The 56,056-nt window shown below is 70.8% G+C and carries 50 protein-coding genes, 5 tRNA genes and 2 pseudogenes (1 of these 57 cut by a window edge); 35 read left to right on the forward strand and 22 right to left on the reverse strand.

What is annotated here, in order from left to right:
• A partial coding sequence (locus AC3ETA_RS22155; RefSeq protein WP_432194643.1) for a cytosine permease occupies positions 1-1,405 on the reverse strand: 1,405 nt, incomplete at its 3' end.
• Between the two features lie 129 nt (positions 1,406-1,534).
• Here AC3ETA_RS22155 and ureA point away from each other — a divergent pair.
• The 5 genes from ureA to cimA all read left to right on the forward strand — a co-directional run bounded on the left by ureA (position 1,535) and on the right by cimA (position 7,743).
• The gene (gene ureA, locus AC3ETA_RS22160) at positions 1,535-2,239 is read left to right on the forward strand and encodes an urease subunit gamma (protein ID WP_432194644.1); all 705 of its coding nucleotides are present in this window, start codon (positions 1,535-1,537) and stop codon (positions 2,237-2,239) included.
• Positions 2,236-3,945: an urease subunit alpha gene (locus AC3ETA_RS22165; RefSeq protein ID WP_432194645.1), complete on the forward strand. Its 1,710-nt coding sequence runs from the start codon at positions 2,236-2,238 to the stop codon at positions 3,943-3,945. Before ureA ends, AC3ETA_RS22165 begins: the two co-directional genes overlap by 4 nt.
• 10 nt (positions 3,946-3,955) lie before the next feature.
• Entirely contained in the window at positions 3,956-4,996 is a 1,041-nt protein-coding gene (locus AC3ETA_RS22170) for an agmatine deiminase family protein (RefSeq protein WP_432194646.1), read from the forward strand.
• A 9-nt stretch (positions 4,997-5,005) separates the two neighbouring features.
• Positions 5,006-5,605 carry a TetR/AcrR family transcriptional regulator gene (locus tag AC3ETA_RS22175; protein WP_432194647.1) on the forward strand — a complete coding sequence of 200 codons (600 nt, stop codon included), beginning with the start codon at positions 5,006-5,008 and terminating at the stop codon, positions 5,603-5,605.
• Positions 5,606-6,138: 533 nt separating this feature from the next.
• Positions 6,139-7,743: a citramalate synthase gene (gene cimA / locus AC3ETA_RS22180; RefSeq protein WP_432194648.1), complete on the forward strand. Its 1,605-nt coding sequence runs from the start codon at positions 6,139-6,141 to the stop codon at positions 7,741-7,743.
• Positions 7,744-7,865: 122 nt separating this feature from the next.
• Here cimA and AC3ETA_RS22185 read toward each other — a convergent pair.
• Positions 7,866-8,039, reverse strand: a pseudogene (locus AC3ETA_RS22185) (ricin-type beta-trefoil lectin domain protein); the annotation flags it as partial.
• Between the two features lie 226 nt (positions 8,040-8,265).
• On the opposite strand from AC3ETA_RS22185, the gene AC3ETA_RS22190 reads away from it, so the two are divergent.
• Both AC3ETA_RS22190 and AC3ETA_RS22195 read left to right on the forward strand, forming a co-directional pair.
• Complete coding sequence (locus tag AC3ETA_RS22190) at positions 8,266-8,826, forward strand: glycoside hydrolase family 3 protein (RefSeq protein WP_432194649.1); 561 nt, start codon at positions 8,266-8,268, stop codon at positions 8,824-8,826.
• The gene (locus AC3ETA_RS22195) at positions 8,823-10,169 is read left to right on the forward strand and encodes a hypothetical protein (protein WP_432194650.1); all 1,347 of its coding nucleotides are present in this window, start codon (positions 8,823-8,825) and stop codon (positions 10,167-10,169) included. The genes AC3ETA_RS22190 and AC3ETA_RS22195 overlap by 4 nt, the downstream gene beginning before the upstream one ends.
• 92 nt (positions 10,170-10,261) lie before the next feature.
• On the opposite strand, the gene AC3ETA_RS22200 is transcribed toward AC3ETA_RS22195, so the two are convergent.
• Both AC3ETA_RS22200 and AC3ETA_RS22205 read right to left on the reverse strand, forming a co-directional pair.
• Complete coding sequence (locus AC3ETA_RS22200; protein WP_432194651.1) at positions 10,262-11,044, reverse strand: S1 family peptidase; 783 nt, start codon at positions 11,042-11,044, stop codon at positions 10,262-10,264.
• Between the two features lie 186 nt (positions 11,045-11,230).
• Positions 11,231-11,461: a hypothetical protein gene (locus tag AC3ETA_RS22205; RefSeq protein WP_432194652.1), complete on the reverse strand. Its 231-nt coding sequence runs from the start codon at positions 11,459-11,461 to the stop codon at positions 11,231-11,233.
• Between the two features lie 419 nt (positions 11,462-11,880).
• Here AC3ETA_RS22205 and AC3ETA_RS22210 point away from each other — a divergent pair.
• Both AC3ETA_RS22210 and AC3ETA_RS22215 read left to right on the forward strand, forming a co-directional pair.
• Positions 11,881-11,973 (forward strand): annotated as a pseudogene (locus AC3ETA_RS22210) (YdeI/OmpD-associated family protein); the annotation flags it as partial.
• Entirely contained in the window at positions 11,962-12,225 is a 264-nt protein-coding gene (locus AC3ETA_RS22215) for a YdeI/OmpD-associated family protein (RefSeq protein ID WP_488187644.1), read from the forward strand. The pseudogene AC3ETA_RS22210 and the gene AC3ETA_RS22215, both read left to right, overlap by 12 nt.
• Positions 12,226-12,262: 37 nt before the next feature.
• On the opposite strand, the gene AC3ETA_RS22220 is transcribed toward AC3ETA_RS22215, so the two are convergent.
• Positions 12,263-12,874, reverse strand: coding sequence for a YceI family protein (locus tag AC3ETA_RS22220; protein WP_432194654.1), 612 nt, complete (start codon positions 12,872-12,874; stop codon positions 12,263-12,265).
• Positions 12,875-13,009: 135 nt separating this feature from the next.
• Between AC3ETA_RS22220 and AC3ETA_RS22225 the strand changes: the two genes are divergently transcribed.
• From AC3ETA_RS22225 to AC3ETA_RS22235, 3 genes are all read left to right on the forward strand, one after another.
• Complete coding sequence (locus AC3ETA_RS22225) at positions 13,010-15,325, forward strand: polysaccharide lyase 8 family protein (protein WP_432194655.1); 2,316 nt, start codon at positions 13,010-13,012, stop codon at positions 15,323-15,325.
• Positions 15,326-15,479: 154 nt separating this feature from the next.
• The gene (locus tag AC3ETA_RS22230) at positions 15,480-17,063 is read left to right on the forward strand and encodes an acyl-CoA carboxylase subunit beta (RefSeq protein WP_432194656.1); all 1,584 of its coding nucleotides are present in this window, start codon (positions 15,480-15,482) and stop codon (positions 17,061-17,063) included.
• Positions 17,064-17,120: 57 nt separating this feature from the next.
• Positions 17,121-17,315: an acyl-CoA carboxylase subunit epsilon gene (locus AC3ETA_RS22235; RefSeq protein WP_432194657.1), complete on the forward strand. Its 195-nt coding sequence runs from the start codon at positions 17,121-17,123 to the stop codon at positions 17,313-17,315.
• A 292-nt stretch (positions 17,316-17,607) separates the two neighbouring features.
• Here AC3ETA_RS22235 and AC3ETA_RS22240 read toward each other — a convergent pair whose 3' ends face one another.
• The 8 genes from AC3ETA_RS22240 to AC3ETA_RS22275 all read right to left on the reverse strand — a co-directional run bounded on the left by AC3ETA_RS22240 (position 17,608) and on the right by AC3ETA_RS22275 (position 28,095).
• Positions 17,608-18,189: a GTP-binding protein gene (locus AC3ETA_RS22240; protein ID WP_026248371.1), complete on the reverse strand. Its 582-nt coding sequence runs from the start codon at positions 18,187-18,189 to the stop codon at positions 17,608-17,610.
• Entirely contained in the window at positions 18,170-18,742 is a 573-nt protein-coding gene (locus AC3ETA_RS22245) for a DUF742 domain-containing protein (protein ID WP_030948717.1), read from the reverse strand. The genes AC3ETA_RS22240 and AC3ETA_RS22245 overlap by 20 nt, the downstream gene beginning before the upstream one ends.
• 94 nt (positions 18,743-18,836) lie before the next feature.
• Positions 18,837-19,250 (reverse strand): roadblock/LC7 domain-containing protein, encoded by a 414-nt coding sequence (locus AC3ETA_RS22250; RefSeq protein WP_030948713.1) that lies wholly within the window; start codon positions 19,248-19,250, stop codon positions 18,837-18,839.
• A 10-nt stretch (positions 19,251-19,260) separates the two neighbouring features.
• Positions 19,261-22,506: a sensor histidine kinase gene (locus tag AC3ETA_RS22255; RefSeq protein WP_432194658.1), complete on the reverse strand. Its 3,246-nt coding sequence runs from the start codon at positions 22,504-22,506 to the stop codon at positions 19,261-19,263.
• Between the two features lie 391 nt (positions 22,507-22,897).
• Positions 22,898-23,473 (reverse strand): GTP-binding protein, encoded by a 576-nt coding sequence (locus tag AC3ETA_RS22260; RefSeq protein ID WP_030051303.1) that lies wholly within the window; start codon positions 23,471-23,473, stop codon positions 22,898-22,900.
• Entirely contained in the window at positions 23,454-23,852 is a 399-nt protein-coding gene (locus AC3ETA_RS22265; protein WP_003997626.1) for a DUF742 domain-containing protein, read from the reverse strand. The genes AC3ETA_RS22260 and AC3ETA_RS22265 overlap by 20 nt, the downstream gene beginning before the upstream one ends.
• Positions 23,853-23,964: 112 nt before the next feature.
• Positions 23,965-24,378: a roadblock/LC7 domain-containing protein gene (locus AC3ETA_RS22270; RefSeq protein WP_005479910.1), complete on the reverse strand. Its 414-nt coding sequence runs from the start codon at positions 24,376-24,378 to the stop codon at positions 23,965-23,967.
• Between the two features lie 9 nt (positions 24,379-24,387).
• Positions 24,388-28,095 carry a sensor histidine kinase gene (locus AC3ETA_RS22275; RefSeq protein ID WP_432194659.1) on the reverse strand — a complete coding sequence of 1,236 codons (3,708 nt, stop codon included), beginning with the start codon at positions 28,093-28,095 and terminating at the stop codon, positions 24,388-24,390.
• Between the two features lie 564 nt (positions 28,096-28,659).
• Here AC3ETA_RS22275 and AC3ETA_RS22280 point away from each other — a divergent pair.
• The 9 genes from AC3ETA_RS22280 (at position 28,660) to AC3ETA_RS22320 (ending at position 32,838) form a co-directional block, all read left to right on the forward strand.
• Positions 28,660-28,842, forward strand: a complete 183-nt coding sequence (locus AC3ETA_RS22280; protein WP_432194660.1) for a hypothetical protein — start codon at positions 28,660-28,662, stop codon at positions 28,840-28,842.
• Positions 28,843-29,019: 177 nt separating this feature from the next.
• Positions 29,020-29,805 (forward strand): fumarylacetoacetate hydrolase family protein, encoded by a 786-nt coding sequence (locus tag AC3ETA_RS22285; RefSeq protein ID WP_432194661.1) that lies wholly within the window; start codon positions 29,020-29,022, stop codon positions 29,803-29,805.
• Entirely contained in the window at positions 29,798-31,282 is a 1,485-nt protein-coding gene (gene gltX, locus AC3ETA_RS22290) for a glutamate--tRNA ligase (protein ID WP_432194662.1), read from the forward strand. The genes AC3ETA_RS22285 and gltX overlap by 8 nt, the downstream gene beginning before the upstream one ends.
• 222 nt (positions 31,283-31,504) lie before the next feature.
• A complete protein-coding gene (locus AC3ETA_RS22295) occupies positions 31,505-32,236 on the forward strand; it encodes an HAD family hydrolase (RefSeq protein WP_432194663.1) in 732 nt (243 codons plus the stop codon).
• A gap of 91 nt (positions 32,237-32,327) precedes the next feature.
• Positions 32,328-32,399 (forward strand) — tRNA-Gln (locus AC3ETA_RS22300).
• A 21-nt stretch (positions 32,400-32,420) separates the two neighbouring features.
• Positions 32,421-32,493: transfer RNA gene (locus AC3ETA_RS22305), tRNA-Glu, on the forward strand.
• Between the two features lie 63 nt (positions 32,494-32,556).
• Positions 32,557-32,629: transfer RNA gene (locus AC3ETA_RS22310), tRNA-Glu, on the forward strand.
• Positions 32,630-32,649: 20 nt separating this feature from the next.
• Positions 32,650-32,721 (forward strand) — tRNA-Gln (locus AC3ETA_RS22315).
• Between the two features lie 44 nt (positions 32,722-32,765).
• Positions 32,766-32,838: transfer RNA gene (locus tag AC3ETA_RS22320), tRNA-Glu, on the forward strand.
• 50 nt (positions 32,839-32,888) lie between these two features.
• Here the strand turns inward: AC3ETA_RS22320 and AC3ETA_RS22325 are convergent.
• Positions 32,889-33,542, reverse strand: a complete 654-nt coding sequence (locus AC3ETA_RS22325) for a MerR family transcriptional regulator (RefSeq protein WP_432194664.1) — start codon at positions 33,540-33,542, stop codon at positions 32,889-32,891.
• Between the two features lie 90 nt (positions 33,543-33,632).
• Here AC3ETA_RS22325 and AC3ETA_RS22330 point away from each other — a divergent pair, with 90 nt between their 5' ends.
• On the forward strand, positions 33,633-34,142 hold the full coding sequence (locus tag AC3ETA_RS22330) for a DUF4188 domain-containing protein (RefSeq protein ID WP_432194769.1): 510 nt from the start codon (positions 33,633-33,635) through the stop codon (positions 34,140-34,142).
• A gap of 222 nt (positions 34,143-34,364) precedes the next feature.
• Here AC3ETA_RS22330 and ndgR read toward each other — a convergent pair whose 3' ends face one another.
• Complete coding sequence (gene ndgR, locus AC3ETA_RS22335) at positions 34,365-35,081, reverse strand: IclR family transcriptional regulator NdgR (protein ID WP_345017905.1); 717 nt, start codon at positions 35,079-35,081, stop codon at positions 34,365-34,367.
• A 201-nt stretch (positions 35,082-35,282) separates the two neighbouring features.
• Between ndgR and leuC the strand changes: the two genes are divergently transcribed.
• The 4 genes from leuC (at position 35,283) to AC3ETA_RS22355 (ending at position 38,597) form a co-directional block, all read left to right on the forward strand.
• The gene (gene leuC / locus AC3ETA_RS22340) at positions 35,283-36,716 is read left to right on the forward strand and encodes a 3-isopropylmalate dehydratase large subunit (protein ID WP_432194665.1); all 1,434 of its coding nucleotides are present in this window, start codon (positions 35,283-35,285) and stop codon (positions 36,714-36,716) included.
• 3 nt (positions 36,717-36,719) lie between these two features.
• Positions 36,720-37,313, forward strand: coding sequence for a 3-isopropylmalate dehydratase small subunit (gene leuD / locus AC3ETA_RS22345; RefSeq protein WP_432194666.1), 594 nt, complete (start codon positions 36,720-36,722; stop codon positions 37,311-37,313).
• A 265-nt stretch (positions 37,314-37,578) separates the two neighbouring features.
• Entirely contained in the window at positions 37,579-37,809 is a 231-nt protein-coding gene (locus AC3ETA_RS22350) for an SCO5555 family protein (RefSeq protein ID WP_019755408.1), read from the forward strand.
• A gap of 137 nt (positions 37,810-37,946) precedes the next feature.
• Positions 37,947-38,597, forward strand: coding sequence for an HU family DNA-binding protein (locus AC3ETA_RS22355; protein ID WP_432194667.1), 651 nt, complete (start codon positions 37,947-37,949; stop codon positions 38,595-38,597).
• 82 nt (positions 38,598-38,679) lie between these two features.
• Here AC3ETA_RS22355 and AC3ETA_RS22360 read toward each other — a convergent pair whose 3' ends face one another.
• Positions 38,680-38,883, reverse strand: coding sequence for a hypothetical protein (locus tag AC3ETA_RS22360; RefSeq protein ID WP_432194668.1), 204 nt, complete (start codon positions 38,881-38,883; stop codon positions 38,680-38,682).
• Positions 38,884-38,990: 107 nt separating this feature from the next.
• A complete protein-coding gene (gene cofC / locus AC3ETA_RS22365) occupies positions 38,991-39,629 on the reverse strand; it encodes a 2-phospho-L-lactate guanylyltransferase (RefSeq protein WP_432194669.1) in 639 nt (212 codons plus the stop codon).
• A gap of 213 nt (positions 39,630-39,842) precedes the next feature.
• On the opposite strand from cofC, the gene AC3ETA_RS22370 reads away from it, so the two are divergent.
• The 3 genes from AC3ETA_RS22370 to AC3ETA_RS22380 all read left to right on the forward strand — a co-directional run bounded on the left by AC3ETA_RS22370 (position 39,843) and on the right by AC3ETA_RS22380 (position 42,937).
• Complete coding sequence (locus tag AC3ETA_RS22370; RefSeq protein WP_432194670.1) at positions 39,843-40,625, forward strand: lysophospholipid acyltransferase family protein; 783 nt, start codon at positions 39,843-39,845, stop codon at positions 40,623-40,625.
• On the forward strand, positions 40,622-41,632 hold the full coding sequence (locus AC3ETA_RS22375; protein WP_030952858.1) for an NAD(P)H-dependent glycerol-3-phosphate dehydrogenase: 1,011 nt from the start codon (positions 40,622-40,624) through the stop codon (positions 41,630-41,632). The genes AC3ETA_RS22370 and AC3ETA_RS22375 overlap by 4 nt, the downstream gene beginning before the upstream one ends.
• Positions 41,633-41,779: 147 nt before the next feature.
• The gene (locus AC3ETA_RS22380) at positions 41,780-42,937 is read left to right on the forward strand and encodes a D-alanine--D-alanine ligase family protein (RefSeq protein WP_432194671.1); all 1,158 of its coding nucleotides are present in this window, start codon (positions 41,780-41,782) and stop codon (positions 42,935-42,937) included.
• A 15-nt stretch (positions 42,938-42,952) separates the two neighbouring features.
• On the opposite strand, the gene AC3ETA_RS22385 is transcribed toward AC3ETA_RS22380, so the two are convergent.
• On the reverse strand, positions 42,953-43,462 hold the full coding sequence (locus AC3ETA_RS22385) for a DUF3515 domain-containing protein (RefSeq protein WP_432194672.1): 510 nt from the start codon (positions 43,460-43,462) through the stop codon (positions 42,953-42,955).
• A gap of 20 nt (positions 43,463-43,482) precedes the next feature.
• On the reverse strand, positions 43,483-43,716 hold the full coding sequence (locus AC3ETA_RS22390; RefSeq protein ID WP_030952852.1) for an Lrp/AsnC family transcriptional regulator: 234 nt from the start codon (positions 43,714-43,716) through the stop codon (positions 43,483-43,485).
• Positions 43,717-43,922: 206 nt separating this feature from the next.
• Between AC3ETA_RS22390 and AC3ETA_RS22395 the strand changes: the two genes are divergently transcribed.
• Both AC3ETA_RS22395 and thiD read left to right on the forward strand, forming a co-directional pair.
• Positions 43,923-44,891 carry a thiamine-phosphate kinase gene (locus tag AC3ETA_RS22395; protein ID WP_107902439.1) on the forward strand — a complete coding sequence of 323 codons (969 nt, stop codon included), beginning with the start codon at positions 43,923-43,925 and terminating at the stop codon, positions 44,889-44,891.
• Complete coding sequence (gene thiD, locus AC3ETA_RS22400; RefSeq protein ID WP_432194673.1) at positions 44,888-45,679, forward strand: bifunctional hydroxymethylpyrimidine kinase/phosphomethylpyrimidine kinase; 792 nt, start codon at positions 44,888-44,890, stop codon at positions 45,677-45,679. The genes AC3ETA_RS22395 and thiD overlap by 4 nt, the downstream gene beginning before the upstream one ends.
• A 110-nt stretch (positions 45,680-45,789) precedes the next feature.
• Here thiD and rpmB read toward each other — a convergent pair whose 3' ends face one another.
• Positions 45,790-45,975, reverse strand: coding sequence for a 50S ribosomal protein L28 (gene rpmB / locus AC3ETA_RS22405; protein ID WP_003993230.1), 186 nt, complete (start codon positions 45,973-45,975; stop codon positions 45,790-45,792).
• A gap of 255 nt (positions 45,976-46,230) precedes the next feature.
• Between rpmB and AC3ETA_RS22410 the strand changes: the two genes are divergently transcribed.
• A complete protein-coding gene (locus AC3ETA_RS22410; protein ID WP_432194674.1) occupies positions 46,231-47,904 on the forward strand; it encodes a DAK2 domain-containing protein in 1,674 nt (557 codons plus the stop codon).
• Between the two features lie 13 nt (positions 47,905-47,917).
• Here the strand turns inward: AC3ETA_RS22410 and AC3ETA_RS22415 are convergent, their stop codons facing one another.
• A complete protein-coding gene (locus AC3ETA_RS22415; RefSeq protein WP_432194675.1) occupies positions 47,918-50,848 on the reverse strand; it encodes a tetratricopeptide repeat protein in 2,931 nt (976 codons plus the stop codon).
• Complete coding sequence (locus AC3ETA_RS22420) at positions 50,848-52,683, reverse strand: HSP90 family protein (protein WP_432194676.1); 1,836 nt, start codon at positions 52,681-52,683, stop codon at positions 50,848-50,850. Before AC3ETA_RS22420 ends, AC3ETA_RS22415 begins: the two co-directional genes overlap by 1 nt.
• Positions 52,684-52,873: 190 nt before the next feature.
• On the opposite strand from AC3ETA_RS22420, the gene recG reads away from it, so the two are divergent.
• From recG to coaD, 3 genes are all read left to right on the forward strand, one after another.
• Positions 52,874-55,081: an ATP-dependent DNA helicase RecG gene (gene recG, locus AC3ETA_RS22425; RefSeq protein WP_432194677.1), complete on the forward strand. Its 2,208-nt coding sequence runs from the start codon at positions 52,874-52,876 to the stop codon at positions 55,079-55,081.
• Between the two features lie 108 nt (positions 55,082-55,189).
• Entirely contained in the window at positions 55,190-55,777 is a 588-nt protein-coding gene (rsmD, locus tag AC3ETA_RS22430) for a 16S rRNA (guanine(966)-N(2))-methyltransferase RsmD (RefSeq protein WP_432194678.1), read from the forward strand.
• A gap of 26 nt (positions 55,778-55,803) precedes the next feature.
• Positions 55,804-56,056 carry the 5' portion of a pantetheine-phosphate adenylyltransferase gene (coaD, locus tag AC3ETA_RS22435; RefSeq protein WP_030950733.1) on the forward strand. Its footprint extends 227 nt past the window's final position, so the window shows 253 of its 480 coding nt (coding positions 1-253); it begins with the start codon at positions 55,804-55,806; its stop codon lies beyond the right edge, outside the window.

Raw genomic sequence — 56,056 nt, forward strand, 5'->3', positions numbered from 1 at the left:
GACGGGCTGCGTAGGCACGATCCGGGCTCTGCCGAGACTCCAGCACCGCGTACGCCACACCCCCCACCAGCCCCGACAGCAGGAAACTGCAGTCCACCCCGCCCGTCAGGGACAGCAGCGGCCCCTCGTACGACGGCAGGGAGACGGCGAGCAGGCCGACCGCCGCGCCGAGCGCCCAGGAGACGGTCGCCGGGATGTTCCAGCCGGACCGGTACCAGTAGATCCCGCCCCGTGCGCGGCGGTTGAAGACCTGGAGGGCGTCCGCGTCGTACACGCCCCGGCAGCGGGCGAAGCCGATCAGGGTGATCACCGCCCACGGGGTGCCGACGGCCGTCAGCAGCAGCACGAAGGACGTCATCGCGTCCTGCGCGGTCGAGGCGTAGTGGCCGACGAAGACGCAGATCGTGGCGACGACCGCGACCGTGCAGGTGGCGCGGGCGCGGGAGGCGCGTGGCAGGATGGCGTCGAGGTCCAGGCCCATGGAGTAGAGCATCAGGCCCGCGTTGCCGACCGAGCCGGCCGAGGCGGCGAGCAGCAGCGGCACCAGGTACCAGGCGGGGGAGGCGTCGACCAGGGGGCCCGCGTAGTCGAGGGCGGCCCGTGCCGCGTACGACGTGAAGGTGCCGAACAGCTGCGGGACCAGCAGCCCCAGGATCAGGCCCAGCCAGGTCGCGTGCAGTACCCGGCGCGAGGTGTGGCGGGCCGGTGAGATGTAGCGGGTGTAGTCGCCGAGCAGGGTGATGAAGGCGATCGGGCCCGACAGCCCCGCCGCGACCGTCGCCAGCAGCCATGTCGGCCAGAACCCGCCCAGCAGATAGCCGCCGGCCTCGGGCAGCGCGTCGGTCGTGAAGTGCGGGGCGTAGGCGATCACGCCGAGGACCAGCAGGGCCGTCATGCCGACCGCGAGGACGCGGGACAGGGCGAGCAGCACCCGGTAGCCGTACACGGCGCCCGCGACGGTCGCCGCGGCCAGCAGTCCGTAGACCACGCCGTACGACACCTCGTTCGCGGGCAGCCCGACCAGCCGGCCGAGTGCGCCCACCATCACATCGCCGCCGATCCACACGGTCAGGGCGGTGTAGCCGAGGGCGAGCAGCAGGCCGACCACCGAGCCGACCAGCCGGCCGCGCACGCCGAACTGGGCGCCGGAGGAGGTCGACAGGTTCGTCGCCGTGCGCAGGGAGATCAGGGCGAGCGGGGCGGTGAGGGCCGTGCCGACCAGCGTGCCGACCACGATCGAGCTCACCGACGCCCACCAGCCCAGGCCGAAGGAGGGGGGCAGCCAGCCGAAGACGATCACCCCGAGGCAGAGGTTCGACCCGAGCAGGATCGAGACGAGGTCCCGGGGGCCGCTGGTGCGTTCCTCCTCGGGGATGGTGTCGACTCCGCGCTGTTCCATCGGCATGGGTGGCTCCCTCGGTTTGAGTGACGTTCAATCTGAAGTGCCCGAGGTTTGCTGTCAGCCTTTCGATCCAGGGATTTTCATGTTTAGAGTGATGCTCTAACTTCGAGTCTGGCAAGGAGGTGCCGCGTCGTGAGACTGACCCCCACGGAACGTGACCGGCTGCTGCTCTTCGGAGCCGCCGAGCTGGCCCGGGCACGCAGGGCCCGCGGGCTCCGGCTGAACGTGCCCGAAGCGACCGCGATCGTCGCGGACACCGTGTGCGAGGCCGCCCGGGACGGGGCGCGGCTCGCCGAGGCGATCGAGCGCGCCCGCGGTGTGCTCGGGCCGGACGACGTGCTGCCGGGCGTCGCGGACGTCGTCACCGAGGTGCACGTGGAGGCGGTCTTCGACGACGGCTCACGGCTCGCGGTCGTGTCCGACCCCCTCGGCGGCGGACTCGGCCCCGAGGCCCCCGGCGCGCTGCTGCCGGGCCCGCAGCACGCCGCACCCGAGGCGGCCGTGCGGCTGACGGTCACCAACACCGCGACCGTGCCCGTCTCCGTCACCTCCCACTTCCACTTCTTCGAGGCGAACCCGCGCCTCGACTTCCCCCGCGAGCGGGCCTACGGCATGCGGCTCGCCGTACCGGCCGGGTCGTCCGTGCGCTTCGGGCCCGGCGAGAGCGTCGAGGTCCCACTCGTGCCGATCGGCGGCGAACGCATCGCCATCGGGTTCGCCGGACTCGTCGACGGACCGCTGGACGCCCCCGGCGCCCGCACGGAGGCACTGCGCCGCGCCGCCGCCTGCGGCTACCTCGGAGCAACCGAAACACCTGATCAGGAGGGCCGGCGATGAGCCGTCCGGGAGGCCACCCCGCCGAGGCGCGCCGCCTCACCCCGCACGAGTACGCGGCGGCGCACGGCCCTCGCGCCGGCGACCGCGTACGGCTCGGCGACTCCGGGCTGACGATCCGGGTCGAGTCCGACTCACAGCGCTACGGCGAGGAGTTCCTCGCCGGGTTCGGCAAGACCGCCCGGGACGGGCTGCACCTCAAGGCCGCCGCCGTCCGCGACACCTGCGACGTCGTCATCAGCAACGTCGTCGTCATCGACGCGGCGCTCGGGATCCGCAAGGTCTCCATCGGGATCCGGGAAGGCCGGATCTGTTCGATCGGGCGGGCCGGGAACCCCGACACCCTCGACGGGGTGGACGTGGTTGTCGGCACGGGCACCTCGATCGTGTCCGGGGAGGGGCTCATCGCCACCGCCGGAGCCGTCGACACCCATGTCCATCTGCTGTCGCCGCGCGTCATGGAGGCGTCGCTCGCCTCCGGGGTGACCACGGTCATCGGCCAGGAGTTCGGGCCGGTGTGGGGTGTCGGCGTCAACTCGCCCTGGGCGCTCAGGCACGCGTTCAACGCCTTCGACGCCTGGCCCGTCAACATCGGCTTCCTCGGGCGGGGTTCGTCCTCGCACGAGGCTCCGCTGATCGAGGGCCTCGCCGAAGGCGGCGCGTCCGGCTTCAAGGTGCACGAGGACATGGGCGCCCACACCCGTGCCCTGGACACGGCACTCCGGGTCGCCGAGGAGCACGACGTCCAAGTGGCCCTGCACAGCGACGGGTTGAACGAGTGCCTGTCGGTCGAGGACACCCTGCGGGTCCTGGAGGGCCGCACCGTCCACGCCTTCCACATAGAGGGCTGCGGCGGCGGACACGTCCCCAACGTGCTGAAGATGGCCGGAGTGCCGAACGTCATCGGCTCCTCCACCAACCCCACCCTGCCCTTCGGACGGGACGCGGTCGCCGAGCACTACGGCATGATCGTGTCCGTCCACGACCTGAAGACGGACCTGCCCGGCGACGCCGCCATGGCCCGCGACCGCATCCGCTCCGGGACGATGGGCGCCGAGGACGTGCTGCACGACCTGGGCGCGATCGGCATCACCTCCTCCGACGCGCAGGGCATGGGCCGGGCCGGCGAGACCGTCCGCCGCACCTTCGCGATGGCCGGGAAGATGAAGGCCGAGTTCGGCGCACCCGACGAGCACGACAACGAACGCGTCCTGCGCTACATGGCCAAGCTGACCATCAACCCGGCCATCGCCCACGGACTCGCCCACGAGGTCGGCTCGATCGAGGTCGGCAAGCTGGCCGACATCGTGCTGTGGCGGCCGGAGTTCTTCGGAGCCAAGCCGCAGCTGGTGCTCAAGTCCGGCTTCCCGGCGTACGGCGTGACCGGTGACCCGAACGCCGCCACCGACACCTGCGAACCCCTCGTCCTGGGCCCGCAGTTCGGGGCGTACGGCGCCACGCCCGCCGACATCTCCGTCGCCTTCGTGGCACGGGCCGCCGTCGACCAGGGGCACGACACGATGCCGACCCGGCGCCGCAGGGTCGCCGTGCGCGGCACGCGCGGCATCGGGCCCGCCGACCTGCGCCGCAACTCCCGTACCGGAGCCGTCGACGTCGACCAGCGCACGGGACTGGTCACCCTCGACGGTGAACCGCTGCACTCCGAGCCGGCCGAGTCCGTCTCCCTCAACCGCCTCTACTTCCTCTAAGGACCCCGCCATGTCTGCTGCCTCCGACGGCTTCCGCATGCCCGCCGAGTGGACCCCGCACGAGCGCACCTGGATGGCCTGGCCGGGGCCGAACGTGACCTTCGAGGACGCCGAGGATCTCGCGGCGGCCCGCCGGGCCTGGGCGTCGGTCGCCCGTGCCGTGCGGCGCTTCGAACCGGTGACGGTGGTGTGCGGCCCCGGACACTCCGAGGAGGCCCGGGCGCTGCTCGGTCCGGGTGTGGAGACCGTCGAACGGGACCTCGACGACGCCTGGATGCGCGACATCGGCCCGACGTTCCTGACCAGCAGTGCGGGTGAACTCGCCGCCGTCGACTGGACGTTCAACGGCTGGGGTGCCCAGGACTGGGCCGGCTGGGAGCACGACGCGAAGATCGCCGCACACGTCTGCGACCTGGCCGGCTCGACGAGGACGTACGCCTCGAAGCTGGTCAACGAGGGCGGGGCGATCCACGTCGACGGCGAGGGGACGGTCCTGCTCACCGAGACCGTCCAGCTCGGTCCGGAGCGCAACCCGCACTGGACGCGCGAGGAGGTCGAGGCCGAGATCCACGGCATGCTCGGCACCCGCAAGGCGATCTGGCTGCCCCGAGGCCTGACCGGCGACTACCCTCCCTACGGCTTCGGCACCCTCGGGCACGTCGACATCGTCGCGGCCTTCGCCCGGCCCGGCGTGGTCGTGGCCCATGCGCAGCCGGACCCGGCGCACCCCGACCACGAGGTGACCAGGGAGATCATCGGCCTGCTGAAGTCGCAGACGGACGCGCGCGGCCGACGCCTGGAGGTCGTGGAGGTCCCCGCGCCGACCGTCCTGGAGGCCGACGGACACTGGGCCGACTACTCCTACATCAACCACTACCTCTGCAACAGTGGCGTCGTGCTGTGCGGCTTCGACGACCCGCGCGACGAGATCGCGGCCGGCATCTTCCGGCGCCTCTTCCCGGAGCGGACGGTGACCCTCGTCGACGCCCGTACGATCTTCGCGGGCGGTGGAGGCATCCACTGCATCACACAGCAGCAGCCGAAGATCTAGGAGCCGCAGATGGCCGGTGGGCGCAGGCAGGCGCCGCCCCGTGACGAGGTCCTCGCCGCCGCCATGGAGATGATCGCCGAGCGCGGTCTGGAGAAGCTCACCATGGCGGCGCTCGGCACTCACGTCGGCATGAGCAGCGGCCATCTCCTGTACTACTTCCACTCCAAGGACGAGCTGCTGCTGCGCACCCTGGAGTGGAGCGAGGGCCGGCTCGGCGCCGAGCGCGGCCGGCTCCTCACCCGGTCCGCCTCCGCCCGCGAGCGGCTCGACGCCTACGTCGACCTGTATGTCCCCGTCGGTCACCGCGACCCGCACTGGACCCTGTGGCTGGAGGTCTGGAACCGCTCGCAGAACGCCGACGACGACGCCCGCGCACGCCAGGCAGCGATCGAGGGCGCCTGGCACCGCGACCTGGTGGCGCTGCTCGCGGAGGGGGTGTCGAGGGGCGAGTTCCGGTCGGTCGACCCGGACCGTTTCGCGGCCCGGCTGCGGGCACTCCTCGACGGCTTCTCGATCCATGTGGCCATCGGACTGCGGGGCACGGACCGAGCGCAGATCCTGCGCCACGTAAGGGAGTTCCTCGACGACAGCCTTCTCGCGGACTCCTGAGCCCATGCCCCGGTTGTACGCAATATGGGGGATTGACCATGTAACGCGCGAGGCGTTCCCCTCGTGGGGAGCCTTCGGCGAAGGCCGGGGAAACGCGTCCACGGGCGTCGGTGAGCTCGGGCGCGGAGCGCCTCGGGATCAGCACCGCCTCGTCGCAGCTCGTCGCCGGCGACACCAACGGCGCGAGCGACGGCTTCGTCCGCCGGTCGCGATGATCAACGCAGTGCTCGCATTCTGAGACGGACGGTGAGCCCGGGGGCGGTTTGTGCCAGACTTCCCCCGTGCTCTCGTTCGCCATGATTATTGGCAGCAGGCGCGCCGGTCCGCAGTGACCACCACGTACGACCAGGTACGGGTGGACACCGTCGTCCTCGACCCGCGCGCAGACCTCTCGCACCCGCGAGGGGTTTTTCGCTTTTCTGGCCCACCTTCAGCCGGGAGCAGAGCGCGAGGGATCATAGGAGGACGGTGGAGCCGGTCATTCCGGTAAAGACCGCGATCCAACGGGATCCAACAGCAGGAGCCTTGACACCATGACCGCAACCAGCGAGCTCGACGATTCGTTCCACGTCTTCGACACCACGCTGCGCGACGGCGCGCAGCGGGAGGGCATCAACCTCACCGTCGCGGACAAGCTGGCCATCGCACGGCACCTGGACGAGTTCGGTGTGGGCTTCATCGAGGGCGGCTGGCCCGGCGCCAACCCGCGCGACACCGAGTTCTTCGCCCGCGCCCAGCAGGAGATCGACTTCAGGAACGCCCAGCTGGTCGCCTTCGGCGCCACCCGGCGAGCCGGCGGCAAGGCGTCCGAGGACCCGCAGGTCAACGCGCTGCTGGAGTCCGGCGCCCCGGTGATCACCCTGGTCGCGAAGTCGCACGACCGCCACGTCGAGCTGGCCCTGCGCACCACCCTGGACGAGAACCTGGACATGGTCCGCGACACGGTCTCCCACCTCCGTGCGCAGGGCCGCCGGGTCTTCGTCGACTGCGAGCACTTCTTCGACGGCTACCGCGCCAACCCCGAGTACGCGAAAGCCGTCGTCCGTACGGCGTCGGAGGCCGGCGCGGACGTCGTGATCCTCTGCGACACCAACGGCGGCATGCTCCCCGCCCAGATCCAGGCCGTCGTCTCCACCGTCCTCGCCGACACCGGCGCCCGGCTCGGCATCCACGCCCAGGACGACACGGGCTGCGCGGTCGCCAACACCCTCGCCGCGGTCGACGCGGGCGCGACCCACGTCCAGTGCACGGCCAACGGCTACGGCGAGCGCGTCGGCAACGCCAACCTCTTCCCGGTCGTGGCGGCTCTGGAGCTCAAGTACGGCAAGAAGGTCCTCCCCGACGGCCACCTGCGCGAGATGACGCGCATCAGCCATGCCATCGCGGAGGTCGTGAACCTCACCCCCTCCACCCACCAGCCCTACGTCGGCGTGTCCGCGTTCGCGCACAAGGCCGGCCTGCACGCCTCGGCGATCAAGGTCGACCCGGACCTGTACCAGCACCTCGACCCCGAGCAGGTCGGCAACACCATGCGGATGCTGGTCTCCGACATGGCCGGCCGCGCCTCGATCGAGCTCAAGGGCAAGGAGCTCGGCGTCGACCTCGGCGGCGACCGCGAACTGGTCGGCCGGGTGGTGGAACGCGTGAAGGAGCGCGAGCTCAAGGGCTACACCTACGAGGCGGCCGACGCGAGCTTCGAACTCCTCCTGCGCGCCGAGGTCGAGGGCAGGCCCCTCAGCTACTTCCAGGTCGAGTCCTGGCGGGCGATCGTCGAGGACCGCCCCGACGGCAGCCACGCCAACGAGGCCACGGTCAAGCTCTTCGCCAAGGGCGAGCGCATCGTCGCCACGGCCGAGGGCAACGGCCCGGTCAACGCCCTCGACCGCGCGCTTCGCGTCGCCCTCGAAAAGATCTACCCCCAGCTCGCCAAGCTGGACCTCGTCGACTACAAGGTCCGCATCCTGGAAGGGGTACACGGCACCCAGTCCACGACCCGAGTCCTGATCTCGACGTCCGACGGAGCGGGGGAGTGGTCCACGGTGGGCGTGGCCGAGAACGTCATCGCCGCCTCCTGGCAGGCCCTGGAGGACGCCTACACCTACGGCCTGCTGCGCGCAGGCGTGACACCGGCCGAGTAGCGGACACCCGTCGTACGGCGGCTGCGGGCCCGTAGTGGCCGGTCGCGCAGTTCCCCGCGCCCCTGGAGGGCTGCAGCCGCCGACGGCCCCGACCGACGACGAACCTCAGGCGCTGCGCGCCCCTACTGAAGCCGCCACTTCTGGTTCGCGGCCCCCGTACAGCTCCAGATCTGCGCGCGGGCGCCGTTCGCCGAGGAGTTGTCCGTCACGTCCAGGCACTTGTTCGCGGCACGGTTGACCACGTCCCCGGTGGCGGCGTTGTACGACCACAGCTGCGCACCCGAGCCGTTGCAGTCGTCTTCAGGTGGGGGTTGTGGGGCATGCGAGGCGTGAGTAAATGACGGCTTCGTGTACGCGTCAAGAGGTCGCGCGTTCATGAGGTGAAGGGACAACGCCATTGATCCGGCCGGGACTTGGGGGCGTACCGGTTCTGACGTGAAGTCTTGACGTCAAATGGCACCCCCGGTCAACTCAAGTCGTGAGGTAAGTCGGGTGCGGACCATGAGAGTGGAGGGACGTTCCATGCGCAGAACCGCCCTGGTCGCCTCCTGGCTGCCCGGTACCGAGAGCGACGGCGTGCCGGACGTCCTCCGCAACAAGCGGCCCTTCGGCGGTCGGCTTCCCGTGACCTGGCCGAGGCGCGAGGCCCGGCTGCCGGTCAACGTCGGCGACACCGCGTACGGCCCGTGGCTCCCCGGCGGCTTGGGCCCGGCCACGCCGGCCGAGGTGCCCGAGGGCGGCGCCGCGACCCTCGGGGCGCTCGGCCTCGCGGGCGGGGACGCCGAGCAGGCCGGGACGGAGGCCGGCGGCCGTGCCCCGGTCACCAGGGCCCGGCCGATCGTCCGGCAGCGGGCGGGCGGCGCGGGGATCACCGAGGCGGTGGCGAAGCCCCGCGCCGACGCCGGCCGTCCGCTGCTGACCGGCGGTTCCGGGTGGCGGCGGAGAGGCTGGGCGCGGCGTACCGCGCGGCCTGAGCCGCCGTACGGCACGCGGCGGGATGCCGTGCGGCCTCCGGTCCCGGTGGGTTCCAGCCACCGGGACCGGCGCCTTTGCCCGGCCCATCAGGTAGCGTCGAGGGTATGAGGACTCCGCTCTTCCGGGGCCTCATGCGCTCGCTGATCGTGCCGGCCGCCGCCGCACTCGCGGTGCTCACGGCAGGCGCGCCCGGCGCACATGCGGCCACGGACCTTTCACAGGTCGCCGAGGCGCTGCGCGACGGTCCCGTGTACGTGGACCCCGCCGCCTCGGACCAACTGTCGTCGTCGGACGCCGAGGCGCTCGCCGACAAGATCGAGGACGCCGACAAACCGGTCTTCGTCGCCGTCCTCCCGGCCGATCAGCCGACGCAGAACCTGCTGCTGAACCTCCGTACGGAGACCGGCATCACGGGTCTGTACGGCGTCCGCGTGGGCGACCGCTTCGACGCGGCGGCCGACGCGTCGGTGATGTCCCGGCAGTCCGTGGACAACCTGGTCGCCTCGGTGCAGTCGGCCGGCGACCCCAAGGCCCAGCTGAACGACTTCGTCGACTCGGCGCTGCGCAATGTGGGCGGCACCGCTCCGGCGAGCTGGAGCGACGGCGGCGGCGCGGGCGTGGACGCCGGCGGTCTGATCGCCGTCGGCGCGGTGGTGCTGGCGGGCGGCGCGGGCGCGTACGCCCTGGTCCGGCGCAACCGCAGGCGCCACGAGGCGCAGCAGCGGGCGGCGCTGGAGAAGCTGCGGGTCGTGGTCGACGAGGACATCACCGCGTTCGGCGAGGAACTGGACCGCCTGGACTTCCATCCGGCGGAGCCCGGCGCCGACGACGCGATGCGCGCGGGCTACGAGCAGGCCCTGGACTCCTACGACCAGGCGAAACGGCTGATGGACTCCGCCCGCAGACCGGAGGACGTCAAGGCGGTCACACAGGCCCTGGACGACGGCAGGTTCTCCCTCACCGAGCTGGCCGCCCGCCGTGAGCACCGGCCGCTGCCGGAGCGCCGGCCGCCGTGCTTCTTCGATCCGCGGCACGGCCCGTCCGTGGCCGACGAGACCTGGACGCCACCCGGCGGCACCAGCCGCGAGGTCCCGGTCTGTGCGGCCGACCGCACCCGGCTGTCCGAGGGCCGCGACCCCGTGATCCGCGAGGTCGACACCGAGCAGGGCCGCCGCCCGTACTGGGACGCCGGACCCGCCTACGGCCCCTGGGCCGGCGGCTACTTCGGCGGCGGCCTCCTGCCCGGCCTGCTCGTCGGCACCCTGCTCGGCTCCATGATGGCCGCCCCGTCCTACGCGGCCGACTACGGCGCGGGCTACGGCTACGGCGGCTACGAGGGCGGCGACGTCTCCGGCGCCGACTTCGACAGCGGGGACTTCGGCGGCTTCGACGGCGGGGGATTCGGCGGCGGGGACTTCGGCGGCGGCGGGGACTTCGGCGGGGGCTTCTGAGGAGGCGGCGGACCAGGATCGTACGGCACGCACGGGCCCGGCGTCCGAGGACACCGGGCCCGTTTCAGGGGTGGTTCAGCGGTGCTGCGAGGTCAGAGCGAGGACGCCGCCGAGGCGATGGCGGAGGCGAAGGTGGAGACCTCCGTGTAGACGCCGGGGGCGTTGGGGCGGGCGCAGCCTATGCCCCAGCTGACGATGCCGACCTGGATCCAGGCGTTGCCGGCGTCGCGGCGGAACATCGGGCCGCCGGAGTCGCCCTGACAGGTGTCGACGCCGCCCGAGGGCAGACCGGCACAGATCTCCTCGTTCGCGACGAGGCCGCTGTAGCCGCTGTAGGAGCGGCACTGGGCGTCGCTGACGAAGGGCACGTTGGCTTTGAGCATGTAGCGCTGCTGGGCGCCGCCCTCACGGGCCGCGCCCCAGCCGGCGACGGTGAAGGTGCCGGTGTTGTACTGCGTGGTCGTGGCGATCTTCAGCGTCGGCAGGTTGATCGGCTGGGCGAGCTTGATCAGCGCCCAGTCCTTGCCGTTGCCGTTGTAGCCGGGGGCCCGGTACACGTACGTGGAGCGGACCTGCACCCGGCCGCTGGTGGACTGCAGGTCCACGACGCCCGCGGTGGCGGTGATGGAGGTGTTGGCGCCGGTCGCGCCCACGCAGTGCGCGGCGGTGAGCACGATCTGCTGGGTGTAGAGCGCGCCGCCGCAGCCCATGGAGAGCCGGACCATGAACGGGAACTCGCCCTGCGCGGCGCGGGTTCCGCCGACGACACGGGAGTCGGCGGCCTGCGCGGCCGAGACGGGCTGAAGGCTGACGATCGCGAGAGCGGCGGCGCCGAGGGCCGCGCATCTCTTGAGCGCGGTGAGGAGCTTCTTCAACGTGATGCCTTCCGTGGGGGGTTGGACATGCGAACGTGGAGAGAGCAGGGAAGTGGCGGGAGCATGCCAAGCGGAGGGGAGTGAGCAACTGCTGACATCCTGCTGACATGTGCCGGTCAATTCCGTTGCTGGATTATGGGAATCCCATGACCGCCCCCACAAGGGGCAAAATCCGGCCACGCCCGTTCAGGCGCGGGGGTGCCCGTCCGGGCCCGGTCGCGCGTACCGCTCTCCGGCGGCATGCCACCAGCCGGGCGGGGAGGGGCCGTTGACGACAGAGGTCGGCTGCTCGGGGTGCAGTCCGAGCAGCCGGAGGGCACCGGCGTCGACATGGACGGTGATCCACGCACGCCAGTGCCCGTCGGTCCCGGGCGCACACACGCGATCCCAGCGGACCTCGCCCGCGGTGAACGGCATCCAGTCGATGCCGCGCTCACGCAGTCAGGCGCGCACGGCGGCCAGGGGGTGCAGGCTCCCCTTCTCGAACTCTTAGGAGGCGATGGCGAGCCATGCGGGACCCGGGCGGGACGTGGCGGTCATGCCGACGATGATGCCCGGGTGCGGCGTCCGGCCGCGCGCCGATTTCGCCGTGCGGTCAGGCAGGCCGTGAGCAGCGCCACCGCGACCGGCGCGGTGCTGGTCCACATCGGCTGACCGGTGGCCGCGCGCCGATTTCGCCGAGTGGTTGGGTTGGCGGTCGGTAGCGCCACCGCGACCGGCGCGGTGCTGGTCCACATCGGCTGACCGGTGGCCGCGTGCCGATTTCGCCGAGTGGTTGGGTTGGCGGTCAGTAGCGCCACCGCGACCGGCGCGGCGCTGGCCCACACCGGCGGAGGCGGATCACTCCGCGCCGGCCCGGAAGCGTCTGGTCGATGGTCGATGTGCGGCGGGTGGCGGAACTCGTCGCCGAGGGACGGATGCGTGCTGCGGGCCTCGCCGAGGTGGAGGCGGCGAAGGCGGACGGCCGGTGGGCCGGGGCGTACGAGTCGCAGGCCGTGGCGGAGGTTCCCGCCGAGCTGGCGGCGGCGCTCGCCGAGAACCCCCGTGCCGGGGCGGCCTTCGAGAAGCTGAGCAGGACCGAGCGCTACCAGGTCATGCTCGGCCTTCTGCAAGCCCGGACCGGGTGCGGCCGGGCGGCCCGGGTCGCCGCGATCGTGCGGGACATGGCGAAGCGCCGGTGAGCGTGCTGCTCACCGGCGCTTCGAGGGGTGCGTGGGGTCACGCGTTCCGGATCGCCGAGATGTCGAAGTTCAGCTTGATCTTGTCGGAGACCAGCACGCCGCCCGTCTCCAGCGCGGCGTTCCAGGTCAGGCCCCACTCGGAGCGCAGGATCTCCGCCTTGCCCTCGAAGCCGACGCGCTCGTTGCCGAACGGGTCCTTCGCGGCGCCGTTGAACTCCAGGTCGATGGTGATCGACCGGGTGGTGCCGAGGATCTCCAGGTCACCGGTGATGCGGTAGTCGTCACCGCCGAGGGCCTCCGCCCCGGTGGAGCGGAAGGTCATCGTCGGAAACTCCTCGATCTTGAAGAAGTCCGCGCTCTTGAGGTGGCCGTCACGGTCTGCGGAACCGGTGTCGATGCTGTCCATCTTGATGTCGAGGGACGCGGTCGACGCCGACGGGTCGCTGCCGTCCAGGTGCAGTGAGCCGCTGAAGTCGAGGAATTTGCCCTTGACGTTGGTGACCATGGCGTGCCGCGCGACGAAGCCGATCGTGGAGTGCGCCGGGTCGATCGTGTACTCGCCGGTCAGCGCGGCCAGGTCGGGGCCGGCGGCGGCAGCAGCGGTCGCGGTGGCGGTGTCGGCGGTGTCCTTGCGGTTGAAGATGCCCATGGCGTGCTCCTCGGGAGATGATGTTGAATCTTGAACTACTCAACACGGATCACCGTAGACCTATTCCGTTCAGCTTTCAACATCATTCAGGGCGTGTCCGTGGAGTTACTCGCCGTCACGTGATAGGGCATGGACATGACTCCGACGCGCCGTGCCTTCCTGTACGCCGCCGCCCTCACCGCCTCCTTCGCGCAGGCCGCCGCAACCCCGGCCCGCGCGGCGGACGCCGACCCCTGTGAAGCGCTCCGCCGGCGCTGGCTCGACATCGCCCTCGGCACCGGCTACGACCCTGCGGCGGAGCCGTACGCCTCCCGCCTCGCCGAGACCGGCACCCTCGCGCGCCGCTTCCGTGCCACGATGGCCCCCACCCCCACCTCCCTGTGGCCCGGCCACCCCTTCGACCCGCCCGCCGGCATCACCCAGAGCTACAGCCGCCTGTGGACGATGACCCGGGCCTACGGCCGGCAGGGCACCGGCTCCACCGCCGACCCCGGCCTCCTCGCCGACGTCCTGCGCGGCCTCGACCACCTCTCCGCCACCGTCTACAACCCCGCCACCACCCGCTACGGCAACTGGTGGGAATGGCAGATCGGCAGCCCTCGCCTGCTGACCGACATCACGGCCGCGCTGTACGACCACCTCACCGGCGACCGCATCGCGGCGGCCTGCGCGGCCGTCGACCACTTCATCCCCGACGCGATGCTCACCGACTACTCCGGCACGTCCACCGGTGCCAACCGCGTCGACCTGTGCCGCAGCGTCGCCCTGCGCGGCATCCTCGGACGCACCCCGGCGAAGATCGCGCTCGCCCGGGACGCGCTCTCCCCGGTCTTCCCGTACGTCACCAAGGGGGACGGCCTGCACGCCGACGGCTCCTTCGTCCAGCACACCTGGGTCGCCTACTCCGGCACCTACGGTCAGGTCCTCCTCGACGGCCTCGGCCGCCTCTTCGCGCTGCTCGCCGGATCCGAGTGGGAGGTGACCGACCCGGACCGCCAGATCGTCCTCGACAGTGTCGAGCGCGCCTACGCGCCTCTCATCCACGACGGTCTGGTGATGGACGGCGTCAACGGCCGTGCGATCAGCCGGGGTTACCTCAAGAGCGACGACCGGCAGGTGATGCGCAGCGACCACTACCACGGGCAGGGCGTCATCGCCGCGATCGCGCTGCTCGCGGACGGCGCGAGCGCGGCGGAGCGTGAACGCTGGTACGGCAGGCTCAAGGGCTGGATCCAACGGGACACCGTCACACCGATCTTGACGGCACGTCAGTTCGGCGTGGCCGACCTCGCCCGCCTGCACGCCGTCGCCCAGTCGCCGGTCCCAGCGGCCGCCGACCCCGTCGGCCACCACCTCTTCGCCGCGATGGACCGGGCGGTGCACCGCCGCCCGCGCTTCGTCGCGAGCATCGCCATGGCGAGCGACCGCATCGCCCACTACGAGTGCGGCAACGGCGAGAACCCGCGCGGCTGGCACACCGGGGCCGGAATGGTGTCATGGTGGGCCGACGGCCTGGGCGATCAGTACACCGACTGGTACTGGCCGACGGTCGACTGGTACCGCCTCCCCGGCACGACCGTCTCCACCCGCCGCCTCCCGGACCGGGCCGGCGGTGAGTGGGGTGAGCCCAAGCCCGCGGTGCGCTGGGTCGGTGGCACGACGGACGGTGAGTACGCGGCGATCGGACAGCATCTGAAGGGACTCGGCTCGACCCTGGAGGCCCGCAAGTCGTGGTTCTGCACCGCGGACGCCGTGATCTGCCTGGGCGCCGGGATCACCTGCACGGACGGCGTGCCCGTCGAGACCGTCGTCGACAACCGCAACCTGGGGGAGAACGGCACCCAGGCCCTGCTGTGCGGCCCCGGCTGGGCCCATCTCACCGGCCACGGCGGCTGGGTGGTGCCGTACGGCGAACTGCGCACCCTGCGCGAGGACCGCACCGGCGCCTGGGCCGACATCAACACCACCGGCACCACCGAGCGCCGCACCCGCCGATGGCAGACCCTGTGGCTGGATCACGGCACCGACCCGACGGACGCGGCCTACATCTACCTGCTCATGCCCGGCGCCCGCCGTGCGGAGGTGGCCGCCCGCGCCGCCGACCGGACGTGGCTGCGGGTACTCGCCAACGACGCCGGCCGCCAGGCGGTCCGCGTCCCCTCCCTGGGCCTGACGGTCGCGAACTTCTGGCAGCCGGGCACGGCCGGTGACCTCACCGCCTCCGCCGGCGCGAGTGTGCTGCTCCGGCGCCGGGGCCGTACCGCTACGCTCTGCGTGAGCGAGCCGCCGCGCACCGGCGAGCCGCTGGAGATCACCTGGGACCGTCCCGTACGACGGATCCTGTGGGCGGACGAGTCGGTCGAGATCCTCGCGACCGGACGCCGACTGCGGGTCCGCGTCACTCCGGGGATGGTATGCGCCACCCATCGATGTGAGGTGGCTCTCGCCTGACGGCTTTGTACGACCTCCACAACGCGGACGCCCTCTGAGCAGTCGGAAAGGCTGCATGCGGTCAGGGTTCTGTTCAGTGGCACCAGGAAATGGGTCCGGAGACTGTACGGAGTCAACGGCTCGCTTTCGCGCGCGTCCTTCGTAAGGTCGCTACATGACCGTTTTGGATGAGGCACCGGGTGAGCCGATCGACGCCCGCGGGCGGACGGCCGAACTGCACGAGATCCGTGCGCAGGCGCTGGCCGGCCCGAGCGAGAAGGCGACCGCGGCGCAGCACGCCAAGGGCAAGCTGACCGCCCGGGAGCGCATCGAGCTGCTCCTGGACCCGGGTTCCTTCCGGGAGGTCGAGCAGCTGCGCCGGCACCGCGCGGTCGGTTTCGGCCTGGAGGCCAAGAAGCCGTACACCGACGGTGTCATCACGGGCTGGGGCACGGTCGAGGGCCGCACGGTCTTCGTGTACGCGCACGACTTCCGGATCTTCGGCGGCGCGCTGGGCGAGGCCCACGCCACGAAGATCCACAAGATCATGGACATGGCCATCGCGGCCGGTGCCCCGCTGGTCTCCCTGAATGACGGCGCCGGAGCCCGTATCCAGGAGGGCGTCTCGGCGCTCGCCGGCTACGGCGGCATCTTCCAGCGCAACACCAAGGCGTCCGGCGTCATCCCGCAGATCTCGGTCATGCTCGGCCCCTGCGCGGGCGGCGCGGCGTACTCGCCGGCCCTCACGGACTTCGTGTTCATGGTCCGCGAGACCTCCCAGATGTTCATCACCGGCCCGGACGTGGTCAAGGCGGTGACGGGCGAGGAGATCACCCAGAACGGCCTGGGCGGCGCCGACGTGCACGCCGAGACCTCCGGCGTCTGCCACTTCGCGTACGACGACGAGGAGACGTGCATCGCGGAGGTCCGCTACCTCCTCTCGCTCCTCCCGCAGAACAACCGCGAGAACCCGCCCCGGGTCGAGCCCTCGGACGCGCCCGACCGCCGCAGCGAGGTGCTCCTCGACCTGGTCCCGGCGGACGGCAACCGTCCCTACGACATGGCCAAGGTCATCGAGGAGATCGTCGACGACGGCGAGTACCTCGAGGTCCACGAGCGCTGGGCGCGCAACATCATCTGTGCGCTCGCCCGGCTCGACGGTCAGGTCGTCGGCATCGTGGCCAACCAGCCGCAGTCCCTCGCGGGCGTCCTGGACATCGAGGCGAGCGAAAAAGCTGCGCGCTTTGTCCAGATGTGTGACGCTTTTAACATTCCGATCGTCACTTTCCTGGACGTCCCCGGGTTCCTTCCGGGTGTCGACCAGGAGCACGGCGGCATCATCCGGCACGGCGCGAAGCTCCTCTACGCCTACTGCAACGCGACGGTGCCGCGGATCTCGCTGATCCTGCGCAAGGCGTACGGAGGTGCCTACATCGTCATGGACAGCCAGTCCATCGGTGCGGACCTCACCTATGCGTGGCCGACGAACGAGATCGCCGTGATGGGCGCGGAAGGCGCGGCCAACGTCATCTTCCGCCGGCAGATCGCCGAGGCCGAGGACCCCGAGGTCATGCGGGCGCGCATGGTCAAGGAGTACAAGTCCGAGCTCATGCACCCGTACTACGCGGCCGAGCGTGGCCTGGTGGACGACGTGATCGACCCCGCCGAGACCCGCGAGGTGCTCGTGAAGTCCCTGGCGATGCTCCACACCAAGCACGCCGACCTGCCGTCCCGCAAGCACGGCAACCCCCCGCAGTAACCCGGCGGATCCTTCGCGGTACCCCTGCGGAAACCTCTCTCACGGAGACTGTGACCTATGAACTCCCCTGACATTCGCGTCGAGAAGGGCCACGCCGAGCCCGAGGAAGTCGCGGCCATCACGGCGATCCTGCTGGCCCGCGCCGCCGCCCGCCCGACCGACGCCGCTCCGGCCCACCGGGGTCGCGCGAAGGCGGGCTGGCGCCGACTGGAACGCGAGCCGGGCTTCCGCGCCCCGCACAGCTGGCGCTGAGGCCGGCAACGCTTGTACGGCCCCGTTCTCCCCTCGGGAGGACGGGGCCGTCGGCATGAGGCGCTCAGGAGCCCGGGGGTGCCGTCCCGCGGGCGGCTGCGGGCGGTCGTGGGCCGTTCGTGCAGTTCCCCGCGCCCCTGAACTCGGGGCCAGTGGCCCGACCTTCAAGGGGCGCGGGGAACTGCACGATCAGCCCCACTCACCCGCAGCGGCCATGGAACGAGCAACGGCCCCCGTCCCTCCCACAGGAGGCACGGGGGCCGCAGCCGAAACGGGCCGGAGAGGCGGGCCGCTAGCGCAGTCGGGCCATCAGCGCATGCTCGACCAGGGTGATCAGCGCCGACTTCGCGTCCGCGCGGTGGCGGGCGTCCGTCGTGATGATCGGGGTGTCGGGGCCGATCTGGAGGGCCTCACGGACCTCGTCCGGGTTGTACGGCTGGTTGCCGTCGAAGCCGTTCAGGGCGATCACGAAGGGGAGACCCGAGTTCTCGAAGTAGTCGACCGCGGGGAAGCAGTCGGCGAGACGGCGGGTGTCCACCAGGACGATCGCGCCGATGGCGCCGCGTACCAGGTCGTCCCACATGAACCAGAAGCGGTCCTGACCCGGCGTACCGAAGAGGTACAGGATCAGGTCCTGGTCCAGGGTGATGCGTCCGAAGTCCATGGCGACCGTGGTGGTCGTCTTGTCCCCGGTGTGAGTGAGGTCGTCGATGCCCGCCGAAGCTGACGTCATCACGGCCTCTGTGCGCAGCGGGTTGATCTCCGAGACGGCGCCGACGAACGTGGTCTTGCCCACGCCGAAGCCGCCCGCCACCACGATCTTCGCGGAGGTGGTGGAGCGGGAAGGACCGCCGCTAGAGCTTGCGAAGTCCACTGAGCACCCTTTCGAGCAGTGTCACGTCTGGCTGGCCGCCGGCGTTCTCGTCGCCGCCGGGCTGATGGATCGCGACCAGTCCCGCCTCCGCCAAGTCGGCGACGAGGATTCTGGCCACGCCGAGAGGGATCGTGAGGAGAGCCGAGACCTCGGCTACCGACTTGATCTCCCGGCAGAGGTTGCAGATTCGCTGATGCTCGGGCAGCTGGCCCTGCATCTGGTGCGGCTGCGCGGTGGTGTGCACCAGTGCCTCGATGGCGAGCTGGTAGCGCGGGCGCGTCCGGCCGCCGGTCATGGCGTACGGGCGCACCAAGGGGTTGTTCGACGCCCCGGCGGGCGCCGGCTCGGGGGCGCGTCGCTGCGGCTGCACCGGCTGGATGCGCGGTGCCGGCGGCTGGTCGTACGGCGAGGGGCCGGGGCCCTGCGGAGCGTACGGCTGCCTCTGGCTCGGCTGGGAGGGGAAGTTGTACCGGTTCTGGGAACCGTCGTTCTGGCCCTGGGCAGGGCCGTACGACCAGTTGCCCGATGATGAACCGTCTGGGGGTGTTGCCACTTTCTCTCCTCCTCCGACTGTGCCTGGCACCCATCATGTGGAGCCGCGTCCCGAAACCTTACGGCCACGGGACGCCAAAACGCACCGCTGTCTGTCAGTTGAGCAGGCTCCCTTGGAGCTCCGCACGCAGATCCGGCGTCAGGACCGTACCGGCACGGTCGACCAGAAGTGCCATCTCGTACCCAATGAGGCCGATGTCCGCCTCGGGATGTGCGAGCACCGCGAGGGAGGAACCGTCGGAGATGGACATCAGGAAGAGGAATCCCCGCTCCATCTCCACAACCGTCTGGTTCACGCTGCCGCCCTCGAAGATGCGGGAGGCGCCTGCCGTCAGAGACGTCAGACCGGAGGCGACGGCCGCGAGCTGGTCGGCGCGGTCGCGCGGAAAGCCTTCGGACATCGCCAGAAGGAGTCCGTCGGCGGAGACCACCACCGTGTGCGACACCCCGGGGGTGTTGTCCACGAAGTTGGTGATCAACCAGTTCAGGTTCTGTGCCGCCTGGCTCATCGGGCTCACACTAACGCTCCTGGTTGTAGGTGCTGTCAGGACCGAAGCCCTGGCCGTTCGTTTCACTTCCCGCACTGCGGCCCCGCTGGACGCCCCGGCGCAGGTTGCTCAGCCTGCCCCGGACGTCCTCGGGAGCGCGGGAGACCTGTGGGCCGCCCTGGGGGGTGGCTTCGGCGGCTCCCTGGACCAGGTTGGCCTTGGGTACCCGCCGAGGCAGGCCGGAGGAGGTGACCCCGCCTGCCTTGGGCTTGCGGAGCTGCGAGGCCTGCTGCCAGCGCTCGTCGTTCTGCGAGCGCCAGGAGTCGTCGCCGTTGCTCTCCGGTACGGGCGCCGGCGTCGGCGCTTCCTGCCGCGCGGGCCGTGCGCCGTTGGTGCCGTTCGCGGGGGCACCGCGGCGCGGAAGCCCGGCGTCGGTCATGGTGTGACCGGCGGAGGGGGCCGCTCCCGGATGGTCGAAGCCTACGCGGTCGCGCTCACCTGCGTCATCGGCCTGCGCGGATTCCGCCTGCGGAGCGTACTGGTCCGGGTAGCCGTTGCGGTAGCCGTCCTGCTGCGGCCAGTCGTCCTGGTGACGCCGCTGCTCGAAGGCCGGGAAGGACTCCGGGGCAGCGGGACGGGCGGCCGCGGGCTCTTCACGAGCGGGCTCCGCATAGGAGGGCTCGGGGTAGCCGCCGCCGGACGAGAAGCTGTCGCCCCGCGGCAGGCCGCCGTTCGGCGCGTAGTACGTGTCGTCGTACGACTGCTGCTGGTCCTCGTACGACGGCATCTGCTGCTCGTCGTACGCCGCCTGCTGCTGGTCCTCGTACGCCTGCTGCCGGTCGTAGCCCTCGCGCTGGTCGCCGAACTCGTTCTGACCGTTGCCGTAGCCGGATTGTGCGGGGAAGTCGTCCGCGTAGGCGGTCAGCTCCGGGGTTTCGCCCGGACCGTGGATCTCGGCCTCCAGGGCCGCACGGCGCTCCTCACGCATCAGGGAGCGGCCGACCGGGTCCAGGTCGCGCAGGTCGTCCGGGACCTCGGCGTAGCGGCTGTCGTCGAAGCCGAGCTCGGCGGCCGTCCGCATCGGCTGCTGGTTGAAGTTCTCACCCTGGAAGTGCTGCTCCGGGATGATCTGCGAGACGGTGAACTCGTCGACGGGAGCCTGCTGCTCGCCGCCGCCACCGTGGGTGATGGCGTCCGGCAGCATGACCAGCGAGGTGGTGCCGGCCTGCTCGCCGGAGGGGCGCAGCTGGACGCGGATGCCGTGCCGGTCGGACAGCCGGCCGACCACGAACAGGCCCATGCGCTGGGATATCGCGGCGTCGACGGTCGGCGGGTTGGCCAGCTTGTGGTTGATGTCCGCGAAGTCCTCGGCGGTGAGGCCGATGCCCTTGTCGTGGATCTCGATCATGACCCGACCGTCGGGGAGACGGGTGGCGGTCACGCGGACCTTGGTCTGCGGGGAGGAGAACGTCGTCGCGTTCTCCAGCAGCTCGGCGAGCAGGTGCACGAGGTCGGTCACGGCGCGGCCGTGGATCTCGGCCTCCGGGACGCCGGAGAGCTCGATGCGCTCGTACTGCTCCACCTCGGAGGAGGCGGCGCGCAGGACGTCGACCAGCGGGACCGGCTGGTCCCAGCGGCGGCCGGGCTCCTCGCCGGCGAGGACGAGGAGGTTCTCGCCGTTGCGGCGCATACGGGTCGCGAGGTGGTCCAGCTTGAAGAGGTTCTCCAGCTGGTCCGGGTCGGCCTCGTTGTTCTCCAGGTCGGTGATCAGGGTCAGCTGGCCCTCGATCAGCGACTGGTTGCGGCGCGACAGGTTGGTGAAGATCGCGTTGATGTTGCCCCGCAGCAGGGCCTGCTCGGCGGCGAGCCGGACGGCCTCGCGGTGGACCTGGTCGAAGGCGCGGGCGACTTCGCCGATCTCGTCCCGGGTGTTGATCGGGATGGGCGCGACCCGGGTGTCGACACGGCCGGGGTCGGTGCGCGAGAGCTGGTCGACCAGCATCGGCAGACGCTGCTCGGCGATACCGAAGGCGGCGTTGCGCAGCTGGCGCATCGAGCGGGACATCTGGCGGGCCACCATGCCGGCCAGGATGAACGCGGCGAGCAGGGCGACCACGACGGCGGCACCGGTGATCAGGGCGTCGCGCTTGGCGTCGTCGGAGATGACGGAGGCCTCGTTCACCGCGGTGTTGGCGAGGTCGTTCTCGATGTCGCGGTAGGCGTTGTACTTGAGGGTGTTGACCGCCCACCAGTTCTCGGCGGTGATGCCCTGCGAGGCGAGCGCGGCACGCTCACTGGTGTCCGTGGAGCTCAGCTGGGCCAGCGCTCCGACCATCTTGACCGGGTCGGCCGGCGGGGCCACGTAGTCGGGGTTCTTCTGCTTGGCCGCCTTGGCCATCGCAGCGCCCTCGGCCTTGATCTCCCTGGTGGCGTCGACCAGCTTCTGGTTGTCCTCCTCGGTGCCACCGCTGGTGTACTCCTGGATGGCGATGCCCTCCAGGTAGGCGTACGAGGACAGGGCGACGCGCTGCCGGGCCAGGTCCGTGGCCTTGGGGCCCGGCTTGACCAGCATGTGCATACCGATGGAGCGCTCCAGCGAGAGAGCGCCCTTGGTCAGCGAGATGGCGTAGACGGTACGGCCGTAGCTGGTGATGTTTCCGGTGCCCAGACCGAGCTCGTTGGAGAACTCGAGCAGACGGTGCTCGACCTCGACGTAGCCCTCTTCGGTCTCCACGCCCTGGAGCTTGTCGGTGTAGGCGGCGGCGCGCAGGTCCGTCAGCTCCGGCTCGACCTCGCGGAAGCGCTCCAGACGGCGCTCCAGGTTGGCCCGGTCCGGCATGTTCTGGGCGGCTTCGTCGAAGGCGTCGGCGGCTTTGTCGGTCGCGGCGCGGGCCTTGGCGACCGTCGGGTCGTCCTCGCCCTTGCCCTGGAGGAGGGGAGCGGCGGAGACGTCACGCTCGACGAGGAGGGCGTCGCCGTAGGTGAGGGCGGCGGCGACCAGGCGCGCGGTGTTCTCCGCGTCCTCGGCCTCCTGCCAGGTGTCGATCGAGCTCTTCACCTGGAAGCCGCCCATGACGAGGCCGACCATCACGGGTATGAGCAGGATCGCGTTCAGCCGGGTCGGCACGCGCCAGTTGCGCGGCGAGAAGCGGCCGCCGCTGGGCGCGGGCGCCGCTGTTGGTTCCGATCCGGGCACAGGGACAGGCGCCGCTCCGCGCGGCGGCGGGGTGAAGTTGCCCCGGGCCGACGGCTCGGGACTGTTCTTGCTTCGCCTCACTCGACCAACAACCTTCCGGCGGGGTCGGCACCTAACGTTGTGCCGCAGTGTCTCAGAGCCCAGTTCGTCATCGAGGAGTACGCAGTACCGCTGAGTACGTCTTTGACTATTGGGCAGTTCTCGCATTCCAGCACGTGGGCCTGCGCTCTTCCAAACAGTGGAAGGAGCAGATTCCGAGCCGTGAATGCCCTAGATAAAACGGTCATAAAGAACGAGCCCCGCCAAAAGGCGGGGCTTTTGTGCGCGCAGCGAGACCGCTTGACCGCGACGAGTGGCCGTACCACCCGATTCCTCTGCCGAAACGTTATGAACAACGGAGCCGACCGTGTCAAAGGCCACAGCCGGCTCCGGCACATCTACGACAACTGCCGTATGGCGCTGCCGACTTGCCCTACCGCAGCCGGGCCATGAGCGCATGTTCGACCAGCGTGATCAGCGCACTCTTGGCATCGGCCCGGTGCCGGGCGTCGGTCGTGATGATCGGCGCGTCCGGACCGATCTGAAGTGCCTCGCGCACCTCGTCGGGCGTGTAGGGCTGGTGTCCGTCGAAGCCGTTGAGGGCGATCACGAACGGCAGGCCGCTGTTCTCGAAGTAGTCGACCGCGGGGAAGCAGTCGGCCAGGCGCCGGGTGTCCACGAGCACCACCGCGCCGATGGCGCCGCGCACCAGGTCGTCCCACATGAACCAGAAGCGGTCCTGGCCCGGCGTACCGAACAGGTACAGGATCAGGTCCTGGTCCAGCGTGATACGGCCGAAGTCCATGGCCACCGTGGTGGTGGTCTTGTCACCGGTGTGCGTGAGGTCGTCGATGCCCGCGCTCGCGGACGTCATGACGGCCTCGGTGCGCAGCGGGTTGATCTCCGAGACGGCGCCGACGAACGTGGTCTTGCCCACGCCGAAGCCACCCGCCACCACGATCTTGGCGGAAGTGGTCGCCCGACCCGGTTCAGAGCTTGCGAAGTCCACTGAGCACCCTTTCGAGCAGCGTCACGTCCGGAGCGCCGCCGTTGTTCTCGTCGCCACCCGGCTGGTGGATGGCGACCAGGCCGGCTTCGGCGAGGTCCGCGACGAGGATCCTGGCCACGCCCAGCGGCATGGACAGCAGAGCGGAGACCTCGGCGACCGACTTCACCTCACGGCACAGGTGGCAGATCCGCTGGTGCTCCGGGAGGAGCCCCATGAGCGCTGCCGGGTCGGCCGTCGTGCTGATGAGGGCCTCGATGGCCAGCTGGTACCGCGGCCGGGTCCGGCCACCGGTCATCGCGTACGGACGTACCAGCGGCTGGTCGCCCTCATCCTCGTACGGCTCCGCGTACGGATCATGAGAGGCGGTGGGCGGGGTCATGAATCCTCCGGGCTGGACAGCAAGTCGGTCAGTCGAGCCGTCTGGGTGAGGGCCGGTGGGGGGATTGTGGCGGCCGGACGGTGATTTGGTGAGACGGGTTGGATCCGGGCGATCAGTGGAGCAGACTGCCTTGCAGTTCGGCGCGCAGGTCGGGCGTGAGAACCGCGCCCGCGCGGTCGACCAGCAGCGCCATCTCGTAGCCGACGAGGCCGATGTCGCATTCGGGGTGGGCGAGAACGGCGAGAGACGAGCCGTCCGAGACCGACATCAGGAAAAGGAACCCTCGCTCCATTTCCACGACGGTCTGGGCGACGTCGCCGCCCTCGAAGATCCGGGACGCGCCCGCCGTCAGCGAGGTCAGGCCCGACGCGACGGCCGCCAGCTGGTCGGCTCGGTCGCGCGGGAAGCCCTCCGACATCGCCAGCAGCAGACCGTCGGCGGACACGACGACGGTGTGGGACACACCAGGGGTGTTGTCCACGAAGTTGGTGATCAACCAGTTGAGATTCTGTGCCGCCTGGCTCATCTGGCTCAACTAACGCTCCTGCTGGTGAGTGGGGCTCGGGAAGCTGCCGGTCTGACCGGTACCGGTACCGGCCTGACGACCCTGTGCGATACCCCGACGGAGATTGGTCAGCCGACCGCGTACGTCATCGGGCGCACGCGAGACCTGCGGACCGGTTTGGTGCTGTTGCTGCTGAGCCGTACCCGCGACGAGGTTCGCCCTGGGCACCCGGCGCGGCAGGCCGGAGGTGGTGACACCGCCCGCGGCAGGCTGCCGGACGCGTTCAGCCTGCCGGACGAGATCGTCGTTCGGCGAGCTGCGCCAGGCCGTCGACGCGGGACGCTGGGGAGCAGAGGACTGCTGCGGCCGCTCGGCGGGAGCCTGCGGCTCCTGGTACCGAGCGGACGAGGGGGCCGAACCGCCGGCACCGGGATGACGTCCCTGCGGACCGCCGTGGAACCAGTTGGTCTCCAGCGTGTCGTACAGCGGGGTACGTCCGTCGCCGGGACCCGCGGCGGGCGGCAGGGCCTCGGGCTCCTGGCGCGGCGGCTGCTGCGGACGCGGCGGTACCGGGGGCTGCGCCGGGCCGACGAGGCCGGAGTTGCCGCCGTAGGTGCCGTTGACCTGGGGCCGCTCGAACTGGCCGGTGGAGTCGCCGTTCTGGCGGCCGGGCAGGGCGTGCTGCCCCGTCGAGCTGCCGTCGTACGCCTGCGGTGCGGCGAACTGGCCCGTCTGCGACGGGTTGTTCTGGCCCGGGGAGCCGTAGACGTCCGGTCGGACGAACTGACCCGAGTTCTGCGATCCGTTCGCGCCGCCGTTCTGCGGCACGTCGGGACGGGCGAACTGGCCCGTGTTCTGCGGGTTGTAGCCGCCGGGGGCCGGGGCGTCGAAGTCCGGGCGGGCGAACTCCGAGGTGGAGCCGGGGCCCTGCCGGTCGTCGATGCGCGGCATCCGGGAGGTCTGTGCGGGGTCCTCGTCGTGCCCGCGCGGGGCGTCGAGCGAGGCGCGCGGCACCGGCGGCTGTGCGTTCTCGTCGCTCCAGCTGGGGCGCGAGGGCTGGCCGGCACCCGGCAGCTCGGCACGCGGACCACCGCGCGGCGGCAGCTGCGGCGTACGGCCACGACGGCCCTTCTCGCCACCGGGGGGCGGCGACTGCGGAGCCTGGGAGCCGCCCTGGCGGGACTGCTCGCGGCCACGGTTGCCGCCGAAGGCGTCCTGGCCGCCGAACGCGTCCATGCCCATGCCCGCGGACTGCATGCCCTGCGAAGCACCCGGAGCCTGGCCGCCGAAGCCGGCGCCCGCACCGGACGATGGGGACGGCCGGCCCTGCGGCGGGACACCCGGGCCCTGCTGCCCGCGCGGTCCGCCTTGCGGAGCGCCGTCACGTCCGGGCAGCGCGGCCCGCGGTCCCTGACCGGCACCGAGCCGGCCACCGCCGGCCGCACCGGCGCCGAGCGCACCGCCCTGGGCGCCGCCGCCGGCCTGGGCCTGACGACGCGCGGCTGCCACACCGGCGGCGGCCTGCGCTGCGGCCGGACCACCGGAGGCACCGGGGCCGTTCGGGCCGGGCTTGCCACCGGCCGGCTTCTTGCCGCCCTGGGCGACGTCGACCGGGAGCATGACCAGCGCGGTCGTACCACCGGAGTCGGACGGGCGCAGCTGGATGCGGATGCCGTGGCGCTGCGACAGACGACCGACCACGAACAGACCCATGCGGCGGGACACCGAGACGTCCACGGTGGGCGGCGAGGCGAGCCGCTCGTTGATCGCCGCGAGGTCCTCGGGGGAGAGGCCGATACCGGTGTCGTGGATCTCGATCAGCACCCGGCCGTCGGGCAGCGCGTGACCGGTGACCTTGACCTTGGTCTGCGGCGAGGAGAACGAGGTGGCGTTCTCCAGCAGCTCGGCGAGCAGGTGCACAAGGTCGTTGACCACGCGTCCGGCCACTTCGGTGGTCGGCACGGCGGCCAGCTCGATGCGCTCGTACTGCTCCACCTCGGAGGCGGCGGCACGCAGCACGTCGACCAGCGGGACGGGACGGGTCCAGCGGCGGCCGGGCTCCTCACCGGCGAGAACGAGGAGGTTCTCACCGTTACGGCGCATGCGGGTCGCGAGGTGGTCGAGCTTGAACAGCGAGGACAGCTGGTCCGGGTCGGCCTCGCGGGACTCCAGCTCGGAGATCAGCGACAGCTGACGCTGGATGAGGCCCTGGGAGCGGCGCGAGAGGTTGGTGAACATCGCGTTGACGTTGCCCCGCAGCAGGGCCTGCTCGGCGGCGAGGCGGACCGCCTCGCGGTGGACGTCGTCGAAGGCCGCGGCCACCTTGCCGATCTCGTCCCGGGAGTGCACACCGACCGACTCCACGGAGGTGTCCACGTCCTGCGGGTCGGACTCGGAGAGCTGCTTGACCAGCTCGGGCAGTCGGTCCGAGGCGACCTTGGTGGCGGTCTCCTCCAGACGGCGCAGCGAGCGGATCATGGAGCGGGCCACGACGAAGGCGCCGACGAGCGAGACACCGAGCACGATCAGGATCAGCGCACCGGAGAAGATCGCCTCGCGCTCGGAGGCGTTGCGCAGCTCGCGGGCCTTCTGCTCCATCTCCTCGAGCAGCGTGGTCTCGATGGCGCGCATGCCCTGGAGCTTGGTGGTGCTGTCGTCGACCCAGTCGCGGTAGGAGCGGCGGTCCAGGTCGCGGAGGCCGTTGGGGTTGACGAGGGCGCGGCCGGCGTACTTGTCGGTGGCCGCGATCGTCGGGTTGCCCTCTTCGATGGGCTTGAGCAGCTCGGCGGACTCGGCGCCGTAGATGCTCTTGAACTGACGCAGCTCGGACTTCTGGCTCGTCAGCGCGGAGGACGCGTAGAGGCGGTCGTTCTCGGTGAGCTCGCCCCGCGAGGTGTTGTTCGCGGGGAGCGCCGCGGCGAGGACCGCTCGCTGGATGGAGGCGTACTCCTTGGCGGTGGAGAAGGCGGACAGAGCACGTGTGCTCTGGATCATCTCCGGGTTGCTGGTCGCCTCCGCCATGTCCTGGGAGAGGCCCAGCAGATTGGTGATCAGCCGGTGGTAGGCCTCCACCGTCTGGGTGGAGTTGCCGTCGACCTCGTAGGCGGTGTTGCGGATCTTCTCGATGGCGTTCAGGTCGCTGAGGAGCAGGACCAGGTTGTCGCGGACGCCCTTGAGATTGCCGTCCTTGGTGTTGTCGTCGATCTCCTCGGAGGCCTCGATGAAGCCCGACATGGCCCGGTCCGTCTTGTCCCGGTAGCCCTTGACCGTGTAGTCGGAGGCCTTGGCGCCGTGCGCTAGGGGACCGGCGGACTGGTCGCGCTCCTCCTGGAGCGCGGCGGCCAGCTCGGTGGCCCGCTTGGTCATGTCCGTCAGCAACCGCATGTTCTCGAGCTGCTGGATGTCGTCCATGTTGTCGCTGATGCGCAGGGCGCCCAGCGAGGTGGCCGCGACCACCGGGAGCGTCAGCAGCGCGACGAGGCGTGTGGAGATACGCCAGTTGCGCAGGGCTATTCGCGATCCCGGGCCGACGGGGCTCTTCGGAGCCCTGGCCGGCGGCGCGGTGGGGTTCGCCGTGCTCGAAGACGCCGACACGGCGGGGCGCCCGGAGCGCTCACCGCCGTCCACGGACGCGGTCGGGCCCGGGTTCTGGGCGTGCTGGGGCGAGGGACCTCGGTCGGTCCCGCCGTGCTCCGGCTCCGCCGAAGCGCTGCCATCCCTCTTGAAACGTCCCTGCACTAGCGTCGCAACCTCTGGACCAGGCGCCCTTCCGCGTGAACGGACGGACACGGTGTCGGCGTATTAGAGAGCGTCCTGAACACGCTCCCTGATGGTCGTGAGTGACCGGCGCTGGTTCCCCCTATCTCGCCGCCACTCGGCGCTCGGTGCGCCCCCTGTGCGCCGGCTAGATCCTGCGGCGGTCCGTGAGATTCCAGCACAGCGCAGGATCTCCAACAAGGCCCGTAGGCCGAGCCGTGACATACATGACGCCATGTGAGTGCGAGATTACCTGCCGTAGAAACTAATCTCCCTCATAACGGACTTTTCCCCGCGAGCCGCTCGCGCGTGAAAGGTGTCCCAGTCGCCATGATCAGGAGCGGAATGACAGGTTCAGGGGGTTGATGTCCGTTTCGCCGGGCTGGAATGCGAGTCTGAATTGACCGGTTTATCCGTCGGGCCGTGAGCAAACTCACATACCGATCAAGCGGTCTTCGCGGCTTCTCGCGGGAATTGCATGTTTAGCCTGGCGTTTTACAAGAGGGATGATTCTGCCAACCCGCTACGACAGGACCCAGTACAGCCGTGAAGACGACGATCATCCGCACGATAGCCAACCCGCGGCGCACGACGCTGGCCCACCTCGCCGACGCCGAGGGGTTGCACATCCCGCAGCAGCCGGAGCACTCCGTCGATCTTCCCGCCCAGACCGCCAACCCCAGGCGCACCATCCTTGAAAAGGCCCCCGTCACCGCCGCCGCCCAGTAGTACGCGGGCCCTGGGCCGATTGTTCAACCGCGTACGAACAATCGGCCCGTGCGACGGGTTCCGCGCGCGCCCCACAACCGTGATGGCGCCCGCGACAATGGGCGAGGCGCCCGCCCCTTGCCGCGCTAGCCTGGAGCGTCAGACTCCAGCCGGTTCAAGTGAGGGGCGCAGGATCCCGTGCGCATCGCCAGATTCTCCATCGACGGGAACGTCGCCTTCGGCGCGGTCGAGGGTGACAGGCCGGACGAGCTCGTCCTCGACATCATCAAGGGCATCCCGTTCGCGGAATTCGAGCTCTCCGGCACGAAGGTCCCGCTGAGCAAGGTCAGGCTGCTGCCCCCGGTGCTCCCCAACAAGGTCGTGGCCTTCGGCCGCAACTACGCCGAGCACGCGCGCGAACTCGGCAACGAGGTGCCCGACGCCCCGTTCGCCTTCTTCAAGCCCTCCACCGCGGTGATCGGCCCCGGCGACGAGATCCAGTACCCGTCCTTCACCGAGGACCTCCACCACGAGGCCGAGTTGGCCGTCGTCATCGGCCGTATGTGCCGCGAGGTCCCGCGCGAGCGCGTCAAGGACGTCGTCTTCGGCTTCACCTGCGCCAACGACATCACCGCCCGGGACGTCCAGAGACGCGAGAAGCAGTGGGCCCGGGCCAAGGGCTTCGACACCTCCTGCCCGCTGGGCCCCTGGGTGGAGACCGGCCTGGACCTCGAGGCCGCGTCCGACCTCACCATCCAGCTCACCGTCAACGGCGAGCAGCGCCAGCTCGGCCGCACCAGCGAGATGATCCACCGCATCGAGGATCTGATCGTCAACATCACCGAGGCCATGACGCTCCTCCCCGGCGACGTGATCCTCACGGGCACCCCGGCAGGGGTCGGCCCCCTCAACGTCGGCGACGAGGTCGCCGTCACCATCGAAGGCATCGGCACTCTCACCAACAAGGTTGTCAAGCGTGGCTAGCGCACCCGGCTCCCCAGTCCGCGTCCGATTCTGTCCCTCGCCCACCGGTAACCCCCATGTGGGCCTGGTCCGCACCGCCCTGTTCAACTGGGCGTTCGCCAAGCACCACCAGGGCACTCTGGTCTTCCGCATCGAGGACACCGACGCGGCCCGCGACTCCGAGGAGTCCTACAACCAGCTGCTCGACTCGATGCGCTGGCTGGGCTTCGACTGGGACGAGGGTCCCGAGGTCGGCGGCCCGCACGCGCCGTACCGCCAGTCGCAGCGCATGGACCTCTACCAGGAGGTCGGGCAGAAACTCCTGGACGGCGGCCACGCCTACCACTGCTACTGCTCCCAGGAGGAGCTGGACAGCCGCCGCGAGGCCGCCCGCGCCGCCGGCAAGCCCTCCGGCTACGACGGCCACTGCCGCGACCTGAGCGACGCGCAGGTCGAGGAGTACAAGGCCCAGGGCCGCGCCCCGATCGTCCGCTTCCGCATGCCCGACGAGACGATCACCTTCACGGACCTGGTCCGCGGCGAGCTGACCTTCACCCCGGAGAACGTCCCGGACTACGGCATCGTCCGCGCCAACGGCGCCCCGCTGTACACGCTCGTCAACCCGGTCGACGACGCCCTGATGGAGATCACCCACGTCCTGCGCGGCGAGGACCTGCTCTCCTCCACCCCGCGCCAGATCGCCCTGTACAAGGCGCTGACCGAGCTCGGCATCGCCAAGCAGACCCCGGCCTTCGGCCACCTGCCGTACGTGATGGGCGAGGGCAACAAGAAGCTCTCCAAGCGCGACCCGCAGTCCTCGCTGAACCTCTACCGCGAGCGCGGCTTCCTGCCCGAGGGTCTGCTCAACTACCTGTCCCTGCTGGGCTGGTCGCTCTCTGCCGACCAGGACATCTTCACGATGGACGAGATGGTCGCGGCCTTCGACATCGCGGACGTGAACCCCAACCCGGCCCGCTTCGACCTCAAGAAGTGCGAGTCGATCAACGGCGACCACATCCGCCTGCTCGACGTGAAGGACTTCACCGAGCGCTGCCGCCCCTGGCTCCGGGCCCCGTTCGCCCCGTGGGCCCCCGAGGCCTTCGACGAGGTGAAGTGGCAGGCGATCGCCCCGCACGCGCAGACCCGTCTGAAGGTCCTGTCGGAGATCACGGACAACGTCGACTTCCTCTTCCTCGCCGAGCCGGTCTTCGACGAGGCGTCCTGGACGAAGGCGATGAAGGAGGGCTCGGACGCCCTGCTGCGCACCGCCCGCGAGAAGCTGGACGCCGCCGACTGGTCCTCCCCGGAGTCCCTGAAGGAGGCCGTCCTTGCCGCCGGTGAGGCCCACGGCCTCAAGCTCGGCAAGGCCCAGGCCCCGGTCCGCGTCGCCGTCACCGGCCGCACGGTGGGCCTGCCCCTGTTCGAGTCCCTGGAGGTCCTGGGCAAGGACACGACCCTGTCCCGGATCGACGCGGCACTGGCGAAGCTGACGGCGTAGGCGCTTGATCACGAGCCCTGTACGAAGATCACGAGGTGCGCATAATTCCACCTCGAAATACGCCCGTTCACCCGCTGTCAGGTCACGCGCAGTCCTGCGCTCACCGCAAGGGACGCGTCCGGCGACAGCTGCGGGGCCGTGTGACCAGTTGCTTCGCCGCACCGAATCAAGGACTTCCACGGTGGACGGACGGAGCCGGGTGCCAGAGGCTACCGTCGGATCATGAGCATTCGTGCCGTGGTCTGGGACGTCGACGACACCCTCTTCGACTACACGGGCGCCGACCGGGCCGGAATGCGCCTGCACCTGGCGGCCGAGGGCCTGCTGGACGCGTATGACAGCGTCCAGCAGGCCCTCGCGCGCTGGCGGGAGATCACCGATGCCCAGTGGATGCGGTTCTCCGCGGGGGAGGTGTCCTTCGAGGGGCAGCGCCGGGACCGGGTACGGGTCTTCCTGGGCGAGGAGCTGAGCGACGCGCAGGCCGATGCCTGGTTCCAGCGCTACATCGCGCACTACGAGACCGTCTGGAGTCTCTTCCCGGACGTCCTGCCCGTCCTCGACGCCCTCGCCGCCAGCCACCGGCACGCGGTGCTGTCCAACTCCAGCCTCACCGTCCAGGACCGCAAGCTGCGCGTCCTTGGCGTCCACGACCGTTTCGAGGCGATCCTGTGCGCCGTCGAGCTGGGTGTCTCCAAGCCGGAGGCCGGCGCCTTCCACGCCGCCTGCGCAGCCCTCGACCTCGCCCCGCACCAGGTGGCGTATGTGGGGGATCACCCGGAGATCGACGGGCGCGGTGCCGCGGAGGCCGGGCTGGTGTCGGTGTGGATCGACCGTGACGGGGCGTACACCAGCGACGACGGCCTCGGCGGACCGCGCCGGATCGCCTCCCTCGCCGAACTCCCCGCGATCCTCGGCGCGGATACCCGTTTTGGAGCCCCGTCCACCTTCAGGTAATGTTCTTCCTGCGCCGCCGGGGAGCGGGCCGAAAGGCCGGGAACCGGAGGAGCAAACTAGAACAAGATCCCCACAGGGGCTTGCGTTCCAGTGGCCTATGGTGTAATTGGCAGCACGACTGATTCTGGTTCAGTTAGTCTTGGTTCGAGTCCAGGTAGGCCAGCTCGCAGAGCTCATCTGCAAAGCCCCCGTTGTGTAGCGGCCTAGCACGCTGCCCTCTCAAGGCAGTAGCGCCGGTTCGAATCCGGTCGGGGGTACAGATCCTTCCCGCGAGGACGGTTTCGGGTAGCTCCCGCCGACTTCGATGCAGGATCGCTAGGGCCCCCGTTGTGTAGCGGCCTAGCACGCCGCCCTCTCAAGGCGGTAGCGCCGGTTCGAATCCGGTCGGGGGTACGAACTGGTCTAAACCACATTGGTCTATGGTGTAATTGGCAGCACGACTGATTCTGGTTCAGTTAGTCTTGGTTCGAGTCCAGGTAGACCAGCTCGGATCTGCGGCGGTGTTGTTTCAAACGCTCGTAAGATCCACGCCCCCGTTGTGTAGCGGCCTAGCACGCCGCCCTCTCAAGGCGGTAGCGCCGGTTCGAATCCGGTCGGGGGTACACACAGTGAAGGCCCTCCACCTCGGTGGAGGGCCTTCGTCGTGCCTGCGTCACTCCTGCTCGCCGAAGCCGTACCGCCGCGCGGACTCCTCCTCCTGGGCCAGCCGGTGCAGGGCCCGGAGCATCGGCTCGACCAGGACCGCCCCCAGAACCGCCGTCTCGACCTTCTCCGCCTCCGAGCCGTGGGTCTCCACGAAGTCCAGGTCGAGGGCGGCCGCACCGTGCATCAACCGCGCGTACGCCAGCAGCAGTTGCGGATCCCAGTCGTAGCCGAGCCGTCGGAGCGCGGCCATCGCCACCACCAGCGAACGGTAGGAGGGCGAGATGGTGACCAGGGCCTGCGCGTTCGACCAGCCCAGGGACTCCAGCAGTTGGTCGGCCACCTCGTGCGCGGAGCGGACGTACTCGTCCTCCTCGTCCGGCTCGGGCACCTGCGGCAGGGCCCACAGGGCCGCGCCCATACGGATCGTGCGGGGGAGCGAGTCGTCGTCGACGTGCCCGAGCACCTCGCGGACCGTCGCCACCGGCACCCTGCCGACCTGGATCATCGCGCGCACCAGGCGCAGCCGGCGCAGATGCTCCTCGTCGTACTCGGCGGTGCGGGCGTTGAGCTGCCGGCCCGGCGCCAACAGGCCTTCGCGCAGGTAGTACTTGATCGTCGCGATGGGCACCCCGCTGCGCTCGCTGAGCTCGGCCAGCCGCATGTCTTGCGCCTCTCATTGGACAGTGCCACTATCCAAGCACCGCACAGAAGGATAGTGCCGCTATCCGACAAGGGAGTCATGGGGGACGCCATGTTCGCGAAGCCGGTGCCGGGTCGTACGACCGCGGATGCCGAGGGTGATGTGGTGGTGCTGCTGATCGGAATGCGGATCAACCACTTCTGGGCGGTGCACCAGTGGCTGCCGGTCATGCTGTCGATGTTCCGCATGCTGGGGGAGCTTGCGCGCGACGGCGACCGGGGGCTGCTGGGGCGCGTGCTGCTCACGGCCTCACCGCGGACGTACTACATCGTCCAGTACTGGGAGTCCAAGGAGAAGCTGTACGCGTACGCCGCGGCGCCGGACATGTTCCATCACAAGGTGTGGGGGATCATCAACCGCAAGGAGCGGGCCGGGAAGGTGCGCGGGCACGTAGGCATCTGGCACGAGGCGTACGTGGTGCCCGAGGGGGCGTACGAGTCGATCTACGCGGACATGCCGGCGTTCGGGCTGGCGGCGGCGCACGGTCAGGTGCCGGTCGCTGCGCGCGGGCGGTACGCGAAGGACCGGTTCGCCCATCGCTCCGGGAGTGCGACGCCGTAAGGGGGCGCGGGGCGCGACCAGCCACGACGGCGTCACGGACGGCGGACGGCCGGTGGTTGCAGATTCTGCGCCGTCGGGGCTCGGATGCGGGGCGTGTGCGGGTGGTGCGTGGCTGGTCGCGCAGTTCCCCGGGCTCCTGGGGTGGGTCCGCTCGCCCTGGAGAAACCGGCCGCGGCGTTGAGGCCGGCTTCTCCCAGGGGCGTACGACCCGTGCCGCGCGTGTCAGCCCGTGCGGCGCAGGGCCTCCGAGAGGCGGGACGCGGCGTCGATGACCGCCTGGGCGTGCATGCGGCCGGGGTGGCGGGTCAGGCGCTCGATGGGGCCGGAGACCGAGACGGCGGCGACCACACGGTTCGACGGGCCGCGCACCGGCGCGGAGACGGACGCGACGCCCGGCTCGCGCTCGCCGATCGACTGGGCCCAGCCCCGGCGCCGTACGCCGGAGAGCGCGGTGGCCGTGAAGCGGGCGCCCTGGAGGCCGCGGTGCAGACGCTCCGGCTCCTCCCAGGCCATGAGGATCTGTGCCGACGAACCGGCCTTCATCGTGAGCGTCGAGCCGACCGGGACCGTGTCCCGAAGGCCGGACAGGCGTTCCGCGGCGGCGACGCAGATGCGCATGTCGCCCTGGCGGCGGTAGAGCTGCGCGCTCTCGCCCGTGACGTCACGGAGGTGGGTGAGTACCGGTCCCGCGGTGGCGAGGAGACGGTCCTCACCCGCGGCCGCGGCCAGTTCTGCCAGGCGAGGGCCGAGAATGAAACGGCCCTGCATGTCACGCGCCACCATGCGGTGGTGTTCCAGAGCCACGGCCAGCCGATGGGCCGTGGGTCGTGCCAGTCCGGTGGCCGAGACGAGCCCTGCGAGGGTGGCCGGACCGGACTCCAGGGCGCTCAGGACAAGGGCTGCCTTGTCCAGAACGCCGACGCCGCTACTGTTGTCCATGAAACGATACTCGCGTCTCACTCTGTGAAACGCAAGTTCAATTTTCCGTGGAACACGCCACTCTGGAAGAACGAAGGCAGAGCGGCCCGTGAACCGAACGGGCCTGGCGGCGGACGCCCGGAAGCAGGGGCGCGGGCGCCGGTCGCCTTCTCAAGATCTCTAGTTGGGCCGGTGGACCGTAAACCGGCCGGAGGGAAAGCGATGGGTAGGACACTCGCGGAGAAGGTCTGGGACGACCATGTCGTCCGGCGCGCCGAGGGCGAGCCCGACCTCCTCTTCATCGATCTGCACCTGCTGCACGAGGTGACCAGCCCGCAGGCCTTCGACGGCCTCCGCAAGAGCGGTCGCCCGGTGCGCCGGCTCGACCTGACCATCGCCACCGAGGATCACAACACCCCGACCCTCGACATCGACAAGCCCATCGCGGACCCGGTCTCCCGGGTACAGCTGGAGACGCTGCGCAAGAACGCCGCCGAGTTCGGCGTGCGGCTGCACCCGCTGGGCGACGTCGAGCAGGGTGTCGTGCACGTCGTCGGCCCGCAGCTGGGCCTGACCCAGCCGGGCATGACCGTCGTCTGCGGTGACTCCCACACCTCCACCCACGGCGCCTTCGGCGGTCTGGCGTTCGGTATCGGCACCTCCCAGGTGGAGCACGTGCTGGCCACCCAGACGCTGCCCATGGCCCGCCCGAAGACCATGGCCATCACGGTCAACGGCGAGCTGCCCGACGGCGTCACCGCCAAGGACCTGATCCTGGCGATCATCGCCCGGATCGGCACCGGCGGCGGCCAGGGCTACGTCCTGGAATACCGCGGCTCCGCCATCGAGAAGCTCTCGATGGAGGCCCGGATGACCATCTGCAACATGTCGATCGAGGCCGGCGCCCGCGCGGGCATGATCGCCCCGGACCAGACCACCTTCGACTACCTCGAGGGCCGCCCGCACGCGCCCGAGGGCGAGGACTGGGACGCCGCCGTCGCGTACTGGAAGACGCTGAAGACGGACGCGGACGCCGAGTTCGACGCCGAGGTCGTCATCGAGGCCGCCGAACTGTCGCCGTTCGTCACCTGGGGCACCAACCCGGGCCAGGGCGCGCCGCTTTCGGCGTCCGTCCCCGATCCTGCTTCGTACGAAGACGCTTCGGAGCGCCTCGCCGCCGAAAAGGCCCTGGAGTACATGGGGTTGGAGGCCGGTCAGCCGCTGCGCTCCATCAAGGTGGACACCGTCTTCGTAGGCTCCTGCACCAACGGCCGTATCGAGGACCTGCGCGCCGCCGCCGACCTCGTGAAGGGCCGCAAAGTCGCCGACGGCGTACGGATGCTGGTCGTGCCCGGCTCCGCGCGGGTCGGTCTGCAGGCCGTCTCCGAGGGCCTGGACGTCGTCTTCAAGGAGGCCGGCGCCGAGTGGCGGCACGCGGGCTGCTCGATGTGCCTGGGCATGAACCCGGACCAGCTGGCCCCCGGTGAGCGCTCCGCGTCCACCTCCAACCGCAACTTCGAGGGACGGCAGGGCAAGGGCGGCCGTACGCACCTGGTGTCGCCGCAGGTCGCGGCGGCGACCGCGGTCCTGGGCCACCTGGCCTCCCCGGCCGATCTGTCCGACGCCGAGACCCGTACGCCCGCTGGAGTCCGATAAGTCATGGAAGCATTCACCAAGCACACCGGCCGGGCCGTTCCGCTGCGCCGCTCCAACGTCGACACCGACCAGATCATCCCTGCTCACTGGCTCAAGAAGGTGACCCGGGACGGTTTCGAGGACGGGCTGTTCGAGGCCTGGCGCAAGGACCCGGAGTTCGTGCTCAACCGGCCCGAGCGCGAGGGCGCCACGGTGCTGGTCGCCGGCCCCGACTTCGGCACCGGCTCCTCCCGTGAGCACGCGGTCTGGGCGCTGCAGAACTACGGTTTCAAGACCGTCATCTCCTCGCGCTTCGCGGACATCTTCCGCGGCAACTCGCTCAAGAACGGCCTGCTCACGGTGGTTCTGGAGCAGAAGATCGTGGACGCGCTGTGGGAGCTCACCGAGAACGACCCGCAGGCCGAGGTCACGGTCGACCTCCAGGCCCGTGAGGTGCGCGCCGAGGGCATCACCGCCTCCTTCGAGCTGGACGAGAACTCCCGCTGGCGCCTGCTGAACGGCCTCGACGACATCTCGATCACCCTCCAGAACGAGGACGACATCGCCGCCTACGAGGCGAAGCGGCCGTCGTTCAAGCCGCGGACGCTCCAGAGCTGAGCCGAGACCCGCCCGCAAGGCGACTTTCGGACACCGCAACACCCTCCCAGTACCCCCGATCAGCCCGATCGGGGGTACTGGCATGTCTGCACCCGAACGGTCCTGCGGCAGATGCGTGCCCCGCCCAACTTCCCACGTTAGGGCGGGTGTTGCCGGGGTACGCGAGTGGTGCGGCGGCGACTTCCGCAAGTGCCCGGAAGGCCATTTGAGGCCGGAGTTGCACCCCTGGCAGGCGACAACTCGCCCCAGATGGCACAATCTGTGCATGGAACACGACGGCCAACTCGAGCTCTATGCGGCAGTCGCGGACCAACTCAAGGAAGCGCACACAAGAGTGCGTGCACTGCAAGTCCCGGAGGGCGTACGGATGGCGCTGACCCGGAAGCTGCTGGTCATTACGGCCGCGGCCAAGCACGACGTCGCCGAAGCGACAAGGCGTCTGGAGCGGTTCATGGCGGATCTCGACGCGGGGCGATTCCCCGAAGAGGAACGCTGAACACCTTCGAGACAGTCGAGTCTGTTGCGGCACAAGGGTGATTAGCCCGTTTCGTGTTTGATTTGCGGTATATATCTGCCTAACGTGCGAAAAAGCTTGAACACTTTCGTTCTGGCGATGTCTCCGAAGGGGAAGACGTGAACAAGGCGCAGCTCGTAGAAGCGATTGCCGACAAGATGGGCGGCCGCCAGCAGGCCGCCGATGCTGTCGACCACGTACTGGACGCGATCGTCCGCGCGGTTGTCTCGGGTGAGCGGGTCTCCGTCACCGGCTTCGGTTCGTTCGAGAAGGTCGACCGTCCCGCCCGGTACGCCCGTAACCCTCAGACGGGCGAGCGGGTTCGGGTCAAGAAGACCTCCGTTCCGCGCTTCCGTGCGGGCCAGGGCTTCAAGGACCTGGTGAGCGGCTCGAAGAAGCTCCCGCGGGGCGGCGAGGTCGCCGTCAAGAAGGCGCCCAAGGGCAGCCTGACCGGTGGTGCCGCGGCGACGGTCAAGAAGGCCGCCGCGAAGAAGACCACCGCGGCGAAGAAGGCCGCCGCCAAGAAGACGGCCGCGAAGAAGACGACGGCCAAGAAGACCACGGCCGCCGCCAAGAAGACCACCGCGAAGAAGACGACGGCCAAGAAGACCACGGCCGCCGCCAAGAAGACCACCGCGGCGAAGAAGGCCACCGCCAAGAAGGCGACGGCGAAGAAGGCCCCGGCGAAGAAGGCCACCGCCAAGAAGGCGCCGGCCAAGAAGTCGACGGCGCGCAAGTCCACCGCCAAGAGGACCACGCGCAGCAGGTAGGACCGCACTGGGGCACTCACGCGCCTGGCCGGACTCCGTACGGAGTCCGGCCCGCGGCGTGTTCCGGTGCCCTGCACCGGGTTCAGAGGGTCTGCAACGTCACCAGCGTGATGCGCAGGGACGCACCCTCGCCTTCCGTCTCGATGCGGACCCGCTGGCCGGGGCGCAGCAGGCGGAGGCCGCCCGCGTCGAAGGCCGGGGCGTCGAAGGGGACCGGGGTGCCGTCGTCCAGCAGGACGCTGCCGGTGCGGGTCTCGGCGTCGTAGGTGTATGAGGTGGCCTGCATGGCCCTCACCCTATGCGCTCCGCTGTGAGTGCCGCGAGAAGTCGTCCTCGGGCTGCCGTGCCACTGGGGCTGGTCGCGCAGTTCCCCGCGCCCCAAGGCCGTGGCGGTCACTGTTCCTTGATCAGCAGCCGTGCTGCCATCGCCGCTGTGCGCCGGCCCACGCCCAGGAGCAGCGCGGCCCGCAGATCAGCGCCGGTGTCCACGTCCTGGCGTACGGAATCCACCTCGTCGAGGAGTAGTTCCACCCCACCGGAAGCGCGATGACGAGCGCGGGAATCCGTGCCGAATGCCGGGCGCAATTCATGGCCGGGAGAAGCTGCCAGCAGTGTCGTGCCGATCTTTGCCGCATCGGCGAGAAAAGCACGCGGGAATTCCGCCGCCGCTTCCAGTACCCGGGCCAATTCCAGCGGGCGCAGCGCCGGAAGATCGGCGTTCAGGGCGGCTACCGGGGTTTCGGGGCGGGACGTACGGACGACCGCCGCCGCGTGCGCCAGCGCGGCGTTCAGGCCGCCGCCGGGTTCGTCGGCGACGATGTGCGCGCCGAGTGCGCCCAGCTCGCGCCCGGCCAGGGCGTCGTCCGTGACGACGGCCACATCCTTCACCGCCGGGCAGGCCAGCGCCGCGGCCACGGTGTCCAGCGCGAAGGCGAGGGCCAGGCCCGGGCGCAATCCGTCCGCCGCGGTGTCCGAAAGCCTGCTCTTCGCCCGGGCCAAGGGCTTCAGGGGTACGACCAAGGTCCACTGCACTGGCGTTCCGCCCCTCTCTAGTCGCGGTCATTGTCACTCAGCCGTCACCAGGGCCATCCGGCGGTCGCGGCCGAAGAAGGGTGCGAAGCTCCGGCAAGGGTGGGGGCGGGAGACGGGCGGGCGTACGGTGTTCTCGACAGACCGGCGGCCTGGGGCGAGACTTGTGCGGCCCCCAGGCCCGACGTCGTTTGATCCCTACAGGAAGGTGCACGCGTGCCCCGCCGCAGAATCGGCTTCTGGTACCGCTTCGCAGCGGTGCTCTGCAAACCGCCGCTGGTGGTTCTGATCAAGCGGGACTGGCGTGGAATGGAGCACATTCCGGCCGAGGGTGGATTTATCACCGCGGTGAACCATAATTCGCACATCGATCCCTTCGCGTACGCGCACTTTCAGTACAACACCGGCCGCGTTCCGCGATTCCTCGCGAAGAGCGGGCTTTTCAGGAAGGGATTCGTCGGCGCCGCGATGCGCGGCACCGGGCAGATCCCCGTCTACCGGGAGACCACGGACGCGCTGAGCGCCTTCCGCGCCGCGATCGACGCCGTGGAGCGCGGCGAATGCGTCGCCTTCTATCCGGAGGGCACCATCACCCGCGACCCGGACCAGTGGCCCATGACCGGCAAGACCGGCGCCGCGCGCGTGGCCCTGCAGACCAAGTGCCCGGTGATCCCGGTCGCGCAGTGGGGCGCCAACGAACTGCTGCCGCCGTATGCCAAGAAGCCCAACCTCCTTCCGCGCAAGACCCACCAGGTGCTCGCGGGCCCGCCCGTGGACCTGACGGACTTCTACGACAAGGAGATGACCCCGGACCTCCTGAAGGAGGCGACCGAGGTCATCATGGCCGCCATCACCCGCCAGCTGGAGGAGATCCGCGGCGAGAAGGCGCCCGGGACGACGTACGACCCGCGCCAGGAGCGCGTCGAGCAGCGCCGCAGGACCGCCGCGCAGAACAACCGGCAGGCGAAGGCCGAGCAGGAAGAGGGGCAGGGCACGTGAGCAAGCCCGTCAAGGCGGCAGTCCTGAGTGCCGGTTCGTGGGGCACGGCCTTCGGCATCGTCCTCGCCGACGCCGGCTGCGACGTCACCCTGTGGGCCCGCCGCCCCGAGGTCGCCGACGCCATCAACTCGACCCGCACGAACCCCGACTACTTCCCCGGCGTCGAGCTCCCGCAGGGCATGCGGGCCACCACCGACCCCGCCGAGGCCATGGCCGGCGCGGACTTCACGGTGCTGTCGGTACCCTCCCAGACCCTGCGCGCCAACCTCGCCGAGTGGACCCCGATGCTGGCGCCCGGCACTGTCCTGGTGTCGCTGATGAAGGGCGTCGAACTCGGCACCACCATGCGGATGAGCGAGGTCATCGAGGACGTCGCCAAGGTCGGCCACGACCGCATCGCCGTGGTCACCGGCCCCAACCTGGCCCGTGAGATCGCCTCCCGCATGCCCGCCGCGGCCGTCGTGGCCTGCACCGACGAGTCCGTCGCCCAGCGCCTCCAGGCGGCCAGCCACACGCCGTACTTCCGCCCGTACACCAATACGGACGTGGTGGGTTGCGAACTGGGCGGAGCCGTGAAGAACGTCATCGGCCTCGCCGTCGGCATCGCGGACGGCATGGGCCTCGGCGACAACGCCAAGGGCTCGCTGATCACCCGCGGCCTCGCCGAGACGACCCGGCTCGGGGTCGCGCTGGGCGCCGACCCGCTGACCTTCTCCGGACTCGCCGGCCTCGGCGACCTGGTGGCGACCTGCTCCTCGCCGCTGTCGCGCAACCACACCTTCGGCACCAACCTGGGCAAGGGCATGACCCTCCAGGAGACCATCGCGGTCACCAAGCAGACCGCCGAGGGCGTCAAGTCCTGCGAGTCCGTGCTGGATCTGGCCCGCCGGCACGGCGTCGACATGCCGATCACGGAGACGGTCGTCGGCATCGTGCACGAGGGCAAGCCGCCGGTCGTCGCCCTCAAGGAGCTGATGTCGCGCAGCGCCAAGCCGGAGCGACGCTGAACGCTCCGCTCGGGGCGCCGGGCGGGTCTGTCGTCCGGGTACGGCCCGGTGGGGGCCGGTCGCGCCCACGCGGCGCAGCCGCATGTCCATACAGTCCCGCGCCCCTTCGGGGCGCTGAGCCCTACCACCGGGTACCCTCAACCCGATATGAGCACCGAGAACCTCCCCCAGAGCCCAGACCAGCCGCAGCGCAAGCCGCGTGTGGCCGTCGTGTTCGGCGGCCGCAGCTCCGAGCACGGGATCTCCATGGTCACCGCCGGCGCCGTCCTGCGTGCGATCGACCGGACGAAGTACGACGTCCTGCCGATCGGCATCACGCAGAGCGGCCGCTGGGTGCTCACCGCCGACGAACCGGAACGCATGGCGATCACCGAGCGCCGTACGCCCAACGTCGAGCAGCTGGCCGACTCCAGCGAGGGCGGCGTGGTGCTCCCCGTCGACCCCGCCAACCGCGAAGTCGTCTACGCCGAGCCCGGATCGGTGCCCAAGGCGCTCGGCGAGATCGACGTGGTCTTCCCGGTGCTGCACGGCCCCTACGGTGAGGACGGCACCCTGCAGGGTCTGCTGGAGCTCTCCGGGGTGCCCTACGTCGGCTCCGGCGTGCTCGCCTCGGCCGTCGGCCAGGACAAGGAGTACATGAAGCGGGTGTTCACCTCCTTCGGGCTCAAGGTGGGCCCGTACGTGGTGATCCGGCCGCGCGAGTGGGAGCAGGACGAGTCCGCCGCCCGCAAGAAGATCATCGACCTCGCCGGGGACCACGGCTGGCCGCTGTTCGTGAAGCCCGCCCGCGCGGGCTCGTCGATCGGCATCACCAAGGTCGAGGACCTGTCCGGCCTGGACGACGCGATCGCCGAGGCACAGCGGCACGACCCGAAGATCCTCGTCGAGTCTGCTCTGCGCGGCCGGGAGATCGAGTGCGGGGTGCTGGAGTTCGAGGACGGCCCGCGCGCCTCCGTCCCGGCGGAGATCCCGCCGCCGGACGCGCACGCGTACTACGACTTCGAGGCCAAGTACATCGACTCCACGCCCGGCATCGTGCCGGCGCCGCTGACGCCCGAGGAGACGGCCGAGGTGCAGCGGCTGGCCGTGGACGCCTTCGAGGCGGCCTCCTGCGAGGGCCTGGTGCGCGCGGACTTCTTCCTCACCGAGGACGGGGAGTTCGTGATCAACGAGATCAACACGATGCCCGGCTTCACGCCGATCTCGATGTACCCGCAGATGTGGCAGGCCGGCGGGATCAGCTACCCGGACCTGGTGGACCGGCTGATCGAGGCGGCGCTGCGGCGCTCGACCGGGCTCAGGTAGGCGCCACCGAGGTGGTCAGTCGGCGATCCCTTCGGGGATCGCCTTCTTCACGGCCGGGGCCAGATCGATCAGCACGCTCGAACTGTCCCGGCCCTCCGGCACGGTGACCTCGACATACGCGCGCCGCAGAGCGGTGGTGAACCGGTACCCTCCGTCGCGGTCCTCCTCCATCAACCACCTGACGCCGTTCACGCCGCCGGCCACCGCCTCGTCGTCCCTGCCCTCGGCGACCTTCGGGTCACTCATCTTCGACGGCCGTACGACACCGCACCGCAGTATGATCGCCGGGTCTCCCCAGCCCGCGGTCAGCGTGGACGCGGGCGAGGGGTCCTCACGGTCGGCACCGTCCACCTCGGCCGGCAGCGCCTTGTCGAGGTTCCGGCACAGCTTCGTGGCCTTCGTACCGGGGCTGGGAACCGCTGCCGACGCGCTGCCGTCTGCTGATGAGCAGCCCGCGGTGGTGACCAGCAGGACGAACGCGGGCAGCCCGATGACAGCAAAGTGCCGGTGACGGAAAGAGTTCACCGGCCAAGGGTAGACGGGGGCTACAGATGTACGACCGGGCAGGTCAGGGTGCGGGTGATGCCGTCCACTTGCTGGACTTTGGCGACCACCATGCGACCCAGGTCGTCGACCGTGTCGGCTTGGGCGCGCACGATGACGTCGTACGGTCCGGTGACGTCCTCGGCCTGGATGACTCCAGGGAGCTTGCTGATCGTCTCGGCGACGGTCGACGCCTTGCCGACCTCCGTCTGGATCAGGATGTACGCCTGTACCACGGAACCTCCAGGGCGGCCACGAGGATCATGTGGGGAAAAGGAACGCCACGGTATCGCGTCGCCGCTCGTCACGGGGAGACCCTCGATGGCCAGGGCCCCCGCGCCGTGGTGCGGGGACGACCGAAGTTGACGTACATCTCGACCGTAGCGAGCACCGCAGGGACGCGCGACCGGGTGCGAACCGGGACAGAAGGGGCGTAAGGGCAATGAAGGGCACTGTTGGTGAGCTCGGGGAGTTCGGGCTCATCAGGGAGCTCACCTCCCGTCTCACCACCACCCCGGCGGTCCGGGTCGGTCCGGGCGACGACGCCGCGGTGGTGGCCGCGCCCGACCGCAGGGTGGTCGCCAGCACGGACATCCTGCTGGAGGGGCGGCACTTCCGCCGCGACTGGTCCACGGCCTACGACGTCGGCCGCAAGGCCGCCGCACAGAACCTCGCGGACATCGCCGCCATGGGCGCCGTGCCGACCGCGCTGCTGCTCGGCCTGGTCGTGCCGGCCGAACTCCCGGTCACCTGGCCGAGCGAGCTGATGGACGGCATCCGCGACGAGTGCCAGGTCGCGGGCGCCTCGGTGGTCGGCGGCGACGTCGTACGCGGCGACACGATCATGGTGTCGATCACCGCGCTCGGCGATCTGCGCAACCAGGAGCCCGTCACGCGGGCCGGCGCGCAGCCCGGCGACATGGTCGCCGTGACGGGCTGGCTGGGCTGGTCCGCGGCCGGATACGCCGTGCTCGCCCGGGGGTTCCGCTCGCCGCGCGCCTTCGTGGAGGCACACCGGCGTCCCGAACCGCCGTATCACGCGGGGCCGGCCGCCGCCGGGCTCGGCGCCACCGCGATGTGCGACGTGAGCGACGGGCTGATCGCCGACCTCGGGCACATCGCCGAGGCCAGCAAGGTCCGTATCGACATCCGCTCGGGCGCGATCGACATCCCGACCCAGATGAACGACATCGGGCAGGCCGTCGGCGTGGACCCCATGCAGTGGGTGCTGACCGGGGGAGAGGACCACGCGATCGTGGCGACCTTCCCGCCGGACGTGAAGCTGCCCGCCCGCTGGAAGGTCATCGGCGAGGTCCTCAACCCCTCGGCGCTGCCCCAGGTCACGGTGGACGGGGCGCCGTGGACCAGGAAGGGCGGCTGGGACCACTTCGGCGGGGACATCGAGTCATGATCCCGCGCGTCCTCACGGTGGCCGGCTCCGACTCCGGAGGCGGCGCCGGTATCCAGGCCGACCTGAAGACGATGCTCGCGCTCGGCGTCCACGGCATGAGCGTGATCACCGCGGTGACCGCCCAGAACTCGCTCGGTGTGCAGGGGGCCTGGGAGCTGCCGGTGGCGGCGGTGCGGGCGCAGTACCGCAGCGTCGTCGACGACATCGGCGTCCAGGCGGTCAAGACGGGCATGCTCGCCTCTGCCGAACTCGTCGAGGCGGTCGCCGAATTGATCGGCGGCACCGACGCGCCCGCCGTGATCGACCCCGTCGGCGTCTCCAAGCACGGTGACTCACTGCTCGCGTCGTCCGCGCTCGTATCGGTGCGTACGAAGCTGCTGCCCGTGGCGACCGTGGCGACGCCGAACCTCGACGAGGTGGCGCAACTGACCGGCGTGCACGTCGAGTCCGAGGAGCAGCTGCGGCAGGCCGCGGCGGCCGTGCTGGAGTACGGGCCGCGCTGGGTGCTGATCAAGGGCGGCCATCTGCCCGGGGACGCCGTGGACCTGCTCACGGACGGTTCCGCGGAGCACTGGCTGCGGGCGCCCCGGCACGACAACCGCCACACCCATGGGACGGGCTGCACGCTGGCCTCTGCGATCGCCTCGGGGCTGGCGAAGGGCCTCGCCGTGCCGGAGGCGGTGACGGCGGCCAAGGAGTACGTCACCGGGGCGATCGAGGCCGGGTTCGCGCTCGGCGGTGGCATCGGTCCGGTCGACCACGGGTGGCGGTTCCGCGACGGAGCGTAGCGTTCGGCGGGGCCCCGGGCGGTCGCCGGGCACAGCAAAGAGCCGGTCCACCCGAGGTGGACCGGCTCAGTGCAGCGAACCAGCAGTGGCCGCGCGCTCAGCTGTGGGCGTCAGCGCGAGACCTTGCCGGCCTTGATGCACGAGGTGCAGGCGTTCACGCGCTTCGGCGTCCCGCCGACCACGGTACGGACGCGCTGGATGTTCGGGTTCCAGCGACGGGACGTACGGCGGTGCGAGTGCGAGATGTTGTTGCCGAAGCCCGGCCCCTTGCCGCAGACGTCGCAGTTGGCAGCCACGGGTCACTCCAAAGACTTCAGATGCTCTTACGGATAATCCCGGCATGCCGGGATCGAGATCTACGATCAGAGATCTGAGTGGCGTTGCCAGGGGACGGCCCGATTTTCATCGGGCAACCGGAGCAGCATACAACGACTGCGCCAGTCCAACGAAACTACCATGGCTGCTCAGGGGCCCGCTCCCGGCCCTCTTCCGGCGCCCACCGGCCCTGGGTCTACGCTGCGTGCCACGTTCGGCCGTTCAAGGAGGCGCAGGTGGCGCAGGTGCCGCAGACATTCTTCGATGCTCTCGCGGTGCGCACCTGGTGCGGCCTCGCGCTGGAGTCGCTCGGCCGCGCCCGCGAGGAGATCGACGCGATCAACGTCTATCCCGTGGCCGACGGGGACACCGGGACCAACCTGTATCTGACCGTGGAGTCGGCGGTCGCCGCGGTGGAGGCCGTGTTCACCGCCTACGACGTGGGCAGACCCACCCTCGCGGACGCCGCCCGCGCCATGGCGCACGGCGCCCTCATAGGCGCCCGCGGGAACTCCGGCACGATCCTCGCCCAGCTGCTGCGGGGCATGGCCCAGGTGCTCGCCGACGGTGAGACGGCTCACACCGACGGATCAGGTCTGCGGCTCGCCCTGCGGCGGGCCGCAGACTCCGCACGCCAGGCCGTGGCCCACCCCGTCGAGGGCACCGTCCTCACGGTCGCCTCGGCGGCCGCCGACGCGGCCCACGGCGCCGCGGGCGACGACTGCGGCGCCGTCGCGCGGGCGGCCTACGAAGGGGCGCGTACGGCGCTGGCCGCGACGCCCGGACAACTGGCGGTCCTGCAGCGCGCGGGGGTGGTCGACGCCGGGGGGCGGGGGCTGCTGGCGGTGCTGGGCGCGCTGGTGGAGACGTTCACGGGGGAGGCGGTGCCCGCGGTCTCCGGGGCGCACGCGCGCGTGGCGTCGGTCGCCGCCGGTGACGGCGTCCCGCACACCGAGGCCGAGGACTGCGCCGACGTACTGGACGAGGGCGGACCCGCCTTCGAGGTGATCTACCTCCTGGAGGCCGGGGACGCGGCCGTGGCCCGGCTGCGGGAGCGGCTCGACGGCCTCGGGGACTCCCTCGTGATCGTCGGCGGCGACGGACTGTGGAACGTCCATGTGCACGTCGACGACGCCGGTGCCGCCGTGGAGGCCGGCGTCGAGGCCGGCCGGCCGTACCGGATCCGGATCACCCACTTCGGGGCCGGTGACGCGCACACCACCGGCGAGCGGCTGCCCCGGGAGCGGGCCCAGCGGGCCGTCGTCGCCGTCGTGCCCGGCGAGGGCCTGGCCCGGCTGTACGGCGAGGCCGGCGCGACCACCGTCCTCGCCCGCCCGGGGGAGCCGCCGGCCAGCGGGGAGCTCGTGGAGGCCGTACGGCGGGCCCACGCGCGCGAGGTGGTGCTGCTGCCCAACGACGCCGAGCTGCGCCACACCGCTGCCGCCGCCGCCGAGCAGGCCCGCACCGACGGCATCCGCGTGGCCCTGATCCCCACCCGCTCCGCGGTCCAGGGCATCGCGGCGCTCGCCGTGCACGAGCCGGACCGCCGCTTCGACGAGGACGTCGTGTCGATGACCTCGGCGGCCGGCGCCACCCGCTACGCCGAGGTCGCCGTCGCCGAACGCCAGTCCTGGACCATGGCCGGCATCTGTCAGGCCGGCGACGTCCTCGGGCTCATCGACGGCGACGTCGCCGTGATCGGCACGGACGTCACCGGCACCGCCGAGGGCGTCCTCGACCGCATGCTCTCCGCGGGCGGCGAACTCGTCACCCTCGTCCTCGGCGACGAGGCGCCCGAGACGATCGCCGAGCACCTCGAAGCACGCGTGCGTGAGTCCTACCTCGCCGTCGACACGGTCGTGTACCGGGGCGGCCGACAGGGAGCCGTACTGCTCATCGGCGTGGAGTGAGCCCGGCCGGTGCCTACACCCCGTCCTGCTCCCGCACCACCTGAAGCATCTGCTCCGCCTCCGCCCTCCGCTCCAGCACCGTCCCGTCGTCCTCGCCGACGACGGCGTACGCCGCCAGCACCGCACGCGCGCGTGCCGCCGCCCCGGCCGGGCGGCCCAGGTCGGCCTCCAGCCAGCCCGCGGCGAGTTCGGCGCCGGTACGGCTGTGCCGGGCTTCGTCGCCGAGCGGCGCGAACACCTCGACGGCCCGTGACATCTGCGACAGGGCCTTCTCCAGCACGTCCTGGATCGACTCGTCCTCGGCGTCCTCCGCGGCGGAACGCGCCAGCAGGTCGCCGAACTGGCGGTGGGTGTGGCCGAGTTCGGCGACGAGCCGCTCGCGCGCCTCCTCGTCGTCGGCCGACTCCAGCGCCGCCCGGCACTCCTCGACCGCGCTCGCCATCAGCTCGGACGCGGTGTCGTCCCGGTCCTCCTCGCCCAGCGCCAGCCACGCGCGTGCACGCAGCGAGCGGACCAGACCATGGACGTTGCCGACGGAACGCCACAGCGCGCCCGCGCGCGCGTAGGCCCGGTCCGCCTCCGCGTGCAGGCCCGCATGGCCCAGGGACTCGGCGGCCAGGTGCGCGAGCGTGGCGTGGTCGTGCTGCTCGGGCCAGTGCCGGGCGATCTCGGCCGCCTGCAGCCGGCGTTCGGCCGCCGCCCGGTGCTCGCCGAGCTCGCTCAGACAGTCGCCGAGCCACCACTGCGTCTGGACGACGGCCCCGTCCCCGTGCGTCTCGGCGGACAGGTCCGGCAGCGCCGACTCCAGCACCTCGGCGGCCTCGGCGAACCGCCCCTGCCGCAGCAGGAACCCGCCCAGCTGATGCCGCGCCCAGGCGCCCAGCGTGCGGCTCTCGCCCGCCTCGTCGGCCCAGTGCGCCGCCTCCAGGGCATGTTCCGCGGCCTCCTCGGACAGCCCCCGGTCGCCGAGCACCTCGGCCAGCTGGAGGTGCAGCTGGGCCCGGCCGGTCGCCTCCAGGTGCGGTCCGCCGTGCTCCAGGGCCGCCCGCAGCGCCCGCTCGGCCTCCGCCGTGTCGCCGAGATGGTGGGCGAGCCCGGCCAGCCGGGCCTCGTACTCCACCGCGAACCACGGCAGCCCCGCCCCGACGAACGCCGCCGAGGCCCGCGCGAACAGCTCCGCGGCGCCCTCCACGTCCCCCGCGAGCGCCGCCAGCTCCGCGAGCATGGCCTGCGCCTCCGCGATCCGCGAGGCGAGCCGTACGTCGTCCCCGGCCTGCCCGCCGACGAGCGCCAGCACCTCACGGGCGGCGGCCTCGGCGTCGGTCGCGAGGACCTGCGGCAGCCCGCCCTGCGCCTCGTGCACCCGCCGCATCAGGATCCGCGCGCGGCTCATCAGCACGGCCGCCGTCTGACGCACGCCCGTGCCGTCGTCGGCGTACAGCGCGAGCACCCGGTCGTACAGGCCGGCGACGATCGTGCGGGCCTCGGCCACATCGCCCGTGAGGGCCCGTACGTACGCTCCACGCGCGCGTGCCGCCAGCGCCTCCCCGGGGTCGCCCGCCTCCGCGTACAGGCCGGCGGCCTCCTCGAACAGGGCGACGCCCTCCGGGCCCAGGTCCATCGCCCGGTGATCGGCGATCTCCGCGCGGTCACGGGCGTCCAGCTCGACGCCCTCGGCGGCCCGTGAGACGGCCGCCCACGCCTCGACGGCGCCCGGCTGGAGGGTGTCCGACAGCCGCCTTGCCCCGGCGATCAGGGCCGGCAGGTCGGGCCGGCTGTCCTCGGGTGATTCGGCCGCGGCCGGCGCGGGCGCGGGCGGCGCCGGCCGGGCCGTCGTACGCACTCCGAGCGGCAGCCGCTCCACCAGGGGCCGCTGATCCATGCGCGCGCGTGCCCGCTCGCTGACGTGGGCCGTGCCGTTGCGCTCGTCGAAGCGGACGGCCAGGGCGAGCGCCTCCTCGCGCGCGTGCACGGCGAGTCCCCGGGCGGTCCAGGTGCGGCCCGCCGGACCGGGCACCTGCCGCTCGCCCAGCCCGAGCGCGCTCAGGCGGCCCATCAGCAGGGCCACCACCGTCATGAACTCAAGCCTGCTGCGCGGGTGCCCGTCGTCCGTGAAGTACGCCGGCCGCTCCGCGAGCAGTTCCAGGCCGCGCGCCTCGTTGCCGGTCAGCACACAGAACTCCACGTGGTCCGCGTACGCCCCGCGCATGCTCTCCATGGTCCGCACGAGCCGGAAGCCCCGCAGATGGTTGGCGCGGGCCTCGTCCACGCGGCCCAGGCGCAGCAGCGGCGTCAGGGACGACGCGAGCACCGTGTGCGGCTCGTGGGCACACGTGAACTCGCCCTCCAGCACCGGACCCCACAGCCGGATCGCCTCGGCGTCCTGACCCCGCTCGGCCTGCCACCACCCCTGCCCGTGCAGCTCGCACGCGTGGCAGTCGGCCATGGCGTCCCGGTCCGCGGCCAGCCAGGCGCCGTACGCCCGCTCCGCCCGCGCCACGTCACCGATGTGCGCGGCCACGCTGAACTCCGCTCCGCGCACCGCCCGTTCGGAGTGTCCGGCGAGCCGGTAGCGGTGCTCCATCTCGCCGAGCCACTTCTCGATCGAGGCCAGCGGGACGTGCGGCTGGTCGAGCATGCCGGACGACATCCACTTGAAGACCCAGTGCAGCGCATGCGTCTCGTACTCGTCGAAGTCCTCGGGCCGCTCGTCCCACATCCGCAGCAGACGCGAGAAGGGGACGAACATCTTCCCCTTCTCGGAGCTGTAGTTGTAGACCTTCAGCTGATGCCCGAGCGCCTCGATCACGGCCAGCGGGATGTTCAGCTTCTCCGCCTCGGCGAGCAGTTGCTCCGCGCGCGCGTTGCGGGCGGGACCCTCCGGTTCCTCGCCGTTCTCCGCCATGGCCCGGCGCAGCGAGTCGAAGTCGGTGATCTCGCTCATCAGCGGCCCTCCTCGCCGTTCGTGGCCCACTCCAGCAGACCGATGAAGGCCCGGTTCAGCAGGGCCGAGTCGGCGGGCCTCAGCGGGCGCTGCGCCATCAGCAGCGCCTGCCCGTACAGGGACTCCGTGGCCGTGCCGACCAGCTCGGCATCGCCCAGCGAACCGATCCGCCGGATCAGCGGGTTGAGATGGTTCAGCACCAGACGCGCGCGTGGAGCGCTGCCGCGCAGCGAGCCGAGGATGCCCGCCCACAGGTCGTCGGCCTGCTCCTGAGCCTCGGCCCGCGCCTGCTCGTGCCGGGCGGCCCGGTCGTCCAGATGCAGCGCGGGCACGGACAGCGGATGGAAGGCCCGCAGGACGACATCACAGCCCAGCGGGTCCAGCCTCGCCCGCGCGGCCGCCAGGAAACCCGACAGGGCCAGTTCCTCGGCCGGGTCGACCGCGTCCAGATGGGCGGTCACCGTGTCCGCGTCCAGCTCGGCGACGACCGTCCCCGGCCGCACCGACGGCAGCGCCTCGATCAGCTCGCTGTCGTACGTGTAACCGCCGTTGATCACCCCGACGCCCTGCGCGGACGCGATCGGCGCGACCTGCCGGTACTCCTCGACGGTCCGCGTGAAGTGCACGACCGCGTGCCGCTGCGCGAACTCCTCCAGGGACAGCCGTCCGTCGGACGTCTCGAACGGCAGCCACGGCAGCATCGTGCGCAGCATCTCCCTGTCGTGCCGCGCGAGCGACTTCACGCCCAGGTGGTGCACGGACAGGAAGGCCGCCAGCCGTTCCGGATCCCCGGCGGCCAGCCCGGTCAGCCAGGACCGAATCCTTTCCCCCAGCGCCTCCCGTACGGCCGCCAGCGTCTCGTCCTCGTACAGTGCCTCGCGCGAGGCCGTCGGCCTGAGGCTGTCGGTGTCCAGGACGCAGCGCACGAAGAACGCCCAGTCGGGCAGCAGCTGTTCGGCCCGCTCCGTCAGCAGCATCCCCTTGAGGTGGACGCGATGGCCCGCCCGCTGAGCCGGGCTGACCGCGGCCGGCAGGACGTACGCCACACCGCGGATCCCGGCCAGTGGCACGTTCAGCTCGATCGAGTCCAGCGGGGTGAAGCCGAACAGGTCCTGGCAGTGCCGGGCCAGCGCCACCCGGCGGTTGGCGGGGGAGGGGTACGAACGGTCCCAGGGGGCCGGCAGGTCGGTGACCGCCTCGCCGCCGACCCGGACGTCGTACGGCAGCAGCGAGCCGAAGTCCCGTGCCAGCGCCAGCACCCGGTCCTCGGCCAGCCACTCGGCGGCACCGGCGCGTGCCACGAGGTGCACGGTGGTGCCGGGTTCGGGCCGGGCGTCGTCGGGCAGGGTCCGCACGGTGTACGAACCGTCGTCCGCCGCCGTCCACTCCACCGGCGGCGCGTCCGGCGTGCGGGCGCTGCGGCTGACCACCCGGATCCGCTCGGCGACCACGAAACAGGCCAGCAGACCGATGCCGAACTGGCCCAGGAAGTCGGACCGGGCCTCCTGGAGCCCTTCCGCGCGCTTGGAGCTGCGCCCGATCGTGGCGAGGAGGCTGTGCACGTCCGCCTCGGTCAGCCCGATCCCGGAGTCCTCGACCCGCAGCGCGCCCGACTCGGCGTACAGCCGCACCACGGCGGGCGCGCCGGGCTCCTCGGCGCGTCTGGCGGTGACGGCGTCGACGGCGTTCTGCAGGAGCTCGCGCAGATAGACCTTCGGACTGGAGTAGAGGTGGTGGGAGAGCAGGTCCACCAGACCGCGCAGGTCGACCTGGAACGTATGAGGAGACTGGGACGGCTGAGGGGCCTGGGATGACTGTGAGGTCTGGGAGTCCATCGTCGCAGCGCCGTCGGTGGGTCTCGGGGACGGCGCGGGGTCGGGCGGTCCCGGTGAGGCGGTGACCGCGAAAGGATGGCCGGAGCGCGCCATCCTAGAGCCGAAACGAACCGCCTGACCAGGGCTTTCCGGGACGTTTACCGGGACGGCCGCAGCGGCCTCTACGGCTTTGTCAGTGGCGTGGTGTGGAATGGATCTCGTGCCCGCACTGGAAGAACCACTGAAGAAAGTGCTCGGCCCTCCCACCGCGAAGGTGATGGCCGAGCATCTCGGCCTGCACACCGTGGGCGACCTGCTGCACCACTATCCGCGCAGATACGAGGAGCGCGGCCAGCTCACTCACCTCGCCGACCTCCCCATGGACGAGCACGTCACCGTGGTCGCCATGGTCGCCGACGCCCGCCTGCACACCTTCGCCTCCAGCAAGGCACCCCGCGGCAAGGGCCAGCGCCTCGAAGTCACGATCACCGACGGCAGCGGCCGCCTCCAACTGGTCTTCTTCGGCAACGGCGTTCACAAGCCCCACAAGGAGCTCCTGCCGGGCACCCGCGCGATGTTCGCGGGCAAGGTCTCCGTCTTCAACCGCCGACTCCAACTGGCCCACCCGGCCTACGAGTTGCTGCGCGGAGACTCCGAGGAGACCGTGGAGACCTGGGCCGGCGCCCTGATCCCCATCTACCCCGCCACCGCCAAGCTGGAGTCCTGGAAGATCGGCAAGGCGATCCAGACGGTCCTGCCCAGCGCGCAGGAAGCCGTCGACCCGCTCCCCGGCACCCTGAGGGAGGGCCGCGGCCTGGTCACCCTGCCCGAGGCACTCCTCAAGATCCACCGCCCGCACACCAAGGCCGACATCGAGGACGCCCGCTCCCGCCTCAAGTGGGACGAGGCCTTCGTCCTCCAGGTCGCCCTGGCCCGCCGCCGCTTCGCCGACGCCCAACTCCCCGCCCTCGCCCGCCGCCCCAGCCCCGACGGCCTCCTGACCGCCTTCGACGCCCGCCTCCCCTTCACCCTCACCGAGGGCCAGCAGAAGGTCTCGAAGGAGATCTTCGACGACCTCGCCACCGAGCACCCCATGCACCGGCTGCTCCAGGGAGAGGTCGGATCCGGGAAGACGATGGTGGCCCTGCGCGCCATGCTCGCCGTCGTCGACGCGGGCGGACAGGCCGCCATGCTCGCGCCCACCGAGGTGCTGGCCCAGCAGCATCACCGGTCGGTCGTCGAGATGATGGGCGAGCTCGCCGAGGGCGGGATGCTGGGCGGCGCCGAGCAGGCCACCAAGGTGGTGCTGCTGACCGGTTCCATGGGCGCGGCCGCCCGGCGCCAGGCGCTGCTCGACCTCGTCACCGGCGAGGCCGGGATCGTCATCGGCACGCACGCGCTGATCGAGGACAAGGTGCAGTTCCACGACCTCGGCCTGGTCGTCGTCGACGAACAGCACCGGTTCGGTGTGGAGCAGCGTGATGCCCTGCGCGGCAAGGGCAGACAACCGCCCCATCTGCTCGTCATGACGGCGACGCCCATTCCGCGCACGGTCGCGATGACGGTCTTCGGCGACCTGGAGACCTCGGTCCTCGACCAGCTCCCGGCCGGCCGCTCGCCCATCGCCTCCCATGTCGTCCCGGCAGCCGACAAGCCCCACTTCCTGGCCCGCGCCTGGGAGCGGGTGCGCGAGGAGGTCGGCAACGGCCATCAGGCGTACGTCGTGTGCCCCCGCATCGGCGACGAGGAGGACGACCCGAAGAAGGCCGGCAGGAAGAAGTCCCCCGAGGACGAGGCCGAGAAGCGCCCGCCGCTCGCCGTCCTCGACGTGGCGGACCACCTCGCCAAGGGACCGCTCCAGGGTCTGAAGGTCGAGGTCCTGCACGGCCGGATGCACCCCGACGACAAGGACGCCGTCATGCGCCGATTCGCCGCCGGCGAGACGGACGTGCTGGTCGCCACGACGGTCATCGAGGTCGGTGTGAACGTCCCCAACGCCACCGCGATGGTGATCATGGACGCCGACCGATTCGGCGTCTCCCAGCTCCACCAGCTGCGCGGCCGCGTCGGCCGTGGCTCGGCGCCGGGCCTGTGCCTCCTGGTCACCGAGATGCCGGAGGCAAGCGCGGCCCGCCAGCGCCTGGGCGCCGTCGCCGCCACTCTCGACGGCTTCGAGCTCTCCCGCATCGACCTCGAACAGCGCCGCGAGGGCGACGTCCTCGGCCAGGCCCAGTCCGGCGCGCGTACCTCCCTGCGGGTCCTCGCCGTCATCGAGGACGAGGAGGTCATCGCGGAGGCGAGGGAGGAGGCGATGACGGTGGTGGAGGCCGATCCGGAGCTGACCGATCTCCCTGGTCTACGGACGGCCCTGGACGCCCTTTTGGACGAGGAGAGAGAGCAGTACTTGGAGAAGGGGTGAAGCGGACCTACCTCAAGGGGCGCGGGGCTGTATGGACTATGCGGCTTCCGCCGCGCGGGCGCGACCAGCCACAATGAACCTGCAGTCGCCCACAACCAAGGACCAAAGATGACCCGCGTGATCGCCGGCGCAGCAGGCGGACGTCGCCTCGCCGTTCCGCCAGGTAGCGGCACCCGCCCCACTTCCGACCGCGCACGCGAGGGCCTCTTCTCCACCTGGCAGTCCCTCCTCGCAGGCCCTCTGGACGGCGAACGAGTCCTCGATCTATACGCGGGCTCGGGCGCCGTCGGTCTGGAGGCACTCTCCCGCGGCGCGAGCCACACGCTCCTCGTCGAAGCCGACGCGCGAGCGGCCCGCATCGTCCGCGAGAACGTCAAGAACCTCGGCCTCCCCGGCGCCGAGGTGAGATCGGGCAAAGCAGAACAGATCATCCAGACCCCGGCGCCGGCCGAGCCGTACGACATCGTCTTCCTCGACCCCCCGTACCGAGTCACAGATCACGATCTTCGCGAGATTCTGCTCACACTCCGCTCAGGGGGCTGGCTCGCGCCGCAGGCGCTCGTCACCGTGGAGCGCAGCACCAGAGGCGGGGAATTCCGGTGGCCCGACGGATTCGAAGCGATCCGGGCCCGCCGTTACGGCGAGGGAACGTTTTGGTACGGTCGCGCCGCCTCTACGTGCGAAGACGCACGATGACCGGACCGGAGAGCGAGGGATCACAAGTGCGCCGCGCCGTATGCCCGGGGTCGTTCGACCCGATCACCAACGGACACCTCGACATCATTTCCCGCGCCTCCAGGCTGTACGACGAGGTCTATGTCGCAGTCATGATCAACAAGGCCAAGAAGGGCCTGTTCGAGGTCGAGGAGCGGCTCGACCTGATCCGCGAGGTCACCGCCGAGTACGGCAACGTCCGGATCGAGGCCTTCCACGGCCTCCTGGTCGACTTCTGCAAGCAGCGCGACATCCCGGCCA

The organism is Streptomyces sp. bgisy027, from assembly GCF_057710365.1.

What these genes read in the sequence shown, in the direction of transcription:
- cimA (WP_432194648.1), top strand. Translation starts at nt 6,139, where the DNA reads ATGACCGCAACCAGCGAGCTCGACGATTCGTTCCACGTCTTCGACACC.
- AC3ETA_RS22295 (WP_432194663.1), top strand. Translation starts at nt 31,505, where the DNA reads ATGAGCATTCGTGCCGTGGTCTGGGACGTCGACGACACCCTCTTCGAC.
- AC3ETA_RS22270 (WP_005479910.1), bottom strand. Translation starts at nt 24,378, where the DNA reads ATGAGCCAGGCGGCACAGAATCTCAACTGGTTGATCACCAACTTCGTG.
- AC3ETA_RS22225 (WP_432194655.1), top strand. Translation starts at nt 13,010, where the DNA reads ATGACTCCGACGCGCCGTGCCTTCCTGTACGCCGCCGCCCTCACCGCC.
- AC3ETA_RS22350 (WP_019755408.1), top strand. Translation starts at nt 37,579, where the DNA reads ATGGAACACGACGGCCAACTCGAGCTCTATGCGGCAGTCGCGGACCAA.
- AC3ETA_RS22380 (WP_432194671.1), top strand. Translation starts at nt 41,780, where the DNA reads ATGAGCACCGAGAACCTCCCCCAGAGCCCAGACCAGCCGCAGCGCAAG.
- AC3ETA_RS22235 (WP_432194657.1), top strand. Translation starts at nt 17,121, where the DNA reads ATGAACTCCCCTGACATTCGCGTCGAGAAGGGCCACGCCGAGCCCGAG.
- AC3ETA_RS22205 (WP_432194652.1), bottom strand. Translation starts at nt 11,461, where the DNA reads ATGCCGTTCACCGCGGGCGAGGTCCGCTGGGATCGCGTGTGTGCGCCC.
- AC3ETA_RS22190 (WP_432194649.1), top strand. Translation starts at nt 8,266, where the DNA reads ATGCGCAGAACCGCCCTGGTCGCCTCCTGGCTGCCCGGTACCGAGAGC.
- AC3ETA_RS22420 (WP_432194676.1), bottom strand. Translation starts at nt 52,683, where the DNA reads ATGGACTCCCAGACCTCACAGTCATCCCAGGCCCCTCAGCCGTCCCAG.
- AC3ETA_RS22165 (WP_432194645.1), top strand. Translation starts at nt 2,236, where the DNA reads ATGAGCCGTCCGGGAGGCCACCCCGCCGAGGCGCGCCGCCTCACCCCG.
- leuC (WP_432194665.1), top strand. Translation starts at nt 35,283, where the DNA reads ATGGGTAGGACACTCGCGGAGAAGGTCTGGGACGACCATGTCGTCCGG.
- AC3ETA_RS22215 (WP_488187644.1), top strand. Translation starts at nt 11,962, where the DNA reads ATGCGTGCTGCGGGCCTCGCCGAGGTGGAGGCGGCGAAGGCGGACGGC.
- AC3ETA_RS22170 (WP_432194646.1), top strand. Translation starts at nt 3,956, where the DNA reads ATGTCTGCTGCCTCCGACGGCTTCCGCATGCCCGCCGAGTGGACCCCG.
- thiD (WP_432194673.1), top strand. Translation starts at nt 44,888, where the DNA reads ATGATCCCGCGCGTCCTCACGGTGGCCGGCTCCGACTCCGGAGGCGGC.
- AC3ETA_RS22195 (WP_432194650.1), top strand. Translation starts at nt 8,823, where the DNA reads ATGAGGACTCCGCTCTTCCGGGGCCTCATGCGCTCGCTGATCGTGCCG.
- AC3ETA_RS22265 (WP_003997626.1), bottom strand. Translation starts at nt 23,852, where the DNA reads ATGACCCCGCCCACCGCCTCTCATGATCCGTACGCGGAGCCGTACGAG.
- leuD (WP_432194666.1), top strand. Translation starts at nt 36,720, where the DNA reads ATGGAAGCATTCACCAAGCACACCGGCCGGGCCGTTCCGCTGCGCCGC.
- ndgR (WP_345017905.1), bottom strand. Translation starts at nt 35,081, where the DNA reads ATGGACAACAGTAGCGGCGTCGGCGTTCTGGACAAGGCAGCCCTTGTC.
- AC3ETA_RS22415 (WP_432194675.1), bottom strand. Translation starts at nt 50,848, where the DNA reads ATGAGCGAGATCACCGACTTCGACTCGCTGCGCCGGGCCATGGCGGAG.
- AC3ETA_RS22230 (WP_432194656.1), top strand. Translation starts at nt 15,480, where the DNA reads ATGACCGTTTTGGATGAGGCACCGGGTGAGCCGATCGACGCCCGCGGG.
- AC3ETA_RS22360 (WP_432194668.1), bottom strand. Translation starts at nt 38,883, where the DNA reads ATGCAGGCCACCTCATACACCTACGACGCCGAGACCCGCACCGGCAGC.
- AC3ETA_RS22175 (WP_432194647.1), top strand. Translation starts at nt 5,006, where the DNA reads ATGGCCGGTGGGCGCAGGCAGGCGCCGCCCCGTGACGAGGTCCTCGCC.
- rsmD (WP_432194678.1), top strand. Translation starts at nt 55,190, where the DNA reads ATGACCCGCGTGATCGCCGGCGCAGCAGGCGGACGTCGCCTCGCCGTT.
- AC3ETA_RS22250 (WP_030948713.1), bottom strand. Translation starts at nt 19,250, where the DNA reads ATGAGCCAGGCGGCACAGAACCTGAACTGGTTGATCACCAACTTCGTG.
- AC3ETA_RS22220 (WP_432194654.1), bottom strand. Translation starts at nt 12,874, where the DNA reads ATGGGCATCTTCAACCGCAAGGACACCGCCGACACCGCCACCGCGACC.
- AC3ETA_RS22330 (WP_432194769.1), top strand. Translation starts at nt 33,633, where the DNA reads ATGTTCGCGAAGCCGGTGCCGGGTCGTACGACCGCGGATGCCGAGGGT.
- AC3ETA_RS22395 (WP_107902439.1), top strand. Translation starts at nt 43,923, where the DNA reads ATGAAGGGCACTGTTGGTGAGCTCGGGGAGTTCGGGCTCATCAGGGAG.
- recG (WP_432194677.1), top strand. Translation starts at nt 52,874, where the DNA reads ATGGATCTCGTGCCCGCACTGGAAGAACCACTGAAGAAAGTGCTCGGC.
- AC3ETA_RS22325 (WP_432194664.1), bottom strand. Translation starts at nt 33,542, where the DNA reads ATGCGGCTGGCCGAGCTCAGCGAGCGCAGCGGGGTGCCCATCGCGACG.